Below are 43,946 nucleotides of genomic sequence, written 5' to 3'. Positions count from 1 at the left end.
GGCTTGGCTGCGCCTGGCTTGGGGCCGGGCGCCGCAGGCTTGGCCGCTGCGGCCGAGCCGGGGGTGGCCGCGGTTGCGGCCTTCTTCGGTGCCGCCTTCTTGCCGGGTGCCGCCGGCTTGTCACCGGCGGGCTTGTCATCGCCGCCGTCGGCGGACTTGAAAGCTTCGCGAAGTCGACGGGCCACCGGGGCCTCGACGGTCGACGACGCGGATTTGACGAATTCGCCCTGCTGCTTCAGTCGTTCCAGCACTTCCTTGCTGGTGACGCCGAATTCCTTGGCCAATTCGTGGACGCGGGCCTTGCCTGCCACTGCTCTCCTCACTTGGAGGTCGAGCGGGGCTCCCGCTGCGACCTCGGTTTAACTGACGTACGTGCTCATCGTGGCGACTTCACGGTGTGCTCATGTCTTCTACTCACCTGTCTGACTCGCTGCGGAGCCCTCTTGGCCGCCCTCACCGAAAATCTCGGCGAGGTCGTTCGGGTCCACGGTCAATCCGCGCACCCGGAGTGCCGGTCCGAATGACTGCCGCCGCACCGCCGCTGCCACACAGGACTGCGACGGATGCAGCCAGGCACCACGTCCCGGCAAGCTCTTCCGGTGGTCGATCACCAGCGTGGTGGCCCCCTCTCGGGAACCACCTTCCAGTGAATCGGCCACCACCCGGACCAGCTGGGACCGCGGACTGCGTTGACGGCAGCCCAGGCACAGACGGATCGGAGGTGTCGACTCTGGAAGAACCACCGATCAGTCTAACCCATCGGCAGCACTCTGGGCACCAGCGTCGCTCTCGCCCGGTGCGTCCTGGTCCGCGCCCGTCTCGGCATCCGAACGGATGTCGATCCGCCAGCCGGTGAGCCGGGCCGCCAGGCGGGCGTTCTGCCCCTCCTTGCCGATCGCGAGCGAGAGCTGATAATCGGGAACGATCACCCGCGCGGCCTTGGCCTCGGCGTCGATCACCTCCACCGAGATCACCTTGGCTGGCGACAGCGCATTGCCGACGAATTCGGCCGGGTCGGTCGAATAGTCGATGATGTCGATCTTCTCGCCGCCCAGTTCACTCATCACATTGCGCACCCGCTGCCCCATCGGACCGATGCAGGCACCCTTGGCGTTGAGTCCGGCGACACCGGTGTGCACGGCGATCTTGGACCGGTGGCCGGCTTCCCGGGCCACCGAGACGATCTCCACTTCGCCGTCGACGATCTCGGGCACCTCCAGGGCGAACAGTTTGCGCACCAGATTCGGGTGGGTCCGCGACAGGGTGATCTGCGGTCCGCGCATCCCGCGCTGAACGCCGACCACGTAGCACTTGACCCGGTCGCCGTGCTTGAGGCTGTCGCCGGGGACCTGCTCACCGGGCGGGATGATCCCTTCGGCCGTATTGCCTTCGGTACCCAGTTCGACGACGATCATGCCCTTGGCGTTGGCGCGCGCATCGGCCTGGACGATGCCGCTGACGATCTCACCCTCGTGGGCCATCAGTTCGCCGAACTGCTTCTCGTTCTCGGCGTCGCGGAGCCGCTGCAGGATCACCTGGCGCGCGGTGGTGGCGGCGATACGGCCGAAACCCTCGGGGGTGTCGTCCCACTCGTGCACCACCTCGCCGTCTGCGTCGCGCTCCTGTGCCATCACCCGCACCTGGCCGGACTTGCGGTCGATGTCGATGCGCGCATGCGGGGCGAACCCGTCGGTGTGCCGGTAGGCGGTCAGCAGCGCGGTCTCGATCGCGGTGACCACGGTCTCGGCCGGAATATCCTTCTCGGACTCGATCAGCCGCAGCGCGGTCATGTCGATGTGCATGGGTGACTCCTATTCGTTTGTCGGATTGAATTGTCTGACCGGGCCAACAACTCCCGGGCGGAGACTCAGTGGACCTGGACGGGACTTATCGGGCGGGTGTGCGCCGCAGGGAGATCTCGGCGTCGTCGAGGCCGCAGGCACGCAGTTCGGCCTCGCCGGGTCGGGTGAAGTCGACCTCGATCACGGCGTGATCGATATCGGACAGGGCGATGTCCCGGGTGCTCATCCGCCCCTTGTCGTTGCTGAGCAGAGTGACCGTACGCGCATCGGTATCTGCCACCCGGCCGGCGACGGTCTCGGCGGCAGTTCGCACGGTGACCTTGCGTCCGCGGGCCCGGCGCCAGTGACGCGGCAGGGTCAGCGGACGCCCGATACCCGGAGTGCTGACCTCCAGGTCGTAGGCCTCGTCACCGAAGACATCAGCGGCATCCAGCGCCGTCGACAACTCGCGGCTGAGGTCGGCGACCTCGTCCAGGCTCGCCCCGCCGTCGCGGTCGACGATGATCTGCAACCGGCGGCGTCCAGCCGGTCCATCCACGCGGATGTCCTCCAGGTCGTAACCGGTTCGCAGAAGAACCTGGTCGGCCGCGGCAGCGATCTGCGCGGAAAAGCCGTCGGCGGTCTGCTGGTCCTGCTGGGTCATCGCCGCTCTCCTCCTCGCTGTCGCGCCGACACACGTCGGCCTTCCATCCTAGGCCATCGGCGCTCCTGGCAGAATCGGCCGAGTGACCCCCCATGCAGCCCCGAACCGGCGCACCGTCCTTCGCGGTGCGGCCGGCCTGAGCGTGGGTCTGGCGACCGGTGCGGCCGCCCTCGCCTGCGCTCCCGGCCCCTCCGAACGCACGCTGGCCGCCCAGGCCCTGGTCGAGCCCGCACGCCTCGCCCGCCGGCAGCAACGGCAGGCACAGCAGCTGGCGGTACGCGAGACCGCATACACCCAGGCGCTGGGCCGGGTGGCCGCCGAGCGGGGCGCACACGCCCAGGCGCTGATCGACGAGATCAACCGCCTCAACGCCCCGACCGCCGCCGACGTCGACCAGACCGTCGCCCCGCTTCCGGTCACCCTCGATGCGCTCCGGGACGGGCTGGATCAGGCCGCCCGGAACAGCGCCGACGCGGCCGCGGCAGCCGACGGCTTCCGGGCCGGTCTGCTGGCATCGATCAGCGCATCCTGTACAGCCCTTCGAGAGGTTCAGCTGGCATGAGCGACACGGTTGCGGCACTGACCGAGGCGATCGACGCGGAGAACGCGGCGATCTTCACCTACGGTGTGACGACCGCCTTCGCCGGAACCGGCCAGCGTCGCACCGTCGGCGAATACGTGGCCGCCCACCGCATCGAGCGCGATCAGCTCGGCGTCGATCTGACCGCCGCCGGCGGGACGCTGCCGCAGGCCGCTGCCGGATACACCCTGCCGGTCGAGGTGACCGATCCGGAGTCGGCGGCCACCGTGCTGCTGGCAGCCGAACAGGAGTGCGCGCGCGCCTACCGGGCGATGGCCGAACGCGTCGACACCGCCGCACTGCGCCGACGGGCCGTCGACGGCCTCACCGGCTGCGCCGTGCGCGCCTCACACTGGCGGGCCGCACTGGGACAGTCCCCGGTGACGGTGGCCTTCCCCGGAGATCCGGACTAGCCGCGCACCGCCGCGATGATCGCCTCGATCGCGCCGTCGATCGGCACTGCGGTGGCCTCGCCGGTGGCGCGGTCCCGGACCTCCACGGTGCCCTCGGCCCAGCCGCGTCCCACCACGACCACCGTCGGCATGCCCAGCAGCTCGGCATCCTTGAACTTGACCCCGGGTGAGGCCTTGCGATCGTCGAAGAGCACCTGCAGCCCGGCCGCATCCAACTCCTCGGCCAACTGCTGGGCCCCGGCGACGGCGGCCTGGTCTTTATTGGCGATCACCAGATGCACATCGAAGGGCGCCACCTCGCGGGGCCAGACCAGGCCCTTGTCGTCGTGGCGCTGTTCGGCGATCACCGCGACCATCCGGGACACGCCCAGACCGTAGGAACCCATGGTCACGCGCACCGGCTTACCGTTCTCCCCCAGCACGTCCAGCTCGAAGGCATCGGCGTACTTGCGCCCCAGCTGGAAGATGTGGCCGATCTCGATGCCGCGCGCGGTTTCGAGCACACCCTGCCCATCGGGTGAGGGATCTCCGGCACGCACCTGCGCGGCCTCGATGACCCCGTCGGGGGTGAAGTCGCGTCCGGCCACCAGGTCGACCACGTGCTTTCCGGCCTCGTCGGCGCCGGTGATCCACCGGGTGCCGGTCACCACCCGCGGATCGACCAGGTAGGTGCCGCCGGCGGCCTGCACACCCTTGGGTCCGATGTAGCCGCGGACCAGGGCCGGGTTGGCGGCGAAGTCGTCGTCGGTGAGCAGTTCCACCTCGGCCGGTTCCACCGAGGCCTCCAGCCGCTTGAAGTCCACTTCCCGATCGCCGGGGATACCGATTCCGGTGATCACCCAGTCCTCGCCGGGTTTGCGGATCTTGACCAGCACGTTCTTCAGGGTGTCGGCGGCCTCGACACTGCGGCCGTCTAGCGCCTGGTTGGCCCAGGCGACCAGGGTGTCGATGGTCGGGGTCTGGCCGGTCTCATGGACCACCGGCGCCGGCGCATCGTCGTACGGCAGTTCGGCGGGCACCGGGGTGATCACGGCCTCTACGTTCGCCGCGTACCCGGATTCGACGCAGCGGACAAAGGTGTCCTCGCCGACCTCGCACTCGGCGAGGAATTCTTCGGAAGCACTGCCGCCCATCGCCCCGGAGGTCGCGGCGACGATCACGTACTGCACCCCCAGCCGGTCGAAAATGCGCTGGTAGGCCGCCCGGTGCAGATCGTAGGAGTGGTCCAGACCCGCATCGGTGGTGTCGAACGAGTACGAGTCCTTCATGACGAATTCGCGTCCGCGCAGCAGACCCGCACGCGGACGCTCCTCGTCGCGGTATTTGGTCTGGATCTGGTACAGGATCACCGGCAGATCCTTGTACGAGCTGTACTCGCCCTTGACCAGCTGGGTGAACAGTTCCTCGTGGGTGGGCCCTAGCATCATGTCGTTGCCCTTACGGTCCTGCAGCCGGAACACGTTGTCGCCGTATTCGGTCCAGCGGCCGGAGGTCTCGTACGGTTCGCGCGGCAGCAGCGCCGGCAGCAGGATCTCCTGGGCACCGAGCGCATTCATCTCCTCGCGCACGATGTCCTCGATCTTGCGGAACACCCGCAGCCCCAGCGGCAGCCACGAGTAGACACCCGGTGCGGTGCGGCGGATGTAGCCGGCCCGCACCAGGAGCTTGTGGCTGGGCACCTCGGCGTCGGCGGGGTCGTCGCGCAGGGTACGCAGGAACAGGGTCGACATACGCGTGATCACACCGGGCAGTGTAGCCACGGCACGTGCTCGCTACGGTGGTCGGGTGCTGGTGATCCTTCCCCCTTCCGAAACGAAATCCGACGGTGGTTCCGGTGCGCCCCTGGACCTGGACCGGTTACGGCTTCCCGAGCTGAATCCGGTACGACGGCGCCTGGCCGAAGCCATCGTGGGGCTGGCGGCGGATCTGGACGCCTCCCAGCGTGCCCTGGGTCTGAGTAAGACGCAGTTGGCCGAAGTCGAACGCAATGCCGACCTGTTCGATGCACCGACCACGCCGGCGATCACCCGGTATACCGGGGTCCTCTACGACGCCCTGGACTACCCGGGGATGACGCGGGCGGCCAAGGACAAGGCCGCCGAGCGCCTGATGATCGGCTCGGCGCTGTTCGGGGTCGTCGGGGCCGCCGACCCGATTCCCGCCTACCGGCTGTCCGGCGGATCCAGACTGCCCGGTTTCGGCACGCTGGCCTCGGTGTGGAAACCGGTGCTGGCCCCGGCGCTGGATCGGATCGACGACTTCGTGCTCGACCTGCGCTCGGGCGCCTATCTGAATCTGGGGCCCGTGCGAGACTCGGTGACCGCGACGGTGGTGACCGAGGCCCCGGACGGCACCCGGAAAGTGGTGAGCCACTTCAACAAGCATTACAAGGGTTTGATCGCGCGCACCCTGGTACAGACGCGCGCGCAGGTCCGCGACATCGACAAGCTCGCCGCGGTGCTGGCCGACGCCGGACATCGGGTGGAGATCGCTTCCCCGACCGAGATCGTCGTCGTCACCGAATGAACCCGGCAGCATGAACCCGGTGGACGGCCGGGCCGGAGCTAGAGTTCGTCGCGGTTGAAGTTGCGCAGCCACTCGTTGGGATCCAGCTCGTCCTCGGCATCGTGCTCGTCGCCGGTGTCCCGGACCCGGCGGCCACCGTACTGCTGCTCGGACACCTGAACCCGCTGCGCCCGCAGCCGCCCGTACCCGTAGGCCGACGCCATGAAGATCACTCCGGTGACGAAACCGACCAGCATCGCGGTGACGCCGGATTCGCCGCCGGTCGCCTTGCGTGAGACCTGCATGATCCAGCCGTTGAGCGTGATCACCGCCAGACCGCCGAACAGGGTCGGCACACCCACGGTCACCCAGCTGTTCTCCGAGACCGGGGCGATACCGCGACGGCGACGCTGCCATTGCCAGACCGACATCACCACGACGGCGACGCCGACCAGCACGGCGGTCAGCAGTGGCGGGAACCACCAGGCGCCGATCGCCGAGATCAGCAGGATCAGGCCGCAGGCCCCACCGACCCACCATCCTGCGCGCATCAGATCTGTCCTCCGGCGAAGCCGACCACCCGGTCGGCATCGGTGAATCCGGCCACCGCGCCGATCACGACGATCGCCGGCGGCTTCAGGTCCTGCGCCTGCGCGGCCGCCGCGGCCCCGCCCAGATCGGCGCGGATGAGCCGCTGATCGGGCCGCGAGGCGTTCTCGATCATCGCGACCGGAGTGTCGGGAGACTTCCCACCGGCCAGCAGCGCCTCGGCGAACGCGCCCAGTCGCTGGACACCCATCATCAGCACCAGCGTGCCGCGCAGCCGGGCCAGCGCAGCCCAGTCGGTCAGCGAATCCGGGTGACCGGGGGCCACGTGCCCGGAAACGATGACCACCTCGTGGGTCACCCCGCGGTGAGTGACCGGAATCCCTGCCAGCTCCGGTGCGGAGATCGGCGAGGTGATCCCCGGCACCACGGTCACCGGTACCCCTGCTTCGACGCAGGCCTGCAGTTCCTCGAATCCGCGGCCGTACACGTACGGGTCGCCACCCTTGAGCCGGACGACGAATCTGCCCTCCCGGGCCCGGTCGACCAGGATCTCGTTGATCTTCTCCTGGCGCATGGCACGGCCGTAAGGCACCTTGGCCGCGTCGATCACCTCCACCTGCGGCCCGAGCTCGTCGAGCAGCGCGCCGGGGGCAAGCCGATCGGCGACGACGACGTCCGCGCGCGCCAGCAGGCGCCGCCCGCGGACGGTGATCAGGTCCGGATCGCCCGGTCCACCGCCGACCAGGGCGACGCCCGGCGCGTGCGGGGCGGTCGCGTCGACCTGCAGCGAGGTCCCGTCGGCCAGGGCCGCAGAGATGGCTGCACGCACCGCGGCGCTGCGGCGGTGATCTCCGCCGGCGAGCACCCCGAACTGGAGACTGTCGTGCCGCCCGGAGGCCGGGGTCACCGCGGTCCCCTCGCGGGCGTCGTCGGCACGCACGCAGAAGATGCGTCGCGCGGTGGCTTCGGCGACGACGGCCGCATTCACCTCCGGATCGTCGGTGCAGGCCAGCGCATACCAGGCACCTTCGAGGTCACCGTCGGTGTACTCGCGGACATCCACGGTGACCGCCGGCTCGGATTCGACCGTCGGCCGTGGGTCGACGGCGATCACGTGTACCTGCGCACCGGCGCCGATCAGATTCGGCAGCCGCCGCTGGGCGACACTGCCGCCACCGACCACGACAACCTTGCGTCCCCGCAGATCCAGCCCAGCCAGATAGTGTCCTTCGCCCATGAGGCACGAGCCTACCGAGGCCGCATCAGGCGTCTTTGGCCCGCTCCCTGGCCAGTGCCCGAGCGCGGGATTCTTCGAACTTGCGCACCTTGATGTCCATCTGCTCCAGGAAGTCGGCGAGCTTCTCCCGGTACATCTGGCCGAGCGGACCGAAGTCGTCACGCTCGAAGATCCGCCACTTGCGCAGCACCGGCAGCACCACCTCTTCCATGTGCTGCGGGAGGTCGTAGATTCCGCCTTTGGCGATGAGCACCGCATTGCGCCGGAAGTTGGGCATGGTGGCCCCGGGCATCTGGAAGTTCGACACGATGCCGTAGATCGCCGCCATCGCCTCGTCGGGCACCAGGTCCAGGGCGCCGTCGACGATATTGCGGTAGAAGAGCATGTGCAGGTTCTCGTCGGCGGCCACCCGCTGCAGCATGCGATCGGCGATCGGGTCGCCGCAGGCCTTGCCGGTGTTGCGGTGGCTGACCCGGGTGGCCAGCTCCTGGAAGCTGACGTAGCTGACCGCGAAGAGCATGTCGAAGCTGTGGTCGCGCTGCCCGTCGTCGTCGGGCAGCGGGTTGAAACCGGAGGTCATATGAGCCATCCTGGTCTCTTCGAGTTCGACCGGATCCACCCCGCGGGTCACCACCAGGTAGTCGCGCATCACGGTCGAATGCCGCATCTCCTCGGCGGTCCAGCGGCCGACCCAGAATCCCCAGGCGTCGTCGAGACTGAAATTGTCGGCGATGACGCGGTGGTAGGAGGGCAGATTGTCCTCGGTGAGCAGATTGGTGATCATCGCGGCTTTGGCCGTCTCCGACAGCTGTGACTGCTCAGGATCCCAGTCGATGCCGCCGAGCATCTTGAAGTTGCGGCCTTCGTCCCAGGGGACGTAGTCGTGGGGATGCCAGTCCCGGGTCATCTTCATGTGCCGCTCGACTTCGGTCTCGCAGACGGGCAGCAGCTCACGCAACAGGTCCGAGCCGCTCATTTTCTTTCCGATGAGAGTGGTCATGGCTCTCATGATCGTCGTGGGGCGGCTGTGAATAGAGTGCCTAAGGTCCCCAACTCACCGGGTCTCCGGTCGGGACTCGGCCGGGTCCTTCAGGTACCTTTTAGGCATGCCTAATCCGCCCGCACCGACTCCCGGTAAACCGATCCGAGTGTTCCTGGTCGACGACCACGAGTTGGTGCGACGCGGCCTGCGTGATCTCCTGGGCACCGCCGGTGACCTGCAGATCGTCGGTGAGGCCGCCACCGTGAAAGAGGCCGTCACCGGGATCGCCGCCACCCGCCCGGACGTTGCGGTGCTCGATGTGCGGCTGCCCGACGGGAACGGGGTGGAGCTGTGCCGCGAGGTCCGTTCGCGGGATGCGAATCTGCGCTGCCTGATGCTCACCAGTTACGCCGACGACGATGCTCTCGTCGCCGCCGTCTTGGCCGGCGCCTCCGGTTTCGTCCTCAAGCAGATCCTCGGCCAGAACCTGATCGCTGCGGTCCGCACCATCGGGCAGGGCGGCTCTCTGCTCGACGACCGCAGTACCGCGGCACTGCTGGCCCGCCTGCGTAACGACAAGAAAGAGAAGGAAGACCCGCTGGCCGAGCTGACCGGTCAGGAGCGCGAGGTCTTCCATCTGATCGGCGAAGGATTGACCAATCGGCAGATCGCCGAACGGATGTTCCTGGCCGAGAAGACGATCAAGAACTACGTCTCACACATCCTGGCGAAGCTGGATATGCAGCGTCGTACCCAGGTTGCGGTGATGGCGACCAAACTCCGCGAACGACAGCGCTGAGACCGGTGGGCACCGGCGCCGGCCCGGCGGTCTCCGACCAGCAGGACGACCAGCAGGACGACCAGACGCAGGCCTCCTTCCGGCGCCTGGACATCGAACTGGGCGCTGCCGCGGTCGTGGGACTGCTGTTCGCCGTCGCCATGGGGGTGATCGCCTTCGCGATGACCGTCACCTACCGCAATCCGTGGACCTTGGTGGGGGCAGTTGGCGTCGGTGCGCTCGTCGTCACGGTCAAACTGTTCGCCCGAACATCGCGCCTGCGCCGCCTGGCCACCGTCGCCACCGAGCAGATCGCGCTGATCGCCGTGATCGGTGTGCTCTGCCTGGCCGTGATCGACGATGTGCCGTGGATGGACCACGAAGAGATCACCACGACCAGCGACCACGGCATCATCGATGGCTATGTGCTCGAGACCGCACCCGGTTTCGTCCACATCCTGACCGCGCACGACCGCCAGGTGATCATCCTTCCGGCCGACCAGGTCACCGGCCGTACGATTGTGGGTTGACCGTCCCACTCGCCGGTCACGCACCGACTGCAGCAGGGTGCCCAGAGACGGTTATCCAGGGAAGTCCGGGAGCGGGACCTGCCAGATCAGCCGGGTGCCCTCTCCCGGCGTGGTGTCGACGGTGAAGACACCGTCGCACTCGTCGGCCCGTCGGGTTAGATTGTCCAGTCCGCGGTAGTTCACATGCGGTGAGATACCGATCCCGTCGTCGGTGACCTCGACGGTCAGGACGTCCCCGGCGGCGATACGCACCCCGATGCGAGTGGCACCGGAGTGCCGCAGGGCATTGGATAGACCTTCGCGCAGGACCGCTTCGATATGTGTGGCCAGCGCATGCGGCACCAGTGTGTCGACCGGTCCGGAGAAGGTCACGCTCGGAACGATCGGCGCGTGCCGAGCCAGTTCGGCGACGATGTCGAGCACCTTGCGTCGCAGTGTGACCGCGGCATCGGCGATCGCCGCCGACTGCAGATCGAAGATCGAGGTGCGGATCTGAGCGATCGTCGCATCCAAGTCGTCGATCACCTGTGCCACCCGGCGGTCGAACTCCTGCGGGGCCGCCTGCATGGTCTGCAGTGACATGCCGACCGCGAAGATCCGTTGAATCACGTGATCGTGCAGGTCACGAGCAATGCGATGGCGATCCTCCAACATCTCCAGATCGCGCGCGAGCTGTTGTTGCTCGGCGTAGGCCACGGCCAGCGAGGCGACACGGGCCACGCCGGCCAGTCCGGCCATCTCCTCGGGCTCCCAGGACGGGCGCTTGCGGTGGGTCAGGACGATCGCACCGAAATCTCCCGGCGTGCGCTGCATCGGCTGGGCGGTCTTCCAGCGCGCACCCCCGCGCATCCACTCCGCGCCGGCCGCGTCGACCTCGCTCACGCTGAAGGACAGTCCCGGCCAGGCGATCTCGCTGGCGTCGACCGGCTCGCCGGTGTGCCCGTGCAGGTGCGGGTCATCGGCATCGGAGGTGACGATGAAGACGTCCACTGCACCGGTCAGGGCCGCCACATCGGCGCACAGTCCGTTGAGTGTGTCCGACAGGGCCACTCCGGCCATCGGCTCGGAGCCCCGGTGGGCCAGGATCTCCATCCAGCGGTGCCGGACGCGCTGACGCTCATACAGCCGTGCATTCTCCACGGCGATGCCTGCCGCGACGGCCAAGACCGAGACGATCTGTTCGTCCTGCTGGGTGAACATCGGTACCGGTGCACCCTCTGCCGGTTCGGCTCCGCCGGCAGGCTGCTTCTCGGTGAGGTAGATGGAGCCGAAGAGTTCGCCGCGCACGATGATGGGTGCGCCCAGAAAGGTGTCCATCGGCGGGTGGTGCGGGGGGAAGCCGACCGATGCCGGATGCTCGCCCAGATGCTCGATCCGCAGAACCTCGGGATGGTCGAGCAGTTCTCCCAGCACGCCGCGTCCCACCGGCAGACGGCCCATCTTGGCGCGCACCTCCCGCGGAATCCCGGTATAGACGAAGGCCTGCAGCCCGCGGTGCGGCCCGCGGACACCCAACGCACAGTACTGGGCATCCAGCACCGAAGCGGCGACCTCGGTGATGCGCTGGAGCGACTCGTTCAGGTCCAGCCCCTGCCCGACCATCAGGACCGCCTCGAGCAGATCGCGCAGCACCCGCGGTTCGGTGTTGGCCGAGGTCAGCGCATCCAAGGCTGCGCTGAGTGCGGCAGACGCGGGGGATGCAGGTGCGCCGCCTTGGGCCATCCGCTGCGCGGTCAGGTCCGCATAGCCGGCGCCGTTCTCATCGCGCAGCTCATCGTGCGTCTCATCGTCCACGTCTACTCCCCTGGCCGATCTGTCGCCGCTGCCGCCCGCACGAAGCGGGCGATGGCTGCAGGGTATCCCGCCGGATGCAGATGCAAGTAGGAAGCGTGGACACCGCCGCCGACAGCCCCGTCGACGGTCGGCACACCGTCGGCGCCCCGCCATCCCCATGCCGGCGCGGGCGGTTGGTCCCAGTGCACGACGCTGCGGTGGAATTCGTGACCGGTGACGCGTTCGCCGGCGGCGAACAGGACCGACTCTGCCAGGGCCACCCCGTCGCGGTAGCCCAGCGTCAACTTCGGGGTGAACTCTGCGCGCCCGGGCAGCGCCGCGGCCATCGGAACCGAATCGAGGCTGCGCTGCAGGTAGAGCAGTCCGGCGCACTCGGCATGGACCGGCCGCCCGGCAGCGACATGGGCGGTGACCGCGGTGCGCAGCGCCTCGTTCGCACCGAGGGCCTCGCTGTGTGCCTCGGGGAATCCGCCGCCGATCACCAGCCCCGCGGTAGCGGCAGGGAGCGATTCGGTGAGCGGATCGAAACCCACCACCTCGGCGCCCGCCGCCACCAGCAACTCGCTGTGTTCGGCATACGAGAAGGTGAACGCCGGGCCGCGGGCGACCGCGATCTGCGGCCGCACCCCGGTTGCCGTCTCACCGATCTCGTCTTCGGCGGACCACGGAACGACGTTGCGCCCGGCGGCCGTGCCAGCCGCGGCTACCAGCGCCGGAAGGTCAAGAGCCGCACCGACCTTCGCAGCCATCGCAGCGACCGTATCGATCGCATCGGTCTGGCGTTCGGCCGCCGGGATCAGCCCGAGATGCCGCGATGGCACCGTCATCGCCGGATCACGACGCAAGGCCCCCAAGACCGGGAGACCGGCGTGTGCACATGCCTGCCGCAGGACCTGTTCGTGCCTGTCGGAGCCGACCCGGTTCAGGATCACCCCGGCCATCCGCACCTGTGGTGAATAGCCGGCAAGACCCTGCAGCAACGCAGCTAGCGACTGCGAATGCCCGGAGGCGTCGACGACCAGGATCACCGGGGCTCCGATCAGCGTGGCCACATGCGCGGTCGATCCCAGCCCCAGCGCATCGGATTCACCGGTGATCCGACCGTCGAACAGGCCCATCACCCCTTCGACGACGGCGATGTCCGCCCCGCGCGAACCGGCGGCGAACAGCGGAGCGATCCGGTGTTCGCCGACCAGATTGGGATCAAGGTTGCGGCCCGGCCTGCCGGTGGCGAGCGCGTGATAGCCCGGATCGATGTAGTCGGGCCCCACCTTGAACGGGGCTACCCGATGGCCGGCGGCAGCCAGCGCTCCCATCAACCCGGTGGCGACCGTCGTCTTTCCGCTACCCGAACTCGGCGCAGCGATCACGACCGCCGGTACTACCACTCGATTCCCTTCTGGCCCTTACGGCCAGCGTCCATCGGGTGCTTGATCTTGGTCATCTCCGTCACCAGATCGGCCGCCTCGATCAGCGCCTCGGGCGCGTAACGCCCCGTGATGACGACGTGCTGTCGGCCGGGCCGCTCACGCAACGTGGCCACGACCTCATCGACGTCGATCCAGCCCCAATGCAGCGGATAGGTGAACTCGTCGAGGACATAGAAGTCGTGCTCTTCGGCCGCGATCCGTCGTGCGATCTCCGCCCAACCTGCGCGGGCCGCTGCGGCATGGTCCTGTTCCGCTTCTTCACTACGTCGGATCCAGGACCATCCCTGCCCCATCTTGTGCCACTGCACGGGGGCGCCTTCACCGGTCTGCTCATGGACTCGGCCGAGCGCCAGCAGGGCGTTCTCCTCACCGACCTTCCACTTCGCGCTTTTGACGAACTGGAAGACGGCGACATTCAAGCCTGCATTCCACCCCCGCAACGCCATTCCGAAGGCTGCCGTGGACTTACCTTTCCCAGGACCGGTATTCACCGCCAGCACCGGTTGATTGCGCCGCTGGCGCGTGGTCAGACCATCATCAGGGACAGACTCGGGAACTCCTTTGGGCATGGCGTCAGCCTAGTGTGCCGGGAATCATGGTCAGGATCCGGACCGCTGCGCCCTCACCTGGTTTGTCCCTCCGACTCGCTATCGATTCCCCGTCGCCTTTCCGGTAGACGTTCGACTCGATCATTCCGGGCACCCTCGCGAACACGTTCATGCTGTTCAGAACCCTACTTGCGGGTATCAGATTGTCGAAAGTTCTTTCGATTTTCCCTTGCCTGGTGTGTGTGGGCGGGCGTATTCTAGTCATAACGGAATCGAACTAGAGTTCTAGTATTGGTTTGGGGGTGAGAACTGGTGGCGGGTTTCGCGGCGTCGGCGTGGTCGTCGGCGGATCTGTCTGCTGGTGGGGTGGGGCCGGCTGCTGAGGATGTGTCCGGGTTGTCTCAGGAGCAGGTGGCCGGGCAGATTCATGCGGCTAAGAACGGGCAGTGTTATCTGGATTGGAAACTGTTCCAGTTGGCGTTGTCGGTGATCGACCGGGAATACGGGCGGGTAGCGCGGGAGAAGCTGGCCGGTGCGGATTTGAAGGTGCTGGATGTGACGGCGCGGGCGGTGTTGTGTTTGCAGCAGTATCTGGCCGGTACCGAGTATCAGGGCCGGATGCTGGCTGAGGATGCGTTGGCGGCTCGGCATCGGTTGCCGTCGGTGGCGGGATTGCTGCGTTCGGGGCATATCGATCGGCGCCGGTTCCATCGGATCGTGGTGGCCACCGAGTTGATCGGTGATTCGTGGAAGATGGCGTTGGTCGATGAACAGATCGCCGCCCAGATCCTGGGGATCGTCGGCGGCGGGGGTGTGTTGAGTGAGGGGGCCATCACCAATCTGGCCACTCAGGTGGCGGTGCGGCTTGATCCGGATTCGGCGCGGCGCCGCCGGCAGGCAGCGCTGGCGCGCCGGGGGGTGCGGACTCGGGGTGTGGGGGACGGGTTGGCTGAGTTGACGGTGGTGGCCCGGGCCGAGGACGTGCGGTTGGCGGTCGCAGCTGTCGATGCGGTGATCGGCCGGTTATGTGCCCATGACGGGCGTAGTACCGGTGAGCAGCGGTCGGCGGCGGTCATCGCCCGGGTCACCGGGCAGAAATTCGGGTGCGCCTGCGGCCGCCAGGATTGTGTCGCCGGTGTGGAGGTGACGCAGATCGATCCGGTCGCGGCCCGGTTGATGGTGCACGTGATCGTCGATTCGGCCGCTCTGGACGGGGCGAACGTTCCCGGTTACCTCGACGGATACGGTGTCATCTCCGCCGACCATTCCCGTGAGTTGGCCGAACGCCCCGACGCCACCATCGTCCGGCACGATCTGAACGACCTGTGCGAAACCTGCGAACCCGACCCCATCGACGTCGACGACCCCGACGAATTCGACGACCCCGACGACCCCGACGAGTTCGACGACCCCGACGAGTTCGACGATCCAGACGAGTTTGACGACCCTGACGAGTTCGACGACCCCGACGGGCCCGACGGACCAGACGACCCCGACGGACCAGACGGACCGGACAGTCCGGATGAGCCTGGCGGTCCGGACAGTCCGGATGAGCCTGGCGGCCCTGGCGGCCCTGGCGGTCCGGGCGGTCCTGGTGGGCCCGACGGTCCGGGTGGTTCTGGTCGGCCGCGGGGGCCTGATCCCGGTGATGCCGCAGGCCCTGCCGGCCCGCCGGCCCCCGATGCTCTGGAAGGCCCAGATGAGGCCCAGCGTTGGGCTGATTGGCCCGGCGAGCCCGATGATCCGGAGTTCGCTGCCGCTCAGCAGCGGGCGATCGATGACGGGCCCGATCCGGGGTGGGTTCCCCCTGAACAACGACGTCCGTTGTTCACCGATCTGGGGCCTGATGATGATCCCGAGCAGATCCGGCTGGCCGCGATGTGGCGGCGCTGGGACGGAGACGCCGAGTTGACCGCGATGATCGCTACGGCCGAGACCGACGGCACCTGGCAATGGTGCCGTGACCTGGAGGAATCCCAGATCGGGATCGACTGGGAACGGATCGAGAAGCAACAACAGGCCTGGATCGCCGATCTGGACCATTTCCTGACCGTGGCCGCCTGCCGCCGACCCGAACGGGTCCTGACTCACACCGCCCGCCCCGCCGACGGCTACCGGCCCACCACCGTCACCGCCCTGATCGCCCGTTTCCTGTGGGGAACCTGCTCGATCCCCGGCTGTGAACGCCCGGCCTTCTCCTGCGACCTGGACCACGTCGCCGAATACGACAACATCTGCCCCCAAGCCGGTGGACCCACCTGCTTATGCAACCTGCTGCCCAAATGCCGGTTCCACCACCTGATCAAAACCAGCCTCGACGGATTCCTCGACGAACTCTGGATCGACGAACACGGCCGCTACCAAAGCGCGATGAGTCTGTACGGCATCACCACCCAGACCACCGCCCCCAACCAGTGGCTGTTCCCCAGCCTGGCCGCACTACGCTGCGCCCACCGCTACGGCCCCGACGACCACTCCCACCACACCGGCCACACCCCCAACGGCACCTGGCGCCACAGCCCCGAACGCGCCGGCCGCAGCCGCACCGCCAACAAACACGCCCGCCGCCGCGCCGAACGCGCCGCCAACCGCCGCGAACGACTCACCAAAAACAACACCGACCCCACCCCACCCACCGACGACGACCCACCACCGTTCTAGGCGAAGGTTCTGGTCCGGACGGGCGAGGCGGTGATGCCCGACCATCAGCCGGCGGTTTTTACCGTTCCAGCCAGTCCATCGGTGTCGAGAAGATCCATCGACGTGTATTCGGCGCCCATCCGGTCCGCCAGCTCTACCGCAAGTCCAAGCCGGATCATGCCCTGCTCACAATCGACCACCAACGACGAAACCCCCTGGCCCGCGACCTCACCGGCCACAGCCTTGGCGCGCTCGGTGGCGTTCTTGCCCGCCGTAGCCCGTCCATCGGTGAGCACCACCAGCAAGGGTCGTCGTGTCGGATCGGTGCGTACCGCGCGTTCGATGACCTCCAGTGCCCGCCTCAGTCCCTCGGCGAGCGGCGTGCGTCCACCGGTGCGCACCGCTGCCAGCCGGGCGACCGCCAGGTCCACCGAGCGGGTCGGCGGTACCGCGACGTAGGCATCTTTACCGGCAGCGACCACGACTGCCACCCGGTCCCGGCGCGTATACGAATCGCGAAGCAGATCCACGCAGGCATTGCGAACCGCAGTGAGACGGGCCCGGGCGGTCATCGATCCCGACAGATCCACGACGAAGACCACCAGGTTCGACTCTGTTCCGATCCGTTCGGCGCCGCGCAGGTCGTCGGCCACGATCGACGGCAGCCCCTGCCCGTCGGTGCGGCCGGCGGCGGCGAGCACCGTACCGAAGAGGTGAACCGGCGTGGTCGCGGAGAAATCGATCGCCCGAGAGGTCATGCCACGTGTACCGCGGGCCCACGACCGGCGGCCGTCGGTTCCTTCTCCGGTTCCCTCAGCACGAAAGGTCCGCAGCCGCCGGGTCGTCCCGGCCGGCGGAGCCCCGAACTGGGGTCCCGACGGTGTCTCTCCCCCAGCCGATGGCTGCTCCGCTTCACCGGAATCGGGTTCGGTACTGGATTCGGCGGGTGGATCCGCTTCTGCCGCAGCCTCTGAGTCGGTGCCGGAATCGGTGTCCGACTCCGGCTCCGGCTCAAAAGGGGGCGGCTCCGAGGCGGCCTGCTCACCCTGTTCGAGGGCTTCATCGAGTTCATCGGAAGTCATCTCCGGTGAATCGAACGGATTCCGTCGTCTGCGATGCGGCAATGCCAGTTCGACCGCAACCCGCACATCGTCTTCCGTCACCGCATCGCTGCCCCGCCAGGCCGCGTGCGCCGCCGCCGTGCGTGCGACCACGATGTCACCGCGGAGTCCGTCGACCTCCAGAGCCGCACAGATCCCAGCGATCCGCCGCAGTTCCTCGGGCGGGATCAGTACTGTTTCCACCGCTGCGCGAGCCGACGAGATTCGCTGCGCCAGTTCGGCTTCCGCACCGGCAAACGACGCGGCGAAAGCATCCGGATCGGCGTCGTAGGCCATCCGCGCGGTCACGATCGCCACGCGTTCGCTCACCTCACGCGCACCGGCCACATCGACCACCAGCCCGAACCGGTCGAGCAGTTGCGGCCGCAGCTCCCCTTCCTCGGGATTCATGGTGCCGACCAGAACGAAGTCTGCGGCTTCGGTATGTGAGACGCCGTCGCGTTCGATGGTGACCCGGCCGCTGGCAGCGGCGTCGAGCAGCACATCGACCAGATGGTCGGCGAGCAGATTGACCTCGTCGATGTAGAGGACACCACCGTCGGCCTGGGCAAGCAGTCCGGGCGTGAAGTGGGCCTGACCGTCCCGCAGGACACGGGTCAGATCCAGGGATCCGATGACCCGGTCCTCGGTGGCCCCGATCGGCAGCTCGACCACCCGGGAATCACTCCCGAGCAGTGGAGACAGACCGCGAACGATGGTGGACTTGGCTGTCCCCTTCTCTCCGCGGATCAGCACGCCGCCGATGCCCGGAGAGATGGTCGACAGGATCAGGGCCAGCTTGAGCCGGTCCTGTCCGACGACCCCACTGAACGGATACGCAACAGGTGCGGTCACTTGTGTCGTCGGTTCTACTCGGCCGACTCCACCGCGGCATGTCGACCATGGCCGGCGGCCTCACCGTTGCCGGTCAGCTCCAGGCTGCGGTTGGTCCAGTCCCACAGCTGGCGGAACAGCGCCGGGTTGTCGTTCAGCTTCTGGCCGAACGACGGGACCATCTCGGTCAGCTTCGGGGTCCATGCGTCGAAACGGTCGCTGAAGCACTGCTGCAGTACCGAGACCATCGCCGGGACGGCGGTCGAGGCGCCCGGCGAGGCCCCGAGCAGACCGGCGATCGAACCGTCACCCGCGGCGACGACGGCGGTGCCGAACTCGAGGTTGCCGCCCATTCCGTCCTTGCGGATCACCTGCACACGCTGGCCTGCGGTGATCAGTTCCCAGTCGCCACCGGTGGCACGCGGGACGAACTCCTGCAGAGTCTTGACCCGGTCGGCCGGGGTCGCCGCCAGTTCGCCGATCAGGTACTTGAGCAGGCCGAATTCCTTGGGAGCGATCGACATCATCGGCAGCAGGTTGCCGGGCTTCACTGTCTTCGGCAGATCCATGACGCCGCCGGTCTTGAGGAACTTCGGCGACCAGCCCGCGTACGGGCCGAACAGCAGCCCCTTCTCGTGGTTGATGACACGGGTGTCCAGGTGCGGCACCGACATCGGCGGTGCACCCACGGCAGCCTGGCCGTAAACCTTGGCCGAGTGCTCGGCGATCACGTCGGGGTTGGTGCAGCGGAAGAACTCACCGCTGACCGGGAAGCCACCGAAGCCTTTGGCCTCGGGAATCCCCGACTTCTGGAGCAGATGCAGGGCGCCGCCGCCGGCACCGATGAAGACGAACTTGGCCTCGACGCGGATGTCCTCGCCGGTGCGCAGGTTCCGGACCTTGACCACCCAGCTGTCGTCGGACTGCTGCGACAGATTCCGGACCTCGTGTCCGAAGTACAGATCGGCGTCACGACCGACGTAGTTCAGCAGCTGCTGGGTCAGCGCACCGAAGTCGACGTCGGTGCCCTCGGTGTACCAGTTCAGCGCCACCGGATCGCTCCAGTCGCGGCCCGCGGCCATGAGCGGCAGGCGGCGGGCGAACTCGGCGTCGTCGTCGATGAACTCCATGCCTTCGAACAGGGTGTTCTTGGCGAGTGCGGCCTGCCGATTCCGCAGGTACTCGACACCGGCGGCCCCGTGGGCGAAGCTCACGTGCGGGATGGGGTTGATGAACTCGTCCGGCTCGCCGAGCAGACCGTTGTCGACGCCGTACGCCCAGAACTGGCGCGACTGCTGGAACTGTTCGTTGATGTTCAGCGCTTTGGTGATGTCGATCGAGCCGTCGGCTCCGGCCGGGGTGTAGTTGAGCTCACACAGCGCCGAGTGGCCGGTGCCCGCGTTGTTCCACGGGTCACTACTTTCGGCGGCGGCGGCATCCAGGCGCTCGAACAGCGCGATCGACCAGCTCGGTTCCAGTTGCCGCAGCAGCGTTCCAAGAGTGGCGCTCATGATGCCGGCACCGATCAGTGCCACGTCCGTCTTGATCACTCTCTGTGCCACGTTCCGCTCATTTCCTCGCCGCCCGGCACCCTGCTGGCCGAGACCACACCTTGAATCATTGTTGTACATCCGCCTCGTCCCCTACGCATCGGCGCTGGGAAATGTGGGATGAACGACATACCAGCCTAAGCTGATGCCCGTGAGTTCGACTGAGTCCCCCACCGAGCCTTCCCTGACCGCGCCGGATTCCGTTCCGGAACACATCTGGCGCCCCGATCATTTCCTGGACCGCTACGAGGTGCTGACGCTGCCGCTGGGCGACGATCCCGACGGTGAGGATCCGATCAGTGCCACCCTGATCCGCCGGTCGGCCGGCGGAGCGGCCGCCCGGGGCGCTGTGCTCTACGTACACGGTTTCACCGACTACTTCTTTCAGGATGAGCTCGCGCAGTTCTTCCACGACCGCGACTACGCCTTCTACGCGCTGGACCTGCGCAAATGCGGACGCTCCTTCCACCGGCAGCAGACTCCTCACTACATCTCCGATCTGGCGTACTACGACGACGAGCTCAACGCCGCGCTGGACGTGATCGCCGCCGAGACCGCACCGGCCGGGCGCAACGCACGCGTCCTGGTCGCCGGTCACTCCACCGGCGGACTGGTCACCTCGCTGTGGCTGGACCGGCTGCGCCGCACCGATCCGCAACGGCACGCGCGCACTGACGGGCTGCTGCTCAACAGTCCGTGGCTGGATTTGCAGGGCGAAACCGTCCTGCGCACCGGACCCACCGCGCGGCTGCTGTCGGCGGTGGCGGCGGTCCGCCCCAAGGCGCTGGTTCCGCGGGAGTTGTCCTCGGCGTACGGCCAGAGTCTGCACATCAGCGCGAACGGCGAATGGTCCTACGACCTGGATCGCAAGCCGCTGACCGGGTTCCCGGTGACCTTCGGCTGGCTCAGCGCGATCCGTCAGGGACAGCTGGCGCTGCACCGCGGTATCGATGTCGGTGTCCCGGTGCTGTCGTTGCGGTCGGACAAGTCCCGCTTCCGGGCCGAGTACGACGTCGCTGTGGACACCGCCGACTGTGTGCTGGATGTGCAGCACATCGCCAAGTGGTCACCCTTCATCGCCCGGCGGGTGATGTCGGTCGCCGTCGGCGATGCGCGGCACGACGTCTTTCTTTCGCAGTCGCAGGCTCGCGCGGAGGCCTACGCCGCCGTCGACCAGTGGCTGCGCGCTGAGCTCGACGTGGCGGCGGTGGCAGCCCGATGAGCACTGCGATGAGACTGGTTGACCTGGCCATCATCGGCTCGGGCAGCGGCAACTCGCTGCCCGACGAGCGCTTCGACGACATCACGATGGCGATCTTCGAGGAGGGTATCTACGGCGGGACCTGCCTGAACGTCGGCTGCATTCCGACCAAGATGTTCGTCTACGCCGCCGATGTGGCCGATACCGTGGAAGAAGCCGGGCGCTACCAGGTGCGGGCCTCGCTGGACGGGGTGGACTGGCCCGATCTGGTTCGCCGGGTCTTCGACCGGATCGACCCGATTTCCGCCGGTGGAAAGCACTACCGGATCGAGGACTGCGACAACATCACCGTGTATTCCAGTCATGTGCGGTTCGACGGGCGGGTCGAGGTCGACGGCGTCGAGCGTTATCGGCTCGTCACCGATGCCGGTGACGTGGTGGCCGCCCGCGAGGTCGTGATCGCCGCCGGGGCCCGCCCCGAGATCCCGCAGCCGATCCGCGAGTCGAACGTGCGCTACTACACCAACGACGACGTCATGCGGCTGCCGGAGCTACCGGCCCGGATGGCGATCATGGGCAGCGGCTACATCGCCAGCGAATTCGCCCACGTCTTCGCCAGCCTGGGCACCGACGTCACCATGATCGCCCGGGGTCCGGCTCTGCTGCGCAAGATGGACGCGGAGATCAGCAGCCGCTTCACCCGCGCGGCCCAGCAGAAGTGGACGGTCCGCCTCAACGAGGGCATGCTCGGTGCCACCACCCTGCCCGACGGCACCATCCGCCTCAACTGCGGCGACGGTGACCACTTGGATGTGGACGTACTGCTGGTCGCGACCGGACGCACCCCCAACGGGGACCGTCTGGGTTTGGACACCATCGGAGTGCCGCTGACCGACGACGGCCGGGTCCCCACCGACGCGCACGGACGCACACCGGCGCGCGGCGTGTGGGCGCTGGGCGATGTCTCCTCCCCGTACCAGCTCAAACATGTGGCCAACCAGGAACAGCGGACCGTGCAGGAGAACCTGCTCAAGGGCTGGGATTCTCCCGATCTGGACTCGTTCATGCACCAGTGGGTGCCCGCAGCGGTCTTCACGCATCCGCAGGTGGCCACCGTCGGGCTGACCGAGGCCGAGGCGATCGAAGCCGGCTACGACCTGACCGTCAAGGTGCAGGAGTACGGCGACGTCGCCTACGGCTGGGCGATGGAGGACACCGAGGGCTTCTGCAAGGTGATCGCCGACCGGGCCACCGGCCGGCTGCTGGGCGTGCACATCATGGGTGAGCAGGCCGCGTCGATCATTCAGCCGGCGATCCAGGCCCTGAGTTTCGGCCTGGGTGTCCGGGAGATGGCCCGCGGTCAGTACTGGATCCATCCGGCGCTGCCGGAGGTACTCGAGAACGCTCTGCTGGGGCTGGACCTGGACTGACCTACCGGTCCGATCAGCGCGGGCACTCGGAGACCGCCGGGTTGCCCTGCAACCGGGCATCCAGCCACGACAGGGCCTCCGGATAGCCGGTGAGCATGGCGATGGCGTGCTCACCGAAAGGTTCGCGGTACACCGCGTTCGCGCCGAGGCGGCACTGTTCGCGGTAGAGGTTGCGGGCGCCCAGCGCCGGGATCCAGAACTCCTGAGCGCCGTTGTAGATGTACAACGGGACCTGCGCCTTCTTATCGGACATCTTGGTGGCCCGGTAGATCTCCTCGGCGATCGGCGAGTGGAACGGGTCCGGATCGTTGGCGAGCAGCTGCATGGGCAGGAAGGTCGGACCGGCCATGGCGGCCGGAACGATGCAGACGTTCTTCAGCGGCGAGGTGGCCAGCCACTGAGCCGGGTTGTTCGCCAGGGTCAGGATCTCCGGTCGCTCCCGGGCGATACCGAAGGTCGCCGCGTGGAAGAGTCCGGTCGCCAGGTTCGCGTTCATCGAACCGACCAGCAGCCGGAAGTCGGCCGGGACCCCGCCCAGTGCGGCCCCGACCATGCGTGGCTCCAGCTCCGGCGCATAGGTGCCCAGAAGTTTGGCCGCACCGTTGGTGGCGATCGCGCCGCCGGAATAGCCGGTCATCGCCACCGGGCTGCTGCCGAAACGCTTCGCGTCCAGGTGCGCGGCCGCCCGGACCGAATCGAGCACGATGTGCCCGGCGGTCACCGGCTCGGCGTACGCCTGCCGCGGTCCCTGATGGTCCGGAACGATCACCGTGTAGCCGCGGGCCAGTGCCAGCTGCGTCGTCGGCGGAATGAAATCGGTGGCCCCGGTGGCGACGCTCATGCCGTGTGCCAGCGTCATTCCCGGTGTGCAGGCCGCCCCGAGGGAATCGATCGGCAGATTGTTCACCAGGATCGGCCGCGGGCCCGAACCGGTCCAGCCGGTCCGGGGTTCCAGAATGGTGGCGGTGCCGAACGACGCCCTCCCGGCCGCGTCGGTGGTGGCGAACTTGACCTGCCGGGCCCGGGAGATCGGGGTGGTCACCAGAAGCCCCGCCGGCCAGGTCACGTCCCGGATCGCCAGCAACTCTCCGGGTGCACGCCGGTCCAGATCCGGCGCCCACCGGTCGAAGAACGGGTCGCCCGTCGGGTCGGGCATGACCGCCTCGCGCAACTCCTGGAACCGATGGCTCGTGCCCGGGGTCTGTGCGCGCGGCGGGATCTTCTGCAGCCGCGGAAACGGCGGCGGCGGGATCGCACCATCGATGGCCTCGGGGATCTCTTTGGGGATCGGCCACATGGTGAACGGCTCGGCCCCGGCGGGTCCGGCCGCCAGCGGCGGTCCGGCCAGCAGCATCACCGCCGCCACCGCGAATACTGCCCGAAGATTCCGTCGCCGCGACCGCTTCATTCACCGATTATGACCAGGGGGCGCCCGGTCCACGGGTGATTCGGCGCCTTCGTGCAGGACCTCGTCGAGGTTTCAGTACATCGTCGAGCGCAGGGCGATCTCGCTGGCGACGGCCTCCGGCGCATTCTCGGGTATCCAATGATCGACGCCGCGGAGTTCGGAGAAGCGATAGTCGCCGTACACGAAACGACCACTCAACTCCGCCTGCGCCCGGCCCAGCGCCGCATCCCCGTCACTCCACAGCATCGTGGTCGGGATCTCCACCGGCGGACACGCCAGATTCGCAGCGATGTCCCCGGTGAATGCTGCCCGGTACCAGTTGAGCGGGCCCGTCAGGGCGCCCGGCTGCAAGATCGGCGCCAGCTCGTCCGCACTCACTCCGGCCCGGCGCAGGAGCACACCGCCGCGGGCGGCCAACCGGTCTTCGGCACCGTCGGCGATGAAGTCCTTGATATACGACGATCGGGTGCGCTGGTCGTCGCCGTCGGTCAACGCGACCGCCATCGCCGACGGATGCCCGGTGCTCACCGCCACCAGCCCGGTGAACCGGTCCGGGTTCCGGGCCGCCAGATGCCAGGCCACGATGCCGCCCCAGTCGTGCCCGACAACCATCGAATAGGCGATGTTCAGATGACCGAGGACCCCCAGAACATCGTCGGTCAGCCGATCCAGGCGGTATTCGTCGACCCCGTCGGGGCGGGCGCCCGGGCTGTAACCGCGCTGGTCGATGGTCACCGTGCGCAGTCCCGCATCGTGCACCCGCGGCAACACCTTGTCCCAGCACATCGAGTTGACCGGGAAACCGTGCAGGAGCACCACCCAGGGTCCGCGGGCCGGTCCACTGCGGTGCACGTCGAAGACCAGACCGCTGTGCTCGATTTTCAGGTGCTCGGATTCCACGACAGCCAGCTTAGGACGCTCGGCAGTGCCGGTGGGCCGTCGGCGAGCAACCGTTGCACAGCCGACATATCCAGATGGGTATCCACCAGATCTGCCAGCAGATCCAGCTGTCCCTGGCGGACCGCCGCAACACTCAGGTCCGGTGCCGGCGTGAAACCGGGCCGGCCGGCCGCCGCGGCGACCTCGGTGAGGAAGGCCCGACGGAAATCATCGCTCTCCAGCAGGCCGTGACCGTGCGTTCCGTATACGGCACCGCGGCGCGCCCCTTCCGGGCCGGTTCGGTGTTCGTTCAACCACGTCTGCTCCCGGCAGGCAGCCACCCGGCCGTGGTGGATCTCGTAGCCGTGGACCGGGTGGCGGCCGTCGTCGCCGGTGAAGTGGCGCAGCGTCTTCTCTTGTGCGAAGACGATGTGCACATCCAGCAGACCCAGGCCGTCGACGGCACCGGCCGACGATTCGACGTGGTCGTCGATCTGCCGCGACAGCATCTGAAAACCGCCACAGATGCCCAGAATGGGCAGACCGCCGGCGGCCCGCTCCACCAGCGCCTGCGCCAGCCCCCGCTCGCGCAGCCAGCGCAGATCGTCCACCGTGGCCCGGGTTCCGGGCAGCACCACCAGATCGGCGGCGTGCACCGCACCGGGATCGTCGACCCAGGTGACATCGACCCCCGCCTCGCAGGCCAGCGCCTCCACATCGGTGCTGTTGGATACGCGCGGCAGCCGGATCGCGGCCACCGTCAGGCGTTCTCCCCTGTACGGGGCCGGCGGACCGCCGACCCGGCGTCCGACCGGGCTGGCCAGCGAATCCTCGGCGTCGATCCACACCTGCGGATGCATCGGGATCACCCCGAGGGTGTCCCGGCCGGTCCGCTCCCGCAGCATCTCCAGTCCGGGGGCCAGGATCGCCGGATCTCCGCGGAACTTGTTGATCACATAGCCGGCGACCAGCGCCTGATCGGCCGGCTCGAGTACCGCGGTGGTGCCGTAGAGACCGGCCAGGGCGCCGCCGCGGTCGATATCGGCGACCACCAGCACCGGGATTCCCGCGCGCCGGGCCAGGCCCAGATTCGCCAGGTCGGTGCGCCGCAGATTGATCTCGGCGATCGAGCCGGCCCCCTCGGCGAGCACCACGTCGTAGTCGGCACGCAGCGACGCCAGTTCCTCGTGCACCACCTCGGCCAGTCGTCGCCGCCACTGCTGATAGTCACCGGCCCCGACATCGCCGACCGCCCGGCCCCGCACCACCACCTGGGAGCGACGATCGCTTCCGGGTTTGAGGAGCACCGGATTGAACCGGGTGACCGGTTCCAGCCCGCAGGCGGCCGCCTGCAGCGCCTGGGCCCGCCCGATCTCTCCCCCGTCGAGGGTCACCGCGGAGTTGTTCGACATGTTCTGGGCCTTGAAGGGCGCCACCGAGATGCCGCGGCGCGCCAGCGACCGGCACAGCCCGGCCACCAGCAGACTCTTACCGGCATCGCTGGAGGTCCCCCCGACCAGCAGTGCCCCGCGCAGATCCGCCATCGGCGCGACTAGTCCGGCAGCGTCAGGATCTCGGCACCGTCATCGGTGACCACCAGCGTGTGTTCGAACTGCGCGGTCCACTTCCGGTCACTGGTGACCACCGTCCAGCCGTCGTCCCACTGCTCCCAGTCCAGGCCGCCCAGATTGATCATCGGCTCGATGGTGAAGACCATGCCGGGTTCGAGGATCGTGTCGACCGACGGCTGGTCGTAGTGCAGCACGATGAGGCCGTTGTGGAAGGTCTCGCCGATGCCGTGACCGGTGAAATCGCGGACGACGTTGTAACCGAAGCGACTCGCATAGGCTTCGATCACCCGGCCGACGACATTCAGTTCCCGGCCCGGTTTCACGGCTTTGATCGCCCGCTCGGTCGCGATGCGGGTGCGTTCGACCAGGTCGCGATGCTCCTGAGAGACGTCACCGGCCAGGAAGGTGGCGTTGGTGTCCCCGTGCACGCCGTCGATGTAGGCGGTCACATCGATGTTGACGATGTCGCCGTCGGCGATCACCGTCGAATCGGGGATGCCGTGGCAGATCACCTCGTTGAGCGAGGTGCAGCACGATTTGGGAAAGCCCCGGTAGCCCAGCGTCGACGGATAGGCACCGTGGTCGATCATGTAGTCGTGCGCGATGCGGTCGAGCTCATCGGTGGTCACGCCCGGTGCGACGGCCCGGCCGGCCTCGGCCAGAGCATTGGCCGCGATCTTGCCGGCCACCCGCATCTTCTCGATCGTCTCGGGGGTCTGCACCCACGGCTCGTTGCCCTCCTGCACCGTCGGCTTCCAGGCGTATTCGGGGCGGGCGATGGAGTCGGGAACCGGCAGAGTCGGTGAGACGACGCCGGGCTGCAACGGTGCGCGAACGGTCATGAGACCTCATCCTACGGGCCCGGTCCAGGCCGACGCCGCGCCGCCCGAACCGGTCGGTAAGGTGTACCTAAATCCGTCCGTTCCGATTCCAGAGGATCTCCCCGTGCCATTGTTCCGCCGCCCGTTCGTCTGCGCGGCGACGGCACTGCTGGCCGCGCTATTGGTTCTGTCCGGCTGCAGCCTCGATCCCCTGGATGTCGGGCAGGGCGCCGATCCGGGCGCCGCACATCTGCGCGACGGCGCCCGGGTCGCCACCCTGCCCCAGGACGACCCCGTCCCGGTCGAACAGGATCCGGTCGCCGCACCGCAGGCGCAGCGGATCGTGGCCCTGGACCGGAACGGGACGCTGGGTGCGACGGTCTATGCCCTCGGGCTGGGCAAGAACATGGTCGGACGTGACCGATCCACCACCTTCCCGGCGGCGCAGACGGTTCCCGAGGTCACCGACGCCGGCCACGCCGTCAACATCGAAAAGGTGCTGGCGCAGAATCCGACGATCGTGCTGGCCAGCGAAGACATCAATCCGGCCGGGGCGCTCGGTCAACTGCGCGCCGCCCACATCCCGGTCGCGGTGTTCACCGGCAAACGCAGCGTCGCCGGAACACCCCGTCTGATCCGCGATATCGCGACGGCGCTGGGCGCCGAGGCCGCCGGCGAGAAGCTGGTGGCACGCACCCAGGCGCAGATCCAGGCCGCCCGCGATGCGCTGCCCGATCCGACGGGCGATCCGACGATCGCTTTCCTGTACATCCGCGGCGATCGGCTGATCCTGTTGGCCGGTCCGAACTCCGGGGCCGACGACCTGATCACGGCCCTGGGCGGCCGCGATGCGGGCACCGAAGCCGGACTGACTGCGTCGTTCACCACAGTGAGCACCGAATCGTTGATGCGGGCCGATCCACAGGTGATCCTGGTGATGACCCAGGGAGCCGAATCCGTCGGCGGTCTGGACAAGGTCGCGGCGCTGCCGGCGATCGCCGGGACCAGAGCCGGGCGGGCCGACCGTGTGATCGCGATGGACGAGACTCAGGTGCTGGCCTTCGGTCCGGACACCGGGCTGGTGCTGCAGGCGCTCGGGAAGGCGATCTACCGGTGAACGAGACATTGCGCCGTCGGGCTCCGGCCAACTGGAGCCGCGCTATCTGGGTGATGGTCGCCAGCCTGCTGCTGCTGGGCGCGGTCATCGTCTTCTCCGCAGGGACCGGTCAGGTCTCGATCCCGCCGTCGCAGGTACTCGGCTCCATCGCCCATCACTGGCATCTGAACATCGGACCGCTGCCGGACCAGGCGGGCGAGAACGCGATGTGGGTGTCCCGATTCCCCCGCATCGTGCTCGGTGTCCTGGTCGGCGCCGCCTTGGGTGCGGCGGGCTGTCTGCTGCAGGGGGTGCTGGCCAACCCACTGGCCGAGCCCGGCATCATCGGCGTCTCCTCCGGTGCCGCCGTCGGCGCCTGCCTGATGTTCGTCGTCGGCGGACCGGCCCCCAACGGCTGGGCGGTCGCCGGTGCAGCCGCCGTCTTCGGTCTGTTCACCACCTTCGCCGTCTACACCCTGAGCATGCGCGACGGGGGGACCTCGGTGGTGATGATCGTGCTCACCGGTATCGCGGTCAACGCCTTCGCGCTGGGCATCATCGCCTACCTGACCACCATCGCCTCGACCGCGACCCGCGAGCAGATCGTCTTCTGGCAACTCGGCTCCCTGGCCGGATCGGTCTCCTGGGGTCATGTGCAGGTGGTGGCGCCGCTGGTGATCTCGGCGATCGCCGCCTCCCTGGTGCTGGTCAACAAGCTCGATCTGCTGGCCCTCGGCGAGATCCAGGCCGCCTCGCTGGGGATCAACGTCGAACTGGTCCGGCGACAGGCGATCGTCCTGGTCGCGATTCTGACCGCGGGTGCGGTCGCCTTCACCGGCATCGTCATGTTCGTCGGTCTGATCGTGCCGCATGTGATGCGCCTGCTGGTGGGCCCGCGGCACCGGGTGCTGCTGCCGGCCTCGGTGATCGGCGGCGCACTGACCATCGCCGCCGCCGATCTGGCCGCCCGGACCCTGACCAACGGTGAGCTGCCGCTGGGCATGCTGACCTCGCTGATCGGCGGACCGGCCTTCTTCATCCTGCTGCGCCGGACCGCGAAGACGGGATGGTGAGATGACCACGCCACAGTCTCCTGCCCCCGGGATCAGCCTGACCGCACACGACGTCGAGATCGATCTGGGCGGCCGACCCGTGCTGCACGGGGTGAGTCTGAACGCCGAACCGGCGCAGATCATCGCGCTGGTCGGACCGAACGGCTGCGGTAAATCGACGCTGCTGTCGGTCCTGGCCGGAGTGCGCGCACCGAAGGCCGGCAGCGTACACCTGGGCGGACGCCACCTGGGTGGCTACCCGGCCCGGGAACTGGCCCGCCACCGCGCCCTGGTGACGCAGAGCAACCGCGTGGACACACCGTTCACCGTTCGCGAGGTCGTCGAACTGGGCCGTTATCCGTGGCTGCGCGAGCCGGAGGCCCGGGACTCGGCGCAACTGGTCGACAAGGCCATCGTCGCCTGCGGGGTCGAGGATCTGGTGGACCGGCCGTTTCCGCAGTTGTCCGGTGGACAGCAGGCCCGGGTTTCGCTGGCCCGGGCGCTGGCACAGGACACCCCGGTGCTGCTGCTCGACGAGCCGACCGCGGCCCTGGACATCGGCCACAGCGAGCAGGTCCTGAAGATCCTGCGGGCCCGCGCGGACGCGGGACTGACCGTGGTGCTGGTGGTCCACGACCTGTCGCTGGCCGCCGCCTACGCCGATCGGGTCGCACTGATGAAGGGCGGGCGTATCCTCGCCCACGGCACCGTCGACGAGGTGTTCACCGCCGCGCTGTTGACCCAGACCTACGATCACCCGGTCGCGCTGGTCCGCCACCCCGACACCGGCGAGCTGATCATCACCCCGGACCGCTCCTGAACCGGTCGGCGCGGCGGACTCACCGGCCCGGCGGCAGAAGGTTGAGGAAGTCGCGGGTCACATTGACCGCGTTGGTCGAATCACCGCCCAGCACGATGAGCGTGGCAAAGGCCAGGTCCCCGCGGAAGCCGGCGAACCAGGCGTGCGAGCCCCCGGCGACCTCGGCCTCACCGGTCTTACCGAAGACCGGTCCCGCCCCGGAGATGGAGGTGGCCGTGCCCTCGGTGACCACAGCCCGCATCATCGGGCGCAGTTGCGCATAGACCTCGGGTTTCAGTTCCGGTCGCGGGCCGGTCACCTTGGTCTCGCGGCCGTTGATCAGCTGCGGCACCGGCGGTTTGCCGGTCGCTGCGGTCGCCGCGACCAACGCCATCCCCAGCGGCGTCGACAGCACGGTGCCCTGTCCGAAGCCGTCCTCGGCACGCACCACCAGATCGGGTTCGATCGGCACCGAACCCGGTGCGGAGTCGATTCCGGGGATCTCGTAGGTCGGGCCCAGCCCCATCGCGGCCGCCGCGTGCGCCAGATCCGAGGGTCCCATCCGGCTGGCCAGTTCGGCGAAGGAGGTGTTGCACGAGTTCGCGAACGCCTGACGCAGCGGGACCGGGCCGAGCGCGAAACGATCGTAGTTCGGGATCAGCCGCGAACCGATCTGGATTTCGCCGGGACACGGCACGATCGCCTCCGGGTCGGTCAGGCCCGCGGCCATCCCCGCCGCCGAGGTCACCATCTTGAAGGTCGATCCCGGCGGATAGGTGCCCATCGTGGCCAGCAACCCGTCCCGGTCGGCAGCCGGATTCTGGGCGACGGCCAGGAGCTTGCCGGTCGAGGCCTGCACGACCACCATCATCGTCTGCTTGCCGACGGCGTTGACCGCCCGCTGGGCCGCGTCCTGCACCGATCGGGACAGCGTCAGGGCGATGGCCGGGGCCGGGGTGGCCGGATGGTCGGCAAGGACATCGGCGGTCAGACCGTTCGGATTGACCACCGAGATCCGCCAGCCCGAGCCTCCGGTCATCTTGTCGGCCACGCTCACCCGGACCTGCTGCAGGATCGCCGGGGCGAAGTTCGGGTCCCGCGGGGTCAGGATCGCCTGCTCGGCCGCGATCACGCCGGGCATCGCGAGCTGGTCGCGCAGTCGATCGAACCGGGCCACCGGAATGCGGGTGAGCTGGATCGGGTCCGTACTGGCGGTCGCCTTCTCTGCCAGCTCTTGCGCCGACATCCCGTCCAGGTCTGCGCCGAGCACCCCGATCAGCCGGGTCGCCGAGTCCATCACCGATCCCTGCGCCGCCGCGGCCGCCCCGTCGAAGGAGATCGCCACGATGGTGCCGTCGGCCATCACCTCGCTGCCGTCGGATTCGTTGACCGCCGCCCGCGGCGGGGCGAAAGTCGCCAGCGACAGCCGCTGATCGGCACCGAGTTCAGGATGCACATCGGTCGACGACCAGCGCACCGACCAGCCCGCATCGCTGCGCCCCATCGTCAACGTCGCCGGATAGGTCCATTCCCGTTTCCCCGGCAGCGCCCAGGTGTAGGTCACGTCGACGTCGGCGATATCGCGGTCCATCCGGATCCGGCCGCTGCGGGCCGTCATCGCCTCGGCCGTCAGACCCGACCAGGCGGCGGCGAGGAAGGGTTCGGCGCGATCGGGTGCGGTGGTGCGGGCCGCGGCGGCGGCGAAGTCACGGTGAGCGAAATCGTTCAGGAAGGCATCGGCGACGGTGCGTGGACCGTGGTCGGCGGTTCCGCACGCCAGCAGCGATGCCGCCAGCACCACTGCCGTGCACACCGCCGCGACCCGCCTGGTAAACCTCATCGAGTCTTGATCCTAGGCGCCGATGCCCGGCCGACTCCGGTGCCGGGTCTGCGTGTCGCGGGCGCAGCGCGGTGTCAGTCGATCAGGACCGTGGCGAAGGTGCCGACCTGCTGGAAGCCGACACGCTGGTAAGCCGCACGCGCTGCAGTGTTGTAGTCGTTGACGTACAGGCTGGCGATCCGGCCCTGCCGGGCGATCGCGGCGACCACGGCGGCGGTGCCGGCCGCTCCGTACCCTCTCCCCCGGTATTCGGGGTCGACCCAGACTCCCTGAATCTGGCCGGCCCGCCGGGACAGCGATCCGATCTCGGCCTTGAAGATCACCCGCCGGCCGTCGAAGCGGGCGAAGACCCGGCCGGCAGAGATGAGCGAGGACAGGCGCCGACGGAAACTCTGTCCCCCGTCGCCGTCGCACGGATCGACGCCGACCTCGCTGGTGAACATCGTCACCGCGGCCGGGAAGTAGTCGTCCAGATCGTCCTGGGTCACCCGCCGGACCTCCCGGTCGATCGGCGTCGCCGGATAGCCGTCGACGGCCAGCAGCGGCTGCTCGGCCCGGATCTCCCGGGGCTCGCTCCATTCGGTGGCCAGCCGTTCCCACAGCGCCAGCGCCAGGTGCGACGGTCCCACCACCGAGGTGCACACGCGCGGCATGGCCAGCGCCCGTGCCGCGAAGTGATCGAGCTGGCCGGGGTCCCCGGACAGCGGCATCAGATTGGCGCCGGAGAAGCACAGCGAGTCCTCGGGCTGGGAGGCGGTCCACAGCTCTCCGCCGAGGAAGCGGGGGGTGAGGCCGAAGGCCTCCACCCGTGCCGCCACCATGCACGAGGCGACCGGGTCGGCGTCCAGGGCCCGAGCCACGGCTGCGGCATCCCGCGAACCCAGTGGGCGGTCACGCAACAATCCGAGCACGACCACCTCCTGCGCTGTTGTTCCCTCAGCCGATCGTCACCTGCGGGGCTCCGCTTCCAGTCTCCCCCGTTTCCTCGGCGATGCGCAGAGCTTCTTCGATCAAGGTCTCCACGATCTTCGACTCGGGCACGGTCTTGATCACCTCGCCCTTGACGAAGATCTGTCCCTTGCCGTTGCCGGAGGCCACGCCCAGATCGGCCTCGCGGGCCTCACCTGGCCCGTTCACCACGCAGCCCATCACCGCCACCCGCAGCGGCACCTCCAGCCCCTCCAGACCGGCGGTCACCTCATCGGCCAGCTTGTAGACGTCCACCTGCGCGCGTCCGCACGACGGGCAGGAGACGATCTCGAGTTTGCGCGGACGCAGGTTGAGCGACTGCAGGATCGCATCGCCGACCTTGATCTCCTCGGCCGGCGGTGCCGACAGCGAGACCCGGATGGTGTCGCCGATCCCCTCGGTCAGCAGCGCCCCGAAGGCGACTGCCGACTTGATGGTGCCCTGGAAGGCCGGACCGGCCTCGGTGACGCCCAGGTGCAGCGGGTAGTCGCATTGGGCGGCCAGCTGCCGGTAGGCCTCGACCATGACGACCGGGTCGTTGTGTTTGACCGAGATCTTGATGTCGCCGAAGCCGTGTTCCTCGAACAGGCCCGCCTCCCACAGCGCCGACTCGACCAGGGCTTCGGGGGTGGCCTTCCCGTATTTGGCCATCAGCCGCGGATCGAGCGAGCCTGCGTTCACCCCGATCCGGATGGGGATGCCGGCATCGCCGGCCGCCTTGGCGACCTCTTTGACGCGGCCGTCGAACTCTTTGATGTTGCCCGGGTTCACCCGCACCGCCGCACATCCGGCATCGATCGCGGCGAAGATGTACTTGGGCTGGAAGTGGATATCGGCGATGACCGGGATCTGCGAGCGCCGGGCGATCTCGGCGAGCGCATCGGCGTCCTCCTGCCGCGGGCACGCCACCCGGACGATATCGCAGCCCGAGGCGGTCAGTTCGGCGATCTGCTGCAGCGTCGCATTGATGTCGTGCGTGGGGGTGGTGCACATCGACTGCACAGAGATCGGGAAGTCGCTGCCGACACCGACCTTGCCGACCATCAGCTGGCGGGTCTTGCGGCGCGGGGCCAGCACCGGTGGCGGGGTGGGAATTCCGAGTCCGATCGGTTCACTCATGTCTTGCTCCTGTCGTATCGGTTCTCAGAAGATCTGAATGGGGTTGACGATGTCGGCGGTCAACGTGAGCACCATGAAGGCGCCCATCACCACCACCACCGCGTACGTCAGCGGCATCAGCTTGTAGTAGTCGACCGGACCGGCCGCGGCACGGCCGAACAGGCCGCGGATCTTGTCGCGGAACTTCTCGTAGATCGCGATCGCCATGTGCCCGCCGTCCAGCGGCAGCAACGGCACCAGGTTGAATGCGCCCAGGAAGAAGTTGACGCTGATCAACAGCAGCAGGAAGACGTCCCAATAGCCGTGATCGACGGCCTGTCCGCCGGCGACCGAGGCGCCGACGACGCTGATCGGGGTGTCCAGGTCCCGCGGCCCGCCGGTCACCGCAGTCCACAGCTTCCCGACCTTCGACGGCAACGAGATCAGCGCCTTGTAGGTCTCGGTGAACATCGAGCCGGTGAACGAGACCGCACCGCCCCACACGGTCGCCAGGTTGTAGTGCCGCACATGTTCCACGGTCAGCCCGACACCGATGGCACCGACCTGCACCGACTCCAGGCTGCCGTCGGGCCGCTCCACCATGCGCTGCACGCGGGTGACCGGCACGGTCAGCTCCTGCTGCTGTCCGTCGCGCTCCACGGTCAGCCGGACCTGCCCCTCGCCGGCCTGGACCCGCCGGATCAGGTCACGGTTGTCGGCGACGGTGTGACCGTCCACTGCCAGGATCTGATCTCCGGGGCGCACACCGGCGCCCACCGCCGGGCCGCTGCCGCTGCATTCGGCCAGGGTTCCGTCGGCGGCCTGGGTCGGGGCCACACAGCCGACGGTGGTGGCGTAGACCGGTTTGTCACCCAGGATCGGCAGCCCCCAGCCAAGACCGAGCACGAGGACCAGCACGAAGCCCAGCAGGAAGTTCTGCGCCGGACCAGCGAACAGCACCGTCAGCCGCTTCCAGGTGGGCTGTTTGTACATCGCCCGTTCGCGGTCCTCTTCGGCGAGTTCGTCGTACGGGGTCATGCCGGCGATATCGCAGAACCCGCCCAGCGGAATGCCTTTGAGGCCGTACTCGGTTTCTTTCCGGCGCGTCGACCAGATCGTCGGCCCGAAACCGACGAAATAGCGGCGCACCTTCATCCCGGTGGCCTGTGCGGCCCACATGTGCCCGAGCTCATGCCAGGCGATCGAGATCAGCAGGGCGAGCGCGAACAGCGCCACACCGAAAGCGAAACTCACCTTCTCCGGTCCTGCCTTACGTCGATTCGATCCAGGGCTGTCTGGTCCTCACCAGCACGGCGGCTCGTTCGCGCGCCCACCGGTCGGCGGCCAATACTTCTTCCACAGTACCGGGCGGACTCGTCCACTGATCCGCCTGCGCCACCACCGCGGCGATGATCTCGACGATCTCGGGAAAAGTGATCGCGCCTGCGAAGAAGGCTTCGGCGGCCACCTCGTTGGCGGCGTTGTAGATCGCGGTCAGCGTGCCGCCGGCCTCCCCGGCGCGGCGGGCCACCGCGATCGCCGGGAAGACCTCCTCGTCGACCGGCTCGAACGTCCACTGCGCGGCCTGACTGAAATCGCAGGCCGGCGACGACCCCGGAACCCTATCGGGCCAGCCCAGCGCCAGTGCGATGGGCAGTTTCATCGACGGCGGCGAGGCCTTGGCGATGGTCGCTCCGTCGGTGAAGGTCACCATCGAGTGCACGATCGACTGCGGGTGCACCGTCACATCGATGCGGTCGTAGGGCACCCCGAACAGCAGATGCGCCTCGATCACCTCCAGCGCCTTGTTCACCAGGGTCGCCGAATTCAGCGTGATCATCGGTCCCATCGACCAGGTCGGATGCCGGCCGGCCTGCTCGGGTGTGACATCGCGCACCTGCTCGGCGGTCCAGCCGCGGAACGGCCCGCCGGAGGCGGTGAGCACCAGCCGATCGACCTCCTCGGCGCTGCCGCCGCGCAGGCATTGCGCGATCGCCGAATGCTCCGAGTCCACCGGCACGATCTGCCCGGGGGCGGCCGCATCGAGCACCAGCGCCCCGCCTGCCACCAGCGATTCCTTATTGGCCAGGGCCAGCCGGGCACCGCTGTGCAGGGCAGCCAGCGACGGCGCCAGCCCGATGGAGCCGACGACGCCGTTGAGAACGACATCGGCCTCGGTCTCCTCGATCAACCGCACCATGGCCTGTGTGCCGCCCAGGACCGGGCCGTCGAGCCGGTCACTCAGCGCGGTGGCGGCCCCGGCGTCGGCCACGGCCAGCTGCCGCGGCCCCAGCCCGGTCTGCGCCGCCTGCCGGGCCAGCAGGTCCAGATTTCCGCCGCCGGCACCCAGTCCGGCCACCTCGAACCGTTCCGGATGTTCGGCGATCACCTCCAGGGCCTGGGTTCCGATGGAACCGGTGGAACCGAGAATCAACACACGAGTGGTCACACCGGTCATTGTGACGCACGCCGATCGGGTTATGCTGTAGCCCTGACTACTACCGGTCGTCATACACCGGTCCCCCAACAACGAGGAGTCGTCAAGTGGCAAGCACCGAGGTCGAGACCATCGATACCGGCTGGGTCCGCGAGGATCCGGACGCCCCGTCCGCCCGTTTCGGCTGGTCCGGCACTGCGCCGCGGACCTACGCCATCGCCTCGTTCATCAGTGGCCTGATCATGCTCGGGATGCTCGTGGGCAACCACGTCGGCCACGTCGAGGACATCTGGCTGATCGTCATCGCCGTGTTCCTTTTCATCTACCCGGCCTTCAAGCTGCGCCCGCGCAAGGGTGTGTGGAAGCGCAGCTGACTGCGGTCCCGACAGCGACGGCCGGCCCCCGGGTGTTCCCGGGGGCCGGTTGCATCGCCGGGTACAGACCCGTCTGGACCTGCTCAGTTCTCCTCGGCCGCCAGTTGACCGCAGGCCGCGGCGATCTCTTGGCCGCGGGTGTCGCGGACGGTGCACGAGACACCCTGTGCCTGCACACGGCGGACGAACTCCCGCTCGACGTCCTTGGGGCTGGCATCCCACTGAGACCCGGGCGTCGGATTCAGCGGAATCAGATTGACGTGCACCATCGAGCCGAGGGCCTGTCGCAGCTTCTTGCCCAGCAGATCCGCCCGCCACGGCTGATCGTTCACATCGCGGATGAGGGCGTACTCGATGGACACCCGCCGGCCGGTCGTATCGGCGTAATAGCGGGCGGCATCGAGGACCTCCTGCACCGTCCACCGGTTGTTCACCGGCACCAGGGTGTTGCGGAGCTCGTCGTCGGGAGTGTGCAGGCTCACCGCCAAGGTGACCGGGATCCCCTCATCGGCCAGCCGGCGGATCGCCGGAGCCAGTCCGACGGTCGAGACGGTCACCGACCGCGCGGAGATGCCCAGGCCTTCCGGTTCGGGGGCGGTGATCTTGCGGACCGCGTCGACCACCCGCTTGTAGTTGGCCAGTGGCTCCCCCATCCCCATGAAGACGATGTTCGACAGCCTCCCGGGTTCGCCGACCTCACCGTCGCGCAGGGCCCGGGCCGCCGACCGGACCTGGTCCACGATCTCGGCGGTCGACAGGTTCCGATCGAGCCCACCCTGCCCGGTCGCGCAGAACGGGCAAGCCATCCCGCAACCGGCCTGCGAGGAGATACACAGGGTGTTGCGCTCCGGGTACCGCATGAGCACCGACTCGAGCAGGGTGCCGTCGTGCAGACGCCAGAGCGTCTTGCGGGTGGAGTCGTCGTCGCAGGAGACATGCCGGATCGGCGACATCAGTTCCGGGAACAGCGCGGCTCCGACCTCCTCGCGGACCGCCGCCGGCAGATCGGTCATCTCGTCGACGTCGGCGTTGAGCCGGCCGTAGTACTGCTTGGCCAGTTGGTTGGCGCGGAACTTGGGCAGACCCAGTTCGGTGACGGCCTCGACACGTCCGGCCGCATCCAGGTCGGCGAAGTGCCGTGGCGGTTTGCCGCGCTTGGGCGCGGAGAAAACGAGGGGAAGGCTGCTCACAGGATCCATTGTCTCATGCGATGATGACTCCATGACCACTCCGGAATCCGGCAGGGACCCCAACGCCGATCGGCCCGACCCGCACGCGGTGCCCCCGCCCGCGCCGGTCGATGATCTCAATACCCCCGAACACCGGGCCCTGGCCGATGCCCGTAGCACCGTCAGCGGTATCGAGCACACGGCCTCACGCGCCACCTACTTCGGCTGGATCGTCGGCGTCGTCGTCACGATCCTGCTGCTGGTCTTCATTCTGCGGAATCAGGATTCGCAGAAGATCGACCTGGTCTTCGGTCAGATCAATCTGCCGGTCGGGGTGAGTCTGCTGATCGCCGCGATCGCCGGTGCGATCATCACCCTGGCCATCACCTCGGCCCGGATCATGCAGTTGCGCCGCGCCCTGCGGCAGATCGACAAGACCGGGCGGGCGGCGGGCAGCCGGCGCAAGAAGAAGCGCTGACCGTTAGGCGGCCGGCGCGTTGAGCAGCACCAGCAGCGCCCACAGCCAGACCAGGATCGTCGCCAGGATCAACGATGCCCCCAGCAGTCGGGTCCGGCCCGCCGGCCGCAGCCCCTGCTGCGCCTGAGCGGTGGTCTGCCGCCACCAGCGGGACAGGGCCCACAGGGCGCCCACGGCCAGCAGCACCGCTGCCGCACCGTAGAACGCGACCGGACCGGGATCGGCCAGGACCTGCTGAATCACCAGCAGCGCGGCGGCGACCACCAGTGCGCCGACCCCGGCTGCCAGCATCACAGCAGCGCCGTGAGAATGACCCAGGTGACGACGGCGCCGGGCAGCAGCGAGTCCAGCCGATCCATCAAACCGCCGTGGCCGGGCAGCAGGGTGCCCATGTCCTTGATGCCCAGATCGCGTTTGACCTGCGATTCGATCAGATCTCCGCAGGTGCCGACGACCACCAGCACCGGACCCAGGATCAATCCGATCCACCACTGTTCGCCGAGCATCCAGTGGACGCAGCACACCGCGCCGATGGTGGCCACCAGCAGTGAACCGCCCAGGCCCTCCCACGACTTCTTCGGGCTGATGGCCGGTGCCATCGGATGTTTACCGAAGAGCACACCGGCGGCGTAGCCGCCCACATCCGAGCAGACCAGCACGATCAGGAACGTGAAGACGCGATAGCGGCCGTCGTGCTGAGCGACCATGTCGACGGCGAAGATCGCCGTCAGCGGCAGCCAGGCCAGGACCAGCAGCGACAGCGCCGTGTCGCGGGTGTAGTCCTTGGGCGCCGCCGACAGGCCCTGGGCGAACAGCTTCCAGGCCATGATCGCCAGCGCGGTCAGCGCAAAGGCGACCAGGCCGCCGCGCAGCGACCACGGCCAGGTGCTCCAGATGATCGCCTGCCCGCCGACCAGCAGCGGAATCAGGGCGACATCGCGGCCACCCTCGCGCAGCCGCTTGGCCACCTCCCAGGTGGCGATGGCGATCGCGACAGCGACCACCCCGAACCAGACGCGCGGCGCGAAGATGAGCATCGCGATGAGCCCAGCACCCAGCGCCACCCCCACACCGATGGCGGCGGGCAGATCGCGGCCGGCCCGCGACGTCTTCGGTTTGGCGTCGGTGCTCATACCTCGAGCAGCTCGGCTTCCTTGTTCTTCACCAGTTCGTCGATCTGGTCGGTGTAGGCGTGCGTGGTCTTGTCCAGATCCTTCTCGGCGCGCACCACCTCGTCCTCGCCGGCCTCGCCGTCCTTCTGGATCCGCTTGAGCTCGTCGACGGCCTTGCGACGGATGTTGCGCACGGCGATCTTGGCGTCCTCGCCCTTGCCGCGGGCCTGCTTGCCCAGATCGCGGCGCCGTTCCTCGGTGAGCTGCGGGATGGCCACGCGGATCACGTTGCCGTCGTTCGTCGGGTTGACGCCCAGATCAGAATTACGGATCGAGGTCTCGATATCGCCCATCGTCGACTGCTCATAGGGCTTGATGACGATCATCCGCGGCTCGGGAGCGTTGATGCTCGAGAGCTGGGTGATCGGGGTCAGCGCACCGTAGTACTCGATCATGATCTTGTTGAACATGGCGGGATTCGCGCGCCCGGTGCGGATGGACTGCAGGTCCTCGCGCAGGTGCGTGACGGCCTTCTCCATCTTCTCCTCGGCATCGAGCAGTGTTTCGTCGATCATGATCGTCCTATCGTGTGGTTCGCTGGGTCGGAGTCGGGGCGCAGGCGTGCACCGGGAGAAGGTTGGTCAGGAGGACACGAGGGTACCGATACTCTCTCCGGTCACAGCGCGGGCGATGTTTCCCTGCTCCAGAAGATTGAACACCAGAATCGGCATGTTGTTGTCCATGCAGAGCGAGAACGCCGTCGCGTCGGCGACCTTGAGCTCCTTGTCGAGGACCTCGCGGTGGGTGATCTCGCGGTACAGCCGGGCATCAGGATGGGTGCGCGGATCGGCCGAATACACGCCGTCGACGGCCTTGGCCATCAGGACGGCCTCGGCCTTGATCTCCAGCGCACGCTGGGCGGCGGTGGTGTCGGTGGAGAAGTAGGGCATGCCCATACCGGCGCCGAAGATCACCACCCGGCCCTTCTCGAGGTGCCGGACGGCCCGCAGCGGCAGATAGGGTTCGGCAACCTGCCCCATCGTGATGGCCGTCTGCACGCGGGTGTCGATACCGCGTTTCTCCAGGAAGTCCTGCAGGGCCAGGCAGTTCATCACGGTGCCGAGCATGCCCATGTAGTCCGACCGGGCGCGATCCAGACCGCGCTGCTGGAGTTCGGCGCCGCGGAAGAAGTTGCCGCCGCCGATGACGATTCCCACCTGAACGCCGCCGTTCACCACTTCGGCGATCTGATCGGCCACGGTGCCCAGCACATCGGGGTCCAGCCCGACCGAACCTCCGCCGAACATCTCACCGCCCAGCTTGAGCAACACGCGTCCGAAGCCTTCGCGTCGAGCCGGCGTCTGCGAGTCCGTCATCGTGCCCCTTCACTTCTGGTCCCAAACTCCCTGTGATCATAGTGGTGAGCCGGACCGGATAGCACTTCGGCCCCGAACCCGTCGCAGTGGGGGTTCGGGGCCGAAGAGTCGGAGCCGATCAGGCCTGGCCGACCTCGAAGCGGGTGAAGGCGACGACCTGCGCGCCGGCCTCGTCCAGGATCTGCTGGACGGTCTTCTTCGAATCGGTGACCGACGGCTGGTCCACCAGGACGACGTCCTTGTAGAAACCGTTGACGCGACCTTCCACGATCTTGGGCAGGGCCTGCTCGGGCTTGCCCTCGGCCTTGGCGGTCTCCTCGGCGATACGACGCTCGGCGTCGACCACGTCGGCGGGGACCTCGGCGCGGGTGGCGTACTTGGCCCGCAGTGCGGCCACCTGCATGGCGGCGCTGCGTGCGGCCTCGGCAGCGGCATCGCCGTCGCCGGTGTACGAGACCAGCACGCCGACGCTCGGCGGCAGATCCGAGGCGCGCTTGTGCAGGTAGACGGCGACCGGTCCGTCGTAGCTGGCGACGCGACGCAGGACCAGCTTCTCACCGATCTTGGCCGACAGTGCCTCGACGGCGTCGGCGACGGTGCCCTCGCCGAGCGGGGCGGCCGCCAGCGCGTCCAGATCGCTGCTGCGCAGCGCGACCGCCGCACTCAGCACGTCCTGCGCCAGCTGCTGGAACTCGTCGTTCTTGGCGACGAAGTCGGTCTCGGCGTTGATCTCGATCATGACGCCGTCGCGAGCGGCGACCAGGCCCTCGGCGGTGGCGCGCTCAGCGCGCTTGCCGACGTCCTTGGCGCCCTTGATACGCAGTTCCTCGACGGCCTTGTCGAAGTCACCGTCGTTGTTCGCCAGGGCATTCTTGCAGTCGAGCATGCCCGAGCCGGTCAGTTCGCGCAGACGCTTGACGTCTGCCGCGGTGTAGTTCGCCATGGGTGGCGACTCCCTTCAGAGGATGTGGATGGGGGCGTTGCGCGTGGTAGCGGAGGGTCTACTCGGCTGCCGGCGCTTCGGCGGTCGCCGGAGCTTCGGTGGCTTCCTCGGCCACGGCCTCGGTGACCTCGACCTCCGGGGTGGCGAGCAGATCCTGCTCCCACTCGGCCAGCGGCTCACCGCTGCCGGCTTCCGGCTTCGCATCGCCGGCGGCCTGACCTGCGCGGGCCTGCACGCCCTCGGCGACGGCCGAGGCGATGACGCGGGTCAGCAGCGCCGTGCTGCGGATGGCGTCGTCGTTGGCCGGGATCGGGTAGTCCACGACGTCGGGATCGCAGTTGGTGTCCAGGATCGCGATGACCGGGATGTTCAGCTTGCGCGCCTCACCGACGGCGATGTGCTCCTTGTTGGTGTCGACGACCCACATGGCCGAGGGGATCTTGGCCATATCGCGGATGCCGCCCAGGGTGCGCTCGAGCTTGTTCTTCTCGCGGGTCAGCATGAGGATTTCCTTCTTGGTGCGACCCTCGAAGCCGCCGCCGGCCTCCATCGCTTCCAGTTCCTTCATGCGCTGAAGACGCTTGTGCACGGTGTTGAAGTTGGTGAGCATGCCGCCCAGCCAGCGCTGGTTCACGTACGGCATGCCGACGCGGGTCGCCTCGGCGGCGACCGACTCCTGTGCCTGCTTCTTGGTGCCGACGAACAGCACGGTGCCGCCGTGGGCGACGGTCTCCTTGACGAACTCGTAGGCGCGATCGATGTAGGTCAGCGTCTGCTGCAGATCGATGATGTAGATGCCGTTGCGGTCGGTGAAGATGAATCGCTTCATCTTCGGGTTCCAGCGTCGGGTCTGGTGTCCGAAGTGGGCGCCGCTGTCGAGCAGCTGCCGCATGGTCACTACTGCCATGGGTATTCCTTTATCTCGGTTCTCACCGGTCGCCACGTCGGCGCCGGTCCTGGCGCCCGCCGCCGGTCTCTCCCGGAGGGTTCCGGGACCGTGAGATCCGGTCGTGATGTCCGGCGCTGGGCCGGACGCGCGGACGCGCGAAGTCACCTCACCGGCGATCCGGCGAGATGCAGTGTTCGATATTACGCGTCGACACGCCCGGGAACCAAAAGGGGATCCCGGAACGCCCGCTGTGCGTCAGATCTATATGGAGACACGGGTGCGGACGCACACCATCTGCGCAATGGTTCTGGTGGTGATCACGATGGTCGCCGCTCTGGCGGCCGGCGGCGGATTCGCCGAGGCCCGGGGCCGCTACGACTGGCCGCTGGCACCACGTCCGGCCGTGGTGCGCGGCTTCGATCCACCCGCCCAGCGGTGGCTGGCCGGCCATCGCGGGGTCGATCTTGCCGCCCCCGCCGATGCCGCGGTGATCGCCGCGGGCGCCGGATCGGTCCGCTTTGCCGGCGTCGTCGCCGGGCGCGGCGTCGTCTCGGTGGCCCACCCGGACGGGATCGCCACCACCTACGAGCCGGTGCGGGCGATCGTGGCGGCCGGCGACGTGGTCGGCCGCGGCCAGGTCCTGGGTTATCTGGACCGCGGACATCCCGGCTGCCGGGCGACGGCCTGTCTGCACTGGGGCGCTCGCCGCGGCAGTGGCTCGGCGGTGACCTACCTCAATCCGCTGGCCCTGGTCGGCGCGCTGCGGGTACGGCTCAAACCGGTCGGCGACCCACGCTGACAGCTCAGGCCCGCGGATGGGCCTGGTCGTGCACGGCGCGCAGACGCTCGACGCTGACATGGGTGTACAGCTGCGTGGTCGCCAGCGACGAATGCCCCAGCAGTTCCTGCACCACCCGCAGATCCGCTCCCCCCTCGAGGAGATGGGTGGCAGCACTGTGCCGCAGCCCGTGCGGGCCGATCGGGGTGCCGCCCGCGGCCGCGGTGGCCCGCTGCACGACGGTGCGGGCCATCCGCTGGTCGAGTCGAGCGCCCCGGACCCCCAGCAGCAGCGCCTCCCCCGAGCTCGCC

44 protein-coding genes are annotated in these 43,946 nt (G+C 68.2%); 14 read left to right on the top strand and 30 right to left on the bottom strand.

Annotation, left to right across the window (positions count from 1 at the left end):
• The 4 genes from GOHSU_RS17295 to rimP form a co-directional block, all read right to left on the bottom strand.
• On the bottom strand, positions 1 to 311 hold a 311-nt coding region (locus GOHSU_RS17295), incomplete at its 3' end, for a translation initiation factor IF-2 N-terminal domain-containing protein (RefSeq protein ID WP_005943259.1).
• A gap of 99 nt (positions 312 to 410) precedes the next feature.
• Complete coding sequence (locus GOHSU_RS14285) at positions 411 to 659, bottom strand: YlxR family protein (protein WP_428829737.1); 249 nt, start codon at positions 657 to 659, stop codon at positions 411 to 413.
• A gap of 87 nt (positions 660 to 746) precedes the next feature.
• Positions 747 to 1,802, bottom strand: a complete 1,056-nt coding sequence (nusA, locus tag GOHSU_RS14280; RefSeq protein ID WP_005943255.1) for a transcription termination factor NusA — start codon at positions 1,800 to 1,802, stop codon at positions 747 to 749.
• 85 nt (positions 1,803 to 1,887) lie between these two features.
• Positions 1,888 to 2,445, bottom strand: coding sequence for a ribosome maturation factor RimP (rimP, locus tag GOHSU_RS14275; protein ID WP_005943252.1), 558 nt, complete (start codon positions 2,443 to 2,445; stop codon positions 1,888 to 1,890).
• 82 nt (positions 2,446 to 2,527) lie between these two features.
• Here rimP and GOHSU_RS14270 point away from each other — a divergent pair, with 82 nt between their 5' ends.
• Complete coding sequence (locus tag GOHSU_RS14270; RefSeq protein WP_005943249.1) at positions 2,528 to 3,007, top strand: hypothetical protein; 480 nt, start codon at positions 2,528 to 2,530, stop codon at positions 3,005 to 3,007.
• Positions 3,004 to 3,438, top strand: coding sequence for a ferritin-like domain-containing protein (locus tag GOHSU_RS14265; RefSeq protein ID WP_005943246.1), 435 nt, complete (start codon positions 3,004 to 3,006; stop codon positions 3,436 to 3,438). Before GOHSU_RS14270 ends, GOHSU_RS14265 begins: the two co-directional genes overlap by 4 nt.
• Here the strand turns inward: GOHSU_RS14265 and GOHSU_RS14260 are convergent.
• Positions 3,435 to 5,168, bottom strand: coding sequence for a proline--tRNA ligase (locus GOHSU_RS14260; RefSeq protein ID WP_029759843.1), 1,734 nt, complete (start codon positions 5,166 to 5,168; stop codon positions 3,435 to 3,437). The two genes, GOHSU_RS14265 and GOHSU_RS14260, sit on opposite strands and share 4 nt — an antisense overlap.
• 55 nt (positions 5,169 to 5,223) lie before the next feature.
• Between GOHSU_RS14260 and yaaA the strand changes: the two genes are divergently transcribed.
• On the top strand, positions 5,224 to 5,964 hold the full coding sequence (yaaA, locus tag GOHSU_RS14255) for a peroxide stress protein YaaA (protein WP_005943242.1): 741 nt from the start codon (positions 5,224 to 5,226) through the stop codon (positions 5,962 to 5,964).
• Positions 5,965 to 6,002: 38 nt separating this feature from the next.
• Here yaaA and GOHSU_RS14250 read toward each other — a convergent pair whose 3' ends face one another.
• Genes GOHSU_RS14250 through GOHSU_RS14240 form a run of 3 tightly spaced genes read right to left on the bottom strand, consistent with a single transcriptional unit; the run spans position 6,003 to position 8,729 of the window.
• On the bottom strand, positions 6,003 to 6,494 hold the full coding sequence (locus tag GOHSU_RS14250; RefSeq protein WP_005943239.1) for a hypothetical protein: 492 nt from the start codon (positions 6,492 to 6,494) through the stop codon (positions 6,003 to 6,005).
• Positions 6,494 to 7,729, bottom strand: coding sequence for a uroporphyrinogen-III C-methyltransferase (cobA, locus tag GOHSU_RS14245; RefSeq protein ID WP_005943236.1), 1,236 nt, complete (start codon positions 7,727 to 7,729; stop codon positions 6,494 to 6,496). Before cobA ends, GOHSU_RS14250 begins: the two co-directional genes overlap by 1 nt.
• 25 nt (positions 7,730 to 7,754) lie before the next feature.
• Positions 7,755 to 8,729 (bottom strand): acyl-ACP desaturase, encoded by a 975-nt coding sequence (locus tag GOHSU_RS14240; protein ID WP_024332628.1) that lies wholly within the window; start codon positions 8,727 to 8,729, stop codon positions 7,755 to 7,757.
• 106 nt (positions 8,730 to 8,835) lie between these two features.
• Here GOHSU_RS14240 and GOHSU_RS14235 point away from each other — a divergent pair, with 106 nt between their 5' ends.
• Both GOHSU_RS14235 and GOHSU_RS14230 read left to right on the top strand, forming a co-directional pair.
• Positions 8,836 to 9,510 (top strand): response regulator, encoded by a 675-nt coding sequence (locus tag GOHSU_RS14235; RefSeq protein ID WP_005943231.1) that lies wholly within the window; start codon positions 8,836 to 8,838, stop codon positions 9,508 to 9,510.
• Positions 9,511 to 9,515: 5 nt separating this feature from the next.
• Positions 9,516 to 10,019 carry a hypothetical protein gene (locus GOHSU_RS14230; RefSeq protein WP_005943228.1) on the top strand — a complete coding sequence of 168 codons (504 nt, stop codon included), beginning with the start codon at positions 9,516 to 9,518 and terminating at the stop codon, positions 10,017 to 10,019.
• 51 nt (positions 10,020 to 10,070) lie between these two features.
• Here the strand turns inward: GOHSU_RS14230 and GOHSU_RS14225 are convergent, their stop codons facing one another.
• The 3 genes from GOHSU_RS14225 to cobO all read right to left on the bottom strand — a co-directional run bounded on the left by GOHSU_RS14225 (position 10,071) and on the right by cobO (position 13,812).
• A complete protein-coding gene (locus GOHSU_RS14225) occupies positions 10,071 to 11,741 on the bottom strand; it encodes a GAF domain-containing sensor histidine kinase (protein ID WP_051139483.1) in 1,671 nt (556 codons plus the stop codon).
• Between the two features lie 74 nt (positions 11,742 to 11,815).
• Positions 11,816 to 13,201: a cobyrinic acid a,c-diamide synthase CobB gene (locus GOHSU_RS14220; RefSeq protein WP_005943223.1), complete on the bottom strand. Its 1,386-nt coding sequence runs from the start codon at positions 13,199 to 13,201 to the stop codon at positions 11,816 to 11,818.
• Positions 13,195 to 13,812 carry a cob(I)yrinic acid a,c-diamide adenosyltransferase gene (gene cobO, locus GOHSU_RS14215; protein ID WP_005943221.1) on the bottom strand — a complete coding sequence of 206 codons (618 nt, stop codon included), beginning with the start codon at positions 13,810 to 13,812 and terminating at the stop codon, positions 13,195 to 13,197. Before cobO ends, GOHSU_RS14220 begins: the two co-directional genes overlap by 7 nt.
• Positions 13,813 to 14,187: 375 nt before the next feature.
• On the opposite strand from cobO, the gene GOHSU_RS16370 reads away from it, so the two are divergent.
• Positions 14,188 to 16,452 (top strand): HNH endonuclease signature motif containing protein, encoded by a 2,265-nt coding sequence (locus GOHSU_RS16370; protein WP_155821292.1) that lies wholly within the window; start codon positions 14,188 to 14,190, stop codon positions 16,450 to 16,452.
• A 44-nt stretch (positions 16,453 to 16,496) separates the two neighbouring features.
• Here GOHSU_RS16370 and GOHSU_RS14200 read toward each other — a convergent pair whose 3' ends face one another.
• A complete protein-coding gene (locus tag GOHSU_RS14200; protein ID WP_005943214.1) occupies positions 16,497 to 18,386 on the bottom strand; it encodes an AAA family ATPase in 1,890 nt (629 codons plus the stop codon).
• Positions 18,387 to 18,400: 14 nt separating this feature from the next.
• Positions 18,401 to 19,927 carry a malate dehydrogenase (quinone) gene (mqo, locus tag GOHSU_RS14195; RefSeq protein ID WP_005943211.1) on the bottom strand — a complete coding sequence of 509 codons (1,527 nt, stop codon included), beginning with the start codon at positions 19,925 to 19,927 and terminating at the stop codon, positions 18,401 to 18,403.
• Positions 19,928 to 20,060: 133 nt separating this feature from the next.
• Here mqo and GOHSU_RS14190 point away from each other — a divergent pair, with 133 nt between their 5' ends.
• Both GOHSU_RS14190 and mtr read left to right on the top strand, forming a co-directional pair.
• Positions 20,061 to 21,137, top strand: coding sequence for an alpha/beta hydrolase (locus GOHSU_RS14190; protein ID WP_005943208.1), 1,077 nt, complete (start codon positions 20,061 to 20,063; stop codon positions 21,135 to 21,137).
• Positions 21,134 to 22,546, top strand: coding sequence for a mycothione reductase (gene mtr / locus GOHSU_RS14185; RefSeq protein ID WP_005943205.1), 1,413 nt, complete (start codon positions 21,134 to 21,136; stop codon positions 22,544 to 22,546). Before GOHSU_RS14190 ends, mtr begins: the two co-directional genes overlap by 4 nt.
• 13 nt (positions 22,547 to 22,559) lie before the next feature.
• On the opposite strand, the gene GOHSU_RS14180 is transcribed toward mtr, so the two are convergent.
• The 4 genes from GOHSU_RS14180 to map all read right to left on the bottom strand — a co-directional run bounded on the left by GOHSU_RS14180 (position 22,560) and on the right by map (position 27,246).
• Entirely contained in the window at positions 22,560 to 23,954 is a 1,395-nt protein-coding gene (locus tag GOHSU_RS14180) for a lipase family protein (RefSeq protein ID WP_024332627.1), read from the bottom strand.
• A gap of 72 nt (positions 23,955 to 24,026) precedes the next feature.
• The gene (locus GOHSU_RS14175) at positions 24,027 to 24,854 is read right to left on the bottom strand and encodes an alpha/beta fold hydrolase (protein ID WP_005943197.1); all 828 of its coding nucleotides are present in this window, start codon (positions 24,852 to 24,854) and stop codon (positions 24,027 to 24,029) included.
• A complete protein-coding gene (locus GOHSU_RS14170) occupies positions 24,836 to 26,377 on the bottom strand; it encodes a cobyric acid synthase (RefSeq protein WP_005943195.1) in 1,542 nt (513 codons plus the stop codon). The genes GOHSU_RS14175 and GOHSU_RS14170 overlap by 19 nt, the downstream gene beginning before the upstream one ends.
• A gap of 8 nt (positions 26,378 to 26,385) precedes the next feature.
• Positions 26,386 to 27,246, bottom strand: a complete 861-nt coding sequence (gene map, locus GOHSU_RS14165; RefSeq protein ID WP_005943192.1) for a type I methionyl aminopeptidase — start codon at positions 27,244 to 27,246, stop codon at positions 26,386 to 26,388.
• On the opposite strand from map, the gene GOHSU_RS14160 reads away from it, so the two are divergent.
• Genes GOHSU_RS14160 through GOHSU_RS14150 form a run of 3 tightly spaced genes read left to right on the top strand, consistent with a single transcriptional unit; the run spans position 27,245 to position 30,193 of the window.
• Entirely contained in the window at positions 27,245 to 28,342 is a 1,098-nt protein-coding gene (locus tag GOHSU_RS14160) for a heme/hemin ABC transporter substrate-binding protein (protein WP_005943189.1), read from the top strand. The two genes, map and GOHSU_RS14160, sit on opposite strands and share 2 nt — an antisense overlap.
• A 53-nt stretch (positions 28,343 to 28,395) precedes the next feature.
• Positions 28,396 to 29,394, top strand: a complete 999-nt coding sequence (locus GOHSU_RS14155; RefSeq protein WP_051139481.1) for a FecCD family ABC transporter permease — start codon at positions 28,396 to 28,398, stop codon at positions 29,392 to 29,394.
• Between the two features lies 1 nt (position 29,395).
• Positions 29,396 to 30,193, top strand: coding sequence for a heme ABC transporter ATP-binding protein (locus GOHSU_RS14150; protein WP_005943184.1), 798 nt, complete (start codon positions 29,396 to 29,398; stop codon positions 30,191 to 30,193).
• A 19-nt stretch (positions 30,194 to 30,212) separates the two neighbouring features.
• Here the strand turns inward: GOHSU_RS14150 and GOHSU_RS14145 are convergent, their stop codons facing one another.
• The 5 genes from GOHSU_RS14145 to dxr form a co-directional block, all read right to left on the bottom strand.
• Positions 30,213 to 32,012: a penicillin-binding transpeptidase domain-containing protein gene (locus GOHSU_RS14145; protein ID WP_024332625.1), complete on the bottom strand. Its 1,800-nt coding sequence runs from the start codon at positions 32,010 to 32,012 to the stop codon at positions 30,213 to 30,215.
• 74 nt (positions 32,013 to 32,086) lie between these two features.
• The gene (locus GOHSU_RS14140; RefSeq protein ID WP_005943179.1) at positions 32,087 to 32,923 is read right to left on the bottom strand and encodes a GNAT family N-acetyltransferase; all 837 of its coding nucleotides are present in this window, start codon (positions 32,921 to 32,923) and stop codon (positions 32,087 to 32,089) included.
• A gap of 25 nt (positions 32,924 to 32,948) precedes the next feature.
• Positions 32,949 to 34,100 carry a flavodoxin-dependent (E)-4-hydroxy-3-methylbut-2-enyl-diphosphate synthase gene (gene ispG / locus GOHSU_RS14135; RefSeq protein ID WP_005943177.1) on the bottom strand — a complete coding sequence of 384 codons (1,152 nt, stop codon included), beginning with the start codon at positions 34,098 to 34,100 and terminating at the stop codon, positions 32,949 to 32,951.
• 24 nt (positions 34,101 to 34,124) lie between these two features.
• The gene (locus GOHSU_RS14130; protein ID WP_005943176.1) at positions 34,125 to 35,333 is read right to left on the bottom strand and encodes a M50 family metallopeptidase; all 1,209 of its coding nucleotides are present in this window, start codon (positions 35,331 to 35,333) and stop codon (positions 34,125 to 34,127) included.
• A 16-nt stretch (positions 35,334 to 35,349) separates the two neighbouring features.
• Positions 35,350 to 36,537: a 1-deoxy-D-xylulose-5-phosphate reductoisomerase gene (gene dxr / locus GOHSU_RS14125; RefSeq protein ID WP_005943173.1), complete on the bottom strand. Its 1,188-nt coding sequence runs from the start codon at positions 36,535 to 36,537 to the stop codon at positions 35,350 to 35,352.
• A gap of 86 nt (positions 36,538 to 36,623) precedes the next feature.
• On the opposite strand from dxr, the gene GOHSU_RS14120 reads away from it, so the two are divergent.
• Positions 36,624 to 36,890 (top strand): DUF2631 domain-containing protein, encoded by a 267-nt coding sequence (locus tag GOHSU_RS14120; RefSeq protein ID WP_005943171.1) that lies wholly within the window; start codon positions 36,624 to 36,626, stop codon positions 36,888 to 36,890.
• A gap of 83 nt (positions 36,891 to 36,973) precedes the next feature.
• Here GOHSU_RS14120 and rlmN read toward each other — a convergent pair whose 3' ends face one another.
• On the bottom strand, positions 36,974 to 38,080 hold the full coding sequence (rlmN, locus tag GOHSU_RS14115; protein ID WP_005943169.1) for a dual-specificity RNA methyltransferase RlmN: 1,107 nt from the start codon (positions 38,078 to 38,080) through the stop codon (positions 36,974 to 36,976).
• A 31-nt stretch (positions 38,081 to 38,111) separates the two neighbouring features.
• On the opposite strand from rlmN, the gene GOHSU_RS14110 reads away from it, so the two are divergent.
• Positions 38,112 to 38,537, top strand: coding sequence for a lipopolysaccharide assembly protein LapA domain-containing protein (locus tag GOHSU_RS14110; protein ID WP_005943167.1), 426 nt, complete (start codon positions 38,112 to 38,114; stop codon positions 38,535 to 38,537).
• A gap of 3 nt (positions 38,538 to 38,540) precedes the next feature.
• On the opposite strand, the gene GOHSU_RS14105 is transcribed toward GOHSU_RS14110, so the two are convergent.
• The 6 genes from GOHSU_RS14105 to rpsB all read right to left on the bottom strand — a co-directional run bounded on the left by GOHSU_RS14105 (position 38,541) and on the right by rpsB (position 42,875).
• On the bottom strand, positions 38,541 to 38,831 hold the full coding sequence (locus tag GOHSU_RS14105) for a hypothetical protein (protein WP_155821290.1): 291 nt from the start codon (positions 38,829 to 38,831) through the stop codon (positions 38,541 to 38,543).
• Positions 38,828 to 39,670: a phosphatidate cytidylyltransferase gene (locus GOHSU_RS14100; protein WP_005943163.1), complete on the bottom strand. Its 843-nt coding sequence runs from the start codon at positions 39,668 to 39,670 to the stop codon at positions 38,828 to 38,830. The genes GOHSU_RS14105 and GOHSU_RS14100 overlap by 4 nt, the downstream gene beginning before the upstream one ends.
• The gene (frr, locus tag GOHSU_RS14095; protein ID WP_005943161.1) at positions 39,667 to 40,224 is read right to left on the bottom strand and encodes a ribosome recycling factor; all 558 of its coding nucleotides are present in this window, start codon (positions 40,222 to 40,224) and stop codon (positions 39,667 to 39,669) included. The genes GOHSU_RS14100 and frr overlap by 4 nt, the downstream gene beginning before the upstream one ends.
• 66 nt (positions 40,225 to 40,290) lie before the next feature.
• Positions 40,291 to 41,025: a UMP kinase gene (pyrH, locus tag GOHSU_RS14090; RefSeq protein WP_005943160.1), complete on the bottom strand. Its 735-nt coding sequence runs from the start codon at positions 41,023 to 41,025 to the stop codon at positions 40,291 to 40,293.
• Positions 41,026 to 41,143: 118 nt separating this feature from the next.
• Positions 41,144 to 41,968 carry a translation elongation factor Ts gene (gene tsf / locus GOHSU_RS14085; protein WP_005943158.1) on the bottom strand — a complete coding sequence of 275 codons (825 nt, stop codon included), beginning with the start codon at positions 41,966 to 41,968 and terminating at the stop codon, positions 41,144 to 41,146.
• A 58-nt stretch (positions 41,969 to 42,026) separates the two neighbouring features.
• A complete protein-coding gene (gene rpsB / locus GOHSU_RS14080; protein WP_005943156.1) occupies positions 42,027 to 42,875 on the bottom strand; it encodes a 30S ribosomal protein S2 in 849 nt (282 codons plus the stop codon).
• Positions 42,876 to 43,158: 283 nt separating this feature from the next.
• On the opposite strand from rpsB, the gene GOHSU_RS14075 reads away from it, so the two are divergent.
• A complete protein-coding gene (locus GOHSU_RS14075; protein WP_081597806.1) occupies positions 43,159 to 43,656 on the top strand; it encodes a M23 family metallopeptidase in 498 nt (165 codons plus the stop codon).
• Positions 43,657 to 43,660: 4 nt separating this feature from the next.
• Here the strand turns inward: GOHSU_RS14075 and GOHSU_RS14070 are convergent.
• A partial coding sequence (locus GOHSU_RS14070) for a tyrosine-type recombinase/integrase (RefSeq protein WP_005943153.1) occupies positions 43,661 to 43,946 on the bottom strand: 286 nt, incomplete at its 5' end.

It is taken from the genome of Gordonia hirsuta DSM 44140 = NBRC 16056 (assembly GCF_000333015.1).
GTDB classification, from domain to species: domain Bacteria; phylum Actinomycetota; class Actinomycetes; order Mycobacteriales; family Mycobacteriaceae; genus Gordonia; species Gordonia hirsuta.
The sequence above is the reverse complement of the archived record's forward strand: the minus strand, read 5'-3'. Positions and strand labels throughout refer to the sequence as shown.

Bases quoted from the DNA above. Each gene is read 5' to 3' on its own strand.
- nusA (WP_005943255.1), bottom strand. From the start codon at position 1,802: ATGCACATCGACATGACCGCGCTGCGGCTGATCGAGTCCGAGAAGGAT.
- rimP (WP_005943252.1), bottom strand. From the start codon at position 2,445: ATGACCCAGCAGGACCAGCAGACCGCCGACGGCTTTTCCGCGCAGATC.
- GOHSU_RS14265 (WP_005943246.1), top strand. From the start codon at position 3,004: ATGAGCGACACGGTTGCGGCACTGACCGAGGCGATCGACGCGGAGAAC.
- GOHSU_RS14260 (WP_029759843.1), bottom strand. From the start codon at position 5,168: ATGTCGACCCTGTTCCTGCGTACCCTGCGCGACGACCCCGCCGACGCC.
- GOHSU_RS14250 (WP_005943239.1), bottom strand. From the start codon at position 6,494: ATGCGCGCAGGATGGTGGGTCGGTGGGGCCTGCGGCCTGATCCTGCTG.
- cobA (WP_005943236.1), bottom strand. From the start codon at position 7,729: ATGGGCGAAGGACACTATCTGGCTGGGCTGGATCTGCGGGGACGCAAG.
- GOHSU_RS14240 (WP_024332628.1), bottom strand. From the start codon at position 8,729: ATGACCACTCTCATCGGAAAGAAAATGAGCGGCTCGGACCTGTTGCGT.
- GOHSU_RS14235 (WP_005943231.1), top strand. From the start codon at position 8,836: ATGCCTAATCCGCCCGCACCGACTCCCGGTAAACCGATCCGAGTGTTC.
- GOHSU_RS14225 (WP_051139483.1), bottom strand. From the start codon at position 11,741: ATGGCCCAAGGCGGCGCACCTGCATCCCCCGCGTCTGCCGCACTCAGC.
- cobO (WP_005943221.1), bottom strand. From the start codon at position 13,812: ATGCCCAAAGGAGTTCCCGAGTCTGTCCCTGATGATGGTCTGACCACG.
- GOHSU_RS14190 (WP_005943208.1), top strand. From the start codon at position 20,061: ATGCCCGTGAGTTCGACTGAGTCCCCCACCGAGCCTTCCCTGACCGCG.
- mtr (WP_005943205.1), top strand. From the start codon at position 21,134: ATGAGCACTGCGATGAGACTGGTTGACCTGGCCATCATCGGCTCGGGC.
- GOHSU_RS14180 (WP_024332627.1), bottom strand. From the start codon at position 23,954: ATGAAGCGGTCGCGGCGACGGAATCTTCGGGCAGTATTCGCGGTGGCG.
- GOHSU_RS14170 (WP_005943195.1), bottom strand. From the start codon at position 26,377: ATGGCGGATCTGCGCGGGGCACTGCTGGTCGGGGGGACCTCCAGCGAT.
- GOHSU_RS14160 (WP_005943189.1), top strand. From the start codon at position 27,245: ATGAGACCTCATCCTACGGGCCCGGTCCAGGCCGACGCCGCGCCGCCC.
- map (WP_005943192.1), bottom strand. From the start codon at position 27,246: ATGACCGTTCGCGCACCGTTGCAGCCCGGCGTCGTCTCACCGACTCTG.
- GOHSU_RS14155 (WP_051139481.1), top strand. From the start codon at position 28,396: ATGGTCGCCAGCCTGCTGCTGCTGGGCGCGGTCATCGTCTTCTCCGCA.
- GOHSU_RS14150 (WP_005943184.1), top strand. From the start codon at position 29,396: ATGACCACGCCACAGTCTCCTGCCCCCGGGATCAGCCTGACCGCACAC.
- GOHSU_RS14145 (WP_024332625.1), bottom strand. From the start codon at position 32,012: ATGAGGTTTACCAGGCGGGTCGCGGCGGTGTGCACGGCAGTGGTGCTG.
- ispG (WP_005943177.1), bottom strand. From the start codon at position 34,100: ATGAGTGAACCGATCGGACTCGGAATTCCCACCCCGCCACCGGTGCTG.
- dxr (WP_005943173.1), bottom strand. From the start codon at position 36,537: ATGACCGGTGTGACCACTCGTGTGTTGATTCTCGGTTCCACCGGTTCC.
- GOHSU_RS14110 (WP_005943167.1), top strand. From the start codon at position 38,112: ATGACCACTCCGGAATCCGGCAGGGACCCCAACGCCGATCGGCCCGAC.
- GOHSU_RS14100 (WP_005943163.1), bottom strand. From the start codon at position 39,670: ATGAGCACCGACGCCAAACCGAAGACGTCGCGGGCCGGCCGCGATCTG.
- frr (WP_005943161.1), bottom strand. From the start codon at position 40,224: ATGATCGACGAAACACTGCTCGATGCCGAGGAGAAGATGGAGAAGGCC.
- pyrH (WP_005943160.1), bottom strand. From the start codon at position 41,025: ATGACGGACTCGCAGACGCCGGCTCGACGCGAAGGCTTCGGACGCGTG.
- tsf (WP_005943158.1), bottom strand. From the start codon at position 41,968: ATGGCGAACTACACCGCGGCAGACGTCAAGCGTCTGCGCGAACTGACC.
- rpsB (WP_005943156.1), bottom strand. From the start codon at position 42,875: ATGGCAGTAGTGACCATGCGGCAGCTGCTCGACAGCGGCGCCCACTTC.
- GOHSU_RS14075 (WP_081597806.1), top strand. From the start codon at position 43,159: ATGGTTCTGGTGGTGATCACGATGGTCGCCGCTCTGGCGGCCGGCGGC.